General features: G+C 46.1%; 45 protein-coding genes, 2 tRNA genes and 1 other RNA gene (1 of these 48 running past the window's edge). 31 read left to right on the top strand and 17 right to left on the bottom strand.

Annotated elements, in window-relative coordinates; translation table 11 throughout:
- Positions 1 to 78: 78 nt before the first annotated feature.
- Positions 79 to 163: transfer RNA gene (locus ATB78_RS19865), tRNA-Tyr, on the bottom strand.
- Positions 164 to 248: 85 nt separating this feature from the next.
- Positions 249 to 333, bottom strand: a tRNA-Tyr gene (locus ATB78_RS19870).
- 282 nt (positions 334 to 615) lie between these two features.
- On the opposite strand from ATB78_RS19870, the gene ATB78_RS19875 reads away from it, so the two are divergent.
- Both ATB78_RS19875 and vmeF read left to right on the top strand, forming a co-directional pair.
- Positions 616 to 1,713, top strand: coding sequence for an efflux RND transporter periplasmic adaptor subunit (locus ATB78_RS19875; protein WP_027726604.1), 1,098 nt, complete (start codon positions 616 to 618; stop codon positions 1,711 to 1,713).
- On the top strand, positions 1,713 to 4,826 hold the full coding sequence (gene vmeF, locus ATB78_RS19880) for a multidrug efflux RND transporter permease subunit VmeF (protein ID WP_061010068.1): 3,114 nt from the start codon (positions 1,713 to 1,715) through the stop codon (positions 4,824 to 4,826). Before ATB78_RS19875 ends, vmeF begins: the two co-directional genes overlap by 1 nt.
- A 90-nt stretch (positions 4,827 to 4,916) precedes the next feature.
- Here vmeF and ATB78_RS19885 read toward each other — a convergent pair whose 3' ends face one another.
- Positions 4,917 to 5,492, bottom strand: a complete 576-nt coding sequence (locus ATB78_RS19885; RefSeq protein ID WP_009707148.1) for a porin family protein — start codon at positions 5,490 to 5,492, stop codon at positions 4,917 to 4,919.
- A 202-nt stretch (positions 5,493 to 5,694) separates the two neighbouring features.
- Here ATB78_RS19885 and ATB78_RS19890 point away from each other — a divergent pair, with 202 nt between their 5' ends.
- Positions 5,695 to 6,012, top strand: a complete 318-nt coding sequence (locus ATB78_RS19890; RefSeq protein ID WP_005431642.1) for a DUF1244 domain-containing protein — start codon at positions 5,695 to 5,697, stop codon at positions 6,010 to 6,012.
- Between the two features lie 71 nt (positions 6,013 to 6,083).
- On the opposite strand, the gene ATB78_RS19895 is transcribed toward ATB78_RS19890, so the two are convergent.
- On the bottom strand, positions 6,084 to 7,178 hold the full coding sequence (locus ATB78_RS19895) for a PLP-dependent cysteine synthase family protein (RefSeq protein WP_005437553.1): 1,095 nt from the start codon (positions 7,176 to 7,178) through the stop codon (positions 6,084 to 6,086).
- 145 nt (positions 7,179 to 7,323) lie between these two features.
- Between ATB78_RS19895 and ATB78_RS19900 the strand changes: the two genes are divergently transcribed.
- A complete protein-coding gene (locus tag ATB78_RS19900) occupies positions 7,324 to 7,791 on the top strand; it encodes an Lrp/AsnC family transcriptional regulator (RefSeq protein WP_020195052.1) in 468 nt (155 codons plus the stop codon).
- A 333-nt stretch (positions 7,792 to 8,124) separates the two neighbouring features.
- Positions 8,125 to 11,172, top strand: a complete 3,048-nt coding sequence (locus tag ATB78_RS19905; RefSeq protein ID WP_061010069.1) for a cadherin repeat domain-containing protein — start codon at positions 8,125 to 8,127, stop codon at positions 11,170 to 11,172.
- A gap of 52 nt (positions 11,173 to 11,224) precedes the next feature.
- Here the strand turns inward: ATB78_RS19905 and tesB are convergent, their stop codons facing one another.
- A complete protein-coding gene (gene tesB, locus ATB78_RS19910) occupies positions 11,225 to 12,085 on the bottom strand; it encodes an acyl-CoA thioesterase II (protein ID WP_039841523.1) in 861 nt (286 codons plus the stop codon).
- Between the two features lie 167 nt (positions 12,086 to 12,252).
- Between tesB and ATB78_RS19915 the strand changes: the two genes are divergently transcribed.
- Positions 12,253 to 12,687, top strand: a complete 435-nt coding sequence (locus ATB78_RS19915; protein WP_005437540.1) for a YbaY family lipoprotein — start codon at positions 12,253 to 12,255, stop codon at positions 12,685 to 12,687.
- Positions 12,688 to 12,724: 37 nt separating this feature from the next.
- Here ATB78_RS19915 and ATB78_RS19920 read toward each other — a convergent pair whose 3' ends face one another.
- Complete coding sequence (locus ATB78_RS19920) at positions 12,725 to 13,027, bottom strand: DNA base-flipping protein (RefSeq protein ID WP_005446629.1); 303 nt, start codon at positions 13,025 to 13,027, stop codon at positions 12,725 to 12,727.
- A 273-nt stretch (positions 13,028 to 13,300) separates the two neighbouring features.
- Here ATB78_RS19920 and ATB78_RS19925 point away from each other — a divergent pair, with 273 nt between their 5' ends.
- The 5 genes from ATB78_RS19925 to ATB78_RS19945 all read left to right on the top strand — a co-directional run bounded on the left by ATB78_RS19925 (position 13,301) and on the right by ATB78_RS19945 (position 20,832).
- Entirely contained in the window at positions 13,301 to 14,044 is a 744-nt protein-coding gene (locus ATB78_RS19925) for a hypothetical protein (RefSeq protein ID WP_005437538.1), read from the top strand.
- A 172-nt stretch (positions 14,045 to 14,216) separates the two neighbouring features.
- Positions 14,217 to 16,214: a GGDEF domain-containing protein gene (locus tag ATB78_RS19930; RefSeq protein WP_061010071.1), complete on the top strand. Its 1,998-nt coding sequence runs from the start codon at positions 14,217 to 14,219 to the stop codon at positions 16,212 to 16,214.
- A 142-nt stretch (positions 16,215 to 16,356) separates the two neighbouring features.
- An RNA gene (ffs, locus tag ATB78_RS19935) (signal recognition particle sRNA small type) lies at positions 16,357 to 16,453 on the top strand.
- Between the two features lie 707 nt (positions 16,454 to 17,160).
- A complete protein-coding gene (locus ATB78_RS19940) occupies positions 17,161 to 19,914 on the top strand; it encodes a cation-transporting P-type ATPase (protein WP_061010074.1) in 2,754 nt (917 codons plus the stop codon).
- 183 nt (positions 19,915 to 20,097) lie between these two features.
- On the top strand, positions 20,098 to 20,832 hold the full coding sequence (locus ATB78_RS19945) for an RNA methyltransferase (RefSeq protein WP_061010076.1): 735 nt from the start codon (positions 20,098 to 20,100) through the stop codon (positions 20,830 to 20,832).
- Positions 20,833 to 20,922: 90 nt separating this feature from the next.
- Here ATB78_RS19945 and fdxA read toward each other — a convergent pair whose 3' ends face one another.
- Positions 20,923 to 21,246, bottom strand: a complete 324-nt coding sequence (gene fdxA, locus ATB78_RS19950; protein ID WP_005431654.1) for a ferredoxin FdxA — start codon at positions 21,244 to 21,246, stop codon at positions 20,923 to 20,925.
- Positions 21,247 to 21,478: 232 nt separating this feature from the next.
- On the opposite strand from fdxA, the gene ATB78_RS19955 reads away from it, so the two are divergent.
- From ATB78_RS19955 to udp, 5 genes are all read left to right on the top strand, one after another.
- A complete protein-coding gene (locus ATB78_RS19955) occupies positions 21,479 to 23,098 on the top strand; it encodes an NAD(P)/FAD-dependent oxidoreductase (protein ID WP_009707141.1) in 1,620 nt (539 codons plus the stop codon).
- A 346-nt stretch (positions 23,099 to 23,444) separates the two neighbouring features.
- Positions 23,445 to 23,864, top strand: coding sequence for a CBS domain-containing protein (locus ATB78_RS19960; protein WP_005437523.1), 420 nt, complete (start codon positions 23,445 to 23,447; stop codon positions 23,862 to 23,864).
- Positions 23,865 to 23,927: 63 nt separating this feature from the next.
- Positions 23,928 to 25,379: an MATE family efflux transporter gene (locus tag ATB78_RS19965; protein WP_039841528.1), complete on the top strand. Its 1,452-nt coding sequence runs from the start codon at positions 23,928 to 23,930 to the stop codon at positions 25,377 to 25,379.
- 100 nt (positions 25,380 to 25,479) lie between these two features.
- Positions 25,480 to 27,786: a zinc/cadmium/mercury/lead-transporting ATPase gene (locus ATB78_RS19970; RefSeq protein ID WP_061010078.1), complete on the top strand. Its 2,307-nt coding sequence runs from the start codon at positions 25,480 to 25,482 to the stop codon at positions 27,784 to 27,786.
- A 313-nt stretch (positions 27,787 to 28,099) separates the two neighbouring features.
- Positions 28,100 to 28,858: a uridine phosphorylase gene (udp, locus tag ATB78_RS19975; RefSeq protein ID WP_005437517.1), complete on the top strand. Its 759-nt coding sequence runs from the start codon at positions 28,100 to 28,102 to the stop codon at positions 28,856 to 28,858.
- A gap of 159 nt (positions 28,859 to 29,017) precedes the next feature.
- On the opposite strand, the gene ATB78_RS19980 is transcribed toward udp, so the two are convergent.
- Both ATB78_RS19980 and ATB78_RS19985 read right to left on the bottom strand, forming a co-directional pair.
- The gene (locus ATB78_RS19980; protein ID WP_005437515.1) at positions 29,018 to 30,178 is read right to left on the bottom strand and encodes a DUF1887 family protein; all 1,161 of its coding nucleotides are present in this window, start codon (positions 30,176 to 30,178) and stop codon (positions 29,018 to 29,020) included.
- A gap of 165 nt (positions 30,179 to 30,343) precedes the next feature.
- On the bottom strand, positions 30,344 to 32,335 hold the full coding sequence (locus ATB78_RS19985; RefSeq protein ID WP_039841532.1) for a methyl-accepting chemotaxis protein: 1,992 nt from the start codon (positions 32,333 to 32,335) through the stop codon (positions 30,344 to 30,346).
- Positions 32,336 to 32,570: 235 nt separating this feature from the next.
- Here ATB78_RS19985 and hinT point away from each other — a divergent pair, with 235 nt between their 5' ends.
- The 7 genes from hinT to ATB78_RS20020 all read left to right on the top strand — a co-directional run bounded on the left by hinT (position 32,571) and on the right by ATB78_RS20020 (position 38,813).
- On the top strand, positions 32,571 to 32,921 hold the full coding sequence (gene hinT, locus ATB78_RS19990) for a purine nucleoside phosphoramidase (protein WP_061010080.1): 351 nt from the start codon (positions 32,571 to 32,573) through the stop codon (positions 32,919 to 32,921).
- A gap of 72 nt (positions 32,922 to 32,993) precedes the next feature.
- Positions 32,994 to 34,388, top strand: a complete 1,395-nt coding sequence (locus tag ATB78_RS19995) for a hypothetical protein (RefSeq protein ID WP_020195037.1) — start codon at positions 32,994 to 32,996, stop codon at positions 34,386 to 34,388.
- Positions 34,388 to 34,780, top strand: coding sequence for a YcfL family protein (locus ATB78_RS20000; protein WP_005437509.1), 393 nt, complete (start codon positions 34,388 to 34,390; stop codon positions 34,778 to 34,780). The genes ATB78_RS19995 and ATB78_RS20000 overlap by 1 nt, the downstream gene beginning before the upstream one ends.
- An 87-nt stretch (positions 34,781 to 34,867) precedes the next feature.
- Positions 34,868 to 35,458, top strand: a complete 591-nt coding sequence (gene lpoB, locus ATB78_RS20005; RefSeq protein ID WP_005431666.1) for a penicillin-binding protein activator LpoB — start codon at positions 34,868 to 34,870, stop codon at positions 35,456 to 35,458.
- 42 nt (positions 35,459 to 35,500) lie between these two features.
- Positions 35,501 to 36,382 (top strand): thiamine kinase, encoded by an 882-nt coding sequence (thiK, locus tag ATB78_RS20010; protein ID WP_061010082.1) that lies wholly within the window; start codon positions 35,501 to 35,503, stop codon positions 36,380 to 36,382.
- A gap of 75 nt (positions 36,383 to 36,457) precedes the next feature.
- Positions 36,458 to 36,997 (top strand): alpha/beta hydrolase YcfP, encoded by a 540-nt coding sequence (ycfP, locus tag ATB78_RS20015; protein WP_061010083.1) that lies wholly within the window; start codon positions 36,458 to 36,460, stop codon positions 36,995 to 36,997.
- Positions 36,998 to 37,523: 526 nt separating this feature from the next.
- Positions 37,524 to 38,813: an NAD(P)/FAD-dependent oxidoreductase gene (locus tag ATB78_RS20020; protein ID WP_009707133.1), complete on the top strand. Its 1,290-nt coding sequence runs from the start codon at positions 37,524 to 37,526 to the stop codon at positions 38,811 to 38,813.
- An 86-nt stretch (positions 38,814 to 38,899) separates the two neighbouring features.
- Here the strand turns inward: ATB78_RS20020 and ATB78_RS20025 are convergent, their stop codons facing one another.
- From ATB78_RS20025 to ATB78_RS20040, 4 genes are all read right to left on the bottom strand, one after another.
- Complete coding sequence (locus tag ATB78_RS20025) at positions 38,900 to 39,448, bottom strand: GNAT family protein (protein WP_061010085.1); 549 nt, start codon at positions 39,446 to 39,448, stop codon at positions 38,900 to 38,902.
- Between the two features lie 79 nt (positions 39,449 to 39,527).
- Positions 39,528 to 40,295, bottom strand: coding sequence for a peptidoglycan binding protein CsiV (locus ATB78_RS20030; RefSeq protein ID WP_081096631.1), 768 nt, complete (start codon positions 40,293 to 40,295; stop codon positions 39,528 to 39,530).
- A gap of 7 nt (positions 40,296 to 40,302) precedes the next feature.
- Positions 40,303 to 43,764, bottom strand: a complete 3,462-nt coding sequence (gene mfd / locus ATB78_RS20035) for a transcription-repair coupling factor (RefSeq protein ID WP_061010089.1) — start codon at positions 43,762 to 43,764, stop codon at positions 40,303 to 40,305.
- 5 nt (positions 43,765 to 43,769) lie between these two features.
- On the bottom strand, positions 43,770 to 44,339 hold the full coding sequence (locus tag ATB78_RS20040) for a PilZ domain-containing protein (protein ID WP_061010090.1): 570 nt from the start codon (positions 44,337 to 44,339) through the stop codon (positions 43,770 to 43,772).
- A gap of 264 nt (positions 44,340 to 44,603) precedes the next feature.
- Here ATB78_RS20040 and lolC point away from each other — a divergent pair, with 264 nt between their 5' ends.
- The 3 genes from lolC to lolE are packed head-to-tail and all read left to right on the top strand — an operon-like array spanning position 44,604 to position 47,759.
- Entirely contained in the window at positions 44,604 to 45,812 is a 1,209-nt protein-coding gene (lolC, locus tag ATB78_RS20045; RefSeq protein WP_027726602.1) for a lipoprotein-releasing ABC transporter permease subunit LolC, read from the top strand.
- Positions 45,805 to 46,512 (top strand): lipoprotein-releasing ABC transporter ATP-binding protein LolD, encoded by a 708-nt coding sequence (gene lolD, locus ATB78_RS20050; protein WP_005437497.1) that lies wholly within the window; start codon positions 45,805 to 45,807, stop codon positions 46,510 to 46,512. Before lolC ends, lolD begins: the two co-directional genes overlap by 8 nt.
- 2 nt (positions 46,513 to 46,514) lie before the next feature.
- The gene (gene lolE / locus ATB78_RS20055) at positions 46,515 to 47,759 is read left to right on the top strand and encodes a lipoprotein-releasing ABC transporter permease subunit LolE (RefSeq protein WP_061010092.1); all 1,245 of its coding nucleotides are present in this window, start codon (positions 46,515 to 46,517) and stop codon (positions 47,757 to 47,759) included.
- 168 nt (positions 47,760 to 47,927) lie between these two features.
- Here the strand turns inward: lolE and ATB78_RS20060 are convergent, their stop codons facing one another.
- Entirely contained in the window at positions 47,928 to 48,437 is a 510-nt protein-coding gene (locus ATB78_RS20060) for a DUF2062 domain-containing protein (protein ID WP_009707126.1), read from the bottom strand.
- Positions 48,438 to 48,445: 8 nt separating this feature from the next.
- On the opposite strand from ATB78_RS20060, the gene ATB78_RS20065 reads away from it, so the two are divergent.
- Genes ATB78_RS20065 through kdsB form a run of 5 tightly spaced genes read left to right on the top strand, consistent with a single transcriptional unit; the run spans position 48,446 to position 54,418 of the window.
- The gene (locus tag ATB78_RS20065) at positions 48,446 to 50,704 is read left to right on the top strand and encodes a DNA internalization-related competence protein ComEC/Rec2 (RefSeq protein ID WP_061010094.1); all 2,259 of its coding nucleotides are present in this window, start codon (positions 48,446 to 48,448) and stop codon (positions 50,702 to 50,704) included.
- Positions 50,705 to 50,735: 31 nt separating this feature from the next.
- The gene (gene msbA / locus ATB78_RS20070) at positions 50,736 to 52,487 is read left to right on the top strand and encodes a lipid A ABC transporter ATP-binding protein/permease MsbA (RefSeq protein ID WP_061010096.1); all 1,752 of its coding nucleotides are present in this window, start codon (positions 50,736 to 50,738) and stop codon (positions 52,485 to 52,487) included.
- A 5-nt stretch (positions 52,488 to 52,492) separates the two neighbouring features.
- Entirely contained in the window at positions 52,493 to 53,500 is a 1,008-nt protein-coding gene (gene lpxK / locus ATB78_RS20075) for a tetraacyldisaccharide 4'-kinase (protein WP_061010098.1), read from the top strand.
- Complete coding sequence (locus ATB78_RS20080) at positions 53,481 to 53,660, top strand: Trm112 family protein (RefSeq protein WP_005378451.1); 180 nt, start codon at positions 53,481 to 53,483, stop codon at positions 53,658 to 53,660. The genes lpxK and ATB78_RS20080 overlap by 20 nt, the downstream gene beginning before the upstream one ends.
- Positions 53,660 to 54,418, top strand: a complete 759-nt coding sequence (kdsB, locus tag ATB78_RS20085) for a 3-deoxy-manno-octulosonate cytidylyltransferase (RefSeq protein ID WP_061010100.1) — start codon at positions 53,660 to 53,662, stop codon at positions 54,416 to 54,418. Before ATB78_RS20080 ends, kdsB begins: the two co-directional genes overlap by 1 nt.
- A gap of 81 nt (positions 54,419 to 54,499) precedes the next feature.
- Here kdsB and ATB78_RS20090 read toward each other — a convergent pair whose 3' ends face one another.
- The 3 genes in view from ATB78_RS20090 to ATB78_RS20100 are tightly spaced (at most 45 nt apart) and all read right to left on the bottom strand, a layout consistent with a single transcriptional unit that may run on beyond the window.
- Entirely contained in the window at positions 54,500 to 56,059 is a 1,560-nt protein-coding gene (locus ATB78_RS20090; RefSeq protein WP_005431687.1) for a SpoVR family protein, read from the bottom strand.
- 11 nt (positions 56,060 to 56,070) lie between these two features.
- A complete protein-coding gene (locus ATB78_RS20095) occupies positions 56,071 to 57,342 on the bottom strand; it encodes a YeaH/YhbH family protein (RefSeq protein ID WP_061010102.1) in 1,272 nt (423 codons plus the stop codon).
- Positions 57,343 to 57,387: 45 nt separating this feature from the next.
- On the bottom strand, positions 57,388 to 57,671 hold the end of the coding sequence (locus ATB78_RS20100; protein WP_061010106.1) for a PrkA family serine protein kinase. 1,651 nt of this gene lie beyond the right edge of the window; only the last 284 of its 1,935 coding nucleotides appear in the window; its start codon lies beyond the right edge, outside the window; it ends in the stop codon at positions 57,388 to 57,390.

Consider the following 57,671-nt stretch of genomic DNA (forward strand, 5'->3'; position numbering starts at 1 on the left):
TTTTATACTTGAAAATTAGTTTCCCAACCTAGCTTCCAAGTTGTTCTCATGTTCAAAGGAAAAACATAAGAAAGAATATGGTGGAGGGGGACGGATTCGAACCATCGAAGGCAGTGCCGGCAGATTTACAGTCTGCTCCCTTTGGCCACTCGGGAACCCCTCCCGGGTATTTTTATACTTGAAAATTAGTTTCCCAACCTAGCTTCCAAGTTGTTCTCATGTTCAAAGGAAAAACATAAGAAAGAATATGGTGGAGGGGGACGGATTCGAACCATCGAAGGCAGTGCCGGCAGATTTACAGTCTGCTCCCTTTGGCCACTCGGGAACCCCTCCAGGGTATTTTTATACTTAAGATTGTTTTCCCAACACATCTCTCAAGTGCGGAGCGCATCATAGCAAACTCGCTCAGGCTGTAAAGCGTTTTTCTTACGTTTTTACGTTGAATGCTGCCTTTTTGGGCAAAGATGGTAGAAAGTCAGCGTTTTGTATGTCGTTTATACAAAAGAGAAACTGACTTTTTACTTGAATTTACACTACTTGACGTTAGGCGTCGTATCAACTGATAAACTGTATTCAGTTTAATGACATAAGTTTATCTGATTAGTAGTCAAAATTATGAGTATGAGAGCCACTTTATCTGTTTTAACGCTTTCTATTTTAATGGCATCACCAGCCGCTTTTGCAGCCAAACGTGGTCCATCAACAGTTACGGTGGTAACTGAGCAAGTAGAGACGCATCAAATCAACCAGTCTTTGTCACTGATCGGCAAGCTTGAAGCTGCCCAATCGGTTGTTGTTGCTTCTGAGGTCGCTGGCAAGGTGAAAGAGATCGCCGTAAAAGCCAACCAAAACGTTCAACAAGACCAACTTCTTATTCTATTAAATGACGATAAAGCGCAAGCGGCATTAGTAGAAGCAAAAGCTTACTTAAAAGATGAGCAGCGTAAGTTAAAAGAGTTTCAGCGTTTGGTTAAACGTAACGCCATCACTCAAACAGAAATCGATGCACAAAAAGCGAGCGTAGAGATTGCCGAAGCACGTCTTGATGCATCAAAAGCCAACTTAGCGGACCTAAATATCAGTGCACCTTTTGCCGGCACCGTTGGTTTTATCGATTTCAGCCGAGGAAAAATGGTGAGCGCAGGTTCTGAACTGCTGACTCTGGATGACCTTTCTGTCATGGAGTTGGATCTGCAAGTACCAGAGCGTTACCTGTCGATGTTGTCTGTCGGTATGGAAGTTCACGCGACGACCAGTGCTTGGAACGGTGTTGACTTCGTCGGAAAAGTAACCGGTATCGATACTCGCATCAGTGCAGAGACTTTGAACCTACGTATTCGTATTGAATTCGACAATCCAGAAAACCATCTCAAGCCGGGCATGCTGATGAATGCTTCTCTGGCGTTCCCTGCAATTGAAGCGCCTATTATCCCGGTTCAAGCGCTGGAATACTCAGGTACCAAGCGTTTCGTGTACGTTATTGATGAAGACAACAAAGCGAAGCGTCAAGAAGTGTTCTTGGGTGCTCGTGTTGATAATGAAGTAGTGATTGAATCTGGTGTAGAGATCGGTGACAAGATCGTCGTGCAAGGCATTGTGAACATGCGTGATGGTGTTGAAGTTAAAGAGATCGTCGCACCAGGAAAAGCGAAAACCGCTAAGGCAAGTGGTGAGCAGGGCACGCAAGACGAAGCGGCTAAGGAAGCGAACTAATGTTACTTTCTGACGTTTCTGTAAAGCGCCCCGTTGCGGCGTTGGTATTAAGCATGCTGCTGTGTGTATTCGGCTTTGTGTCGTTTACAAAACTAGCAGTGCGCGAAATGCCAGACATCGAAAGCCCAGTTGTATCGATCAGCACTCGTTACGAAGGCGCTTCTGCAACCATCATTGAAAGCCAAATTACTTCAGTACTGGAAGACCAACTTTCGGGCATCAGTGGTATTGATGAAATCAGTTCCACTACTCGAAACAGTATGTCTCGTATCACCATCACCTTTGAATTGGGTTATGACCTTAATACGGGCGTAAGTGACGTTCGTGATGCGGTAGCTCGTGCTCAGCGTTCATTACCGGACGAAGCCGACGACCCTGTGGTCTTTAAGAACAACGGTTCGGGTGAAGCTTCCCTCTATATTAACCTTAGCTCGTCTGAAATGGACCGAACCCAGCTAACAGACTACGCGGAACGTGTTCTGATGGACCGTTTCAGTCTGATCTCTGGTGTAAGTTCTATCGACTTGTCTGGTGGCTTGTACAAAGTAATGTATGTGAAGCTTAAACCAGATCTGATGGCGGGTCGCTCGGTTACAGCATCTGACATTACAGCCGCTCTGCGAAGTGAAAACTTAGAAAGCCCGGGTGGTGAAGTACGTAACGACTCAACCGTGATGTCGGTGCGAACCGCGCGTACTTACAATACACCAGAAGACTTCCAATACCTTGTCGTGAAACGTGCAAGTGATAACACGCCTATCTACCTAAAAGATGTGGCGGATGTGTTTATCGGCGCAGAAAACGAAAACTCGACCTTTAAGAGTGATGGTGTGGTCAACATCAGCTTAGGTGTGGTGCCTCAGTCGGATGCAAACCCGTTAGAAGTGGCACAAGCTGTTCGCTCCGAAGTGGATAAGATTCAGAAGTTCTTACCGGACGGGACTCGCCTAGCGATCGACTACGATGCTACCGTTTTTATCGAGCGTTCGATTGATGAGGTATACAGCACCCTCTTTATTACGGGTGGTCTGGTAATTCTGGTTCTGTACATCTTTATCGGTCAGGCGCGTGCGACCCTGATTCCGGCGGTGACCGTACCGGTTTCACTGATTTCTTCGTTCATTGCCGCTTATTATTTTGGCTTCTCTATCAACCTTATTACTTTGATGGCACTGATCTTGTCTATCGGTCTGGTTGTGGACGATGCCATCGTAGTAGTAGAGAACATTTTCCACCATATTGAGCGTGGTGAATCACCATTACTGGCCGCTTACAAAGGTACGCGAGAAGTAGGCTTTGCGGTTATCGCAACAACGCTTGTTCTTGTGATGGTATTCCTACCGATTTCCTTCATGGATGGCATGGTAGGCTTGCTGTTTACTGAGTTCTCCGTATTGCTTGCAATGTCAGTGATCTTCTCCTCACTGATTGCTCTGACACTGACTCCTGTTCTAGGCAGTCAAATCCTAAAAGCGAATGTGAAACCAAACCGATTTAATCAAGCGGTTGATAAACTGTTCGCCAAGTTGGAAGCGGGTTACCGCAAGGCGTTGCGCGGCGCCTTGAAAGTTCGTTGGGCTGCGCCTTTGGTTATCCTTGCGTGTATGGGCGGCAGCTATGGCTTGATGAATCAAGTACCTGCACAGTTAACTCCGCAAGAAGACCGTGGTGTTATCTTTGCCTTTGTACGTGGTGCAGATGCAACGTCATACAACCGTATGTCGGCAAACATGGACATCGTAGAAGACCGTTTAATGCCGTTGTTGGGCCAAGGCTTTTTGAAGTCGTTCAGTATCCAAACACCAGCATTCGGTGGCCAAGCGGGCGACCAAACGGGCTTCGTTATCATGATTCTGGACGATTGGAACGAACGTGACGTTACCGCGCAAGAAGCGTTGAATGAAGTGCGTAAGTCATTAGCAGGTATTCCTGACGTTCGTGTCTTCCCATTCATGCCGGGCTTCCGTGGTGGATCGAGTGAACCAGTTCAGTTTGTGCTTGGCGGGTCGGACTATGATGAGCTTTTGGTCTGGGCAGAAATGCTTAAGAACAAGGCCGAAGAATCACCAATGATGGAAGGTGCGGAGATCGACTACTCCGAGAAAACACCTGAGTTGTTAGTGTCCGTAGACAAGCGCCGTGCAGCTGAGCTTGGTGTGAGTGTACAAGACATCTCTGAAACACTGGAAATCATGCTTGGCGGTAAGAGTGAAACGACTTACATCGACCGTGGTGAAGAATATGACGTTTACCTGCGTGGCGATGAAAACAGCTTCAATAATGCGGCAGATCTAAGCCAAATTTACTTGCGAACCACAAGTGGTGAGTTGGTGACCTTGGACACAGTGACCAAGATTGAAGAGGTCGCGGCATCGATTCGTTTGTCTCACTATAACAAGCAAAAGTCGATCACCATTACTGCCAACTTATCTGAAGGTTATACCTTAGGGGATGCACTCGATTTCCTAGATCAAGAAGCGATTGATAGCCTACCGGGTGACATTTCAGTGAGCTATTCTGGTGAGTCAAAAGACTTTAAAGAGAACCAAGCTAGCGTAGCGGTCGTGTTCGCATTAGCTCTGCTGGTGGCTTACTTAGTACTGGCAGCGCAGTTCGAAAGTTTCGTTAACCCGCTGGTGGTGATGTTCACCGTACCGATGGGTGTATTTGGTGGCTTCCTCGGTTTGGTTGTGATGAGCCAAGGGATGAACATCTACAGCCAGATCGGCATGATCATGTTGATCGGTATGGTAACCAAGAACGGTATCTTGATCGTTGAGTTTGCTAACCAATTGCGTGACCGTGGTATCGAGTTTGAAAAAGCGATCACAGATGCGGCAGCACGTCGTCTACGCCCAATCATGATGACGGCATTTACGACGCTGGCTGGTGCGATTCCGCTGATCATGTCGACGGGCGCGGGCTATGAAAGCCGCGTGGCAGTAGGTACGGTAATCTTCTTCGGTATGGGCTTCGCGACGCTAGTCACCTTGTTCGTTATCCCTGCAATGTACCGATTGATTTCTGCGAAGACACGTTCACCTGGTCATGTTGAAGCGGAGCTGAATAAAGCACTAAGCCATGACACTAAGGGACGTATCGCACACCCTTAATCGAACTCTAAAACACAAAAGCCGAGGCAATGACCTCGGCTTTTCTTTGTCTTCAATTCTGGGTTTTAAAGCCAGCTTGGAAGCGTTCGATTAGAAGCGTTTACCCAAGCTCACTTGCACGCCTTCATAACTGTCGTAGAAGTCATCAAAACCCATGTCGGCGACGTTGTAAATGTATTCAGCACGTAGCCAGATATCTTTACTCATATCCCAATGGACACCTGCACCGATGTTGAATAGTGCGCCAGAATCGTCTGTGACTTTTTGCTCGTTCGGTACATACATTTCAGCTTGAGTGCCAAGCGCAGTTACGCGACCAAACAGTGACAGTGGCGTATCGCCTAAGTTATCACTCGTTACAACCGCAGACATACCTGCTTGGTAATAGTGAAGGTCTAAGTCAGTTTTTAGAGCATCATTCTTAAGTTCATTTTGTGAATAACGCAGTACCCCTTCAAATGCGAGGTATTGGTTTACATGGTAACCCCAGCCAACCGTAATGTGAGGTGTCGACCAGCCACTGTCGCGATCAGAACCAAAATTCGGAGTATCAAAGCCCACATTACCTGTACCTAGGTATAAATAAGATTGGTGGGTTTGCTCTTGAGCGGCGAAAGTTGGCAGACTCATGGTCAATGCAGATAATAATAGGATGGCGTTTTTCATAACTTGGCGATAACCTTTGTGAAAGACCGTTTTTAGAATTAGTATTAATTTAATCAATAAGATAACTGGCAGTTATCATATCAGTCTTTTGGGTGAGTGCGTGGTTTTAGAGGGAAATTTGTTGTAATGGCGCAAATTTTAGACTCATCACGCTCACTCATTTCTATGCTATGAGCTGCGAGATAAATAAAAGGAAAGTAAAGTGGCTGAATTCAAATACAAAAATCTAACCCAAGAAGAGCAAGACAAACTGGACGCAGCGACGTTTCGCCGTCTATTAGCGCATTTGGATGCAAACAAAGACGTGCAAAACATCGATCTAATGATCCTTGCTGGTTTCTGTCGTAACTGTTTCAGCAAATGGTACAAGGCAGAAGCGGAAGACCTTGGTGTGGATATCGACATCGATGATGCTCGTGAGCGTGTTTACGGCATGACTTACGATGAGTGGAAACAAAACCACCAACCAAAAGCGACACCAGAACAACTGGCAGCATTTGAAGCGCGCCAGAAAAAGTAACTCTCCTGTATTAAGCAGATAAAAAAACAGCCCGCTGAATGAGCAGGCTGTTTTTTAATAAAGTATCTGTCTTACTCGGTGATTGGGCCGCAACATGCTGGCTCAACACAACCTTTTGCTTGGATGATTTCAAGCTGTGCTAGGTAAGGTTGAATATCACCGATGTTTTCTTTTACCCACTCAGTGTTGTAGTAAGTATCTAGGTAACGTTCACCTGAATCACAAAGCAGTGTCACGATAGAACCAGTCTCACCACGTTGCTTCATTTCACACGCAAGCTGAAGTACGCCGTATAGGTTAGTACCTGTCGATGCGCCAACTTTACGACCAATCAAACCAGACAACCAATGCGCTGTTGCAACACTTGCTGCATCCGGGATCTTGCGCATTTCGTCAACGACACCAGCGATGAAGCTTGGCTCAACACGTGGACGACCGATGCCTTCGATCTTACTGCCGTTTTCGCCCTTGATATCTGCATTGCCAGATTGGAAGTAGTCGTAGAATACTGAGTTGTCAGGATCAACCACACACAGTTTTGTGTCGTATTTTTGGTAACGGATAAAGCGACCAATCGTTGCAGATGTACCGCCAGTACCTGGGCTCATGACAACCCAACTTGGGATTGGGTGATCTTCTAGCTCCATTTGGCTAAAGATAGAGTTCGCAATGTTGTTGTTACCACGCCAGTCGGTTGCGCGCTCAGCGTAAGTAAATTGGTCCATGTAGTGACCGTTTAGCTCTTTCGCTAGGCGACGAGACTCGTCGTAAATTTGGTCTGAACGGTCAACAAGGTGCGCTTTACCACCGTAGAATTCGATTTGTTCAATTTTCTTGCGTGCTGTGGTTTTTGGCATTACTGCGATAAACGGTAAGCCAAGTAGACGCGCGAAGTACGCTTCAGAAACCGCTGTACTGCCTGATGATGCTTCGATCACCGTGGTTTCTGGACCAACCCAACCATTACAAATCGCGTAAAGGAAAAGCGAACGTGCTAAACGGTGCTTCAATGAACCCGTTGGATGCGTGCTTTCATCTTTTAGGTAGATGTCGATGCCTTCCAAAGAAGGTAGGTCTAATTTGAATAGGTGAGTATCTGCTGAACGTTGAAAGTCTGCTTCGATTTTGCGTACAGCATTGTTGATCCAGTTGTGGTCAGTACACATAACGTGACTCCTCGAAAATCTGTAGGGTAGTTGTTTTTGTCTATAGGGATAATCTACCTATAACCTTAGAGAAAAACTTTGCTATTATTGTTCTGTTATTCATCAATGGTAGAAAAATTTTCTCTAAATTAGGAAAATTCTAGGAATGAGCTTAGATAAAATCGACAGGCAGTTACTTTCTTTCCTCCAAAACGACGGAACCTTGTCTCTAAATGACTTGGCCGAGCGAGTGAACCTGACTACTACGCCCTGCTGGAAGCGTTTAAAAAAGCTGGAAGATGAAGGCTATATCGAAAAGCGCGTGGCGTTGTTGAGCGCAGAAAAGCTCGATTTGTCGTTTATTGCGTTTGTGCAACTTAAGACCAGTGACCATTCAGAGGGTTGGTATCACCACTTTGTGACCACGGTAAGTGATTTTCCCGAAGTGATGGAGTTCTATCGCATGGCGGGGGAGTACGACTACATGATGAAGGTTGTGGTAAAAGACATGAAGTGCTTTGATGAGTTCTACAAGCGATTGGTGAATAGTGTAAGAGGGCTATCCAACGTTACTTCAACCTTTGCGATGGAGCCAATCAAGTATACGACTGAGTTGCCTATTTACGGTGCCTAAATTCCTACCTAAATAAGATATGAAGTCATTCTGTTGACTTCATATTTCCTCAATATCCATATTACACGCCAGCTAAAGTGTGAACGACTGTTTATATTTTAATCTATTGAAAACCCTAATTTAATCATCACTAATTTAATAAGAAGTCGGATCGTAAACGGTTGTTCGCGACATCACTGTGCTTATTTTAGAAAATTGGCGGCATTTTATTGATTTAGCGAATGGTAATGTAGTTTATCGATAATCTTATTAATCAAAAAAGGGGCTAGCGGTGAATAAAACATCGTATTATTATCGCCGCCACTTATAAGATGTAAGAAATCATTACAAAAAATGAAAAAATATTATTTTCTCCTTTTGCTTGCTGCAGTAATCGCTGGCTGCGGTGGTGGGGGCGGTGATTCCAAGCCGCGTAATTCGGGTTCTTCAACTCAAACAACAAAACAAAGTCGACCTCAACTTAAAGTCGAAGACGCAATACTCACATTTGATGGCATTGGAAGTGTCGCAAATACGACAATGAGTAACGTACAAGGCACGATCACATACCAAGTTTTATCTTCAACTCCTTCTGATGTGGTTCAAATCGACGACGGTGAGTTAAAAATCCTTCGTCCAGGTACGGCGTCAATTAAAGTGACGGACAGCAGTCCGACTTACGAAACGTCAGAGGCCACGTTTACGATTACCGTAGACAAAGGCACCAATGCCGATCTGGCTGCAAACGATGTCAGTCTTAATGCGTCGGAAACTGAAGGGCAATCTTTGGTTGTACGAGGGCAAAAAGGCTCTCTGAGCTATGCCGTAGAAAGTGGATCTGAACATTTGATTCAGGTTAATACCGGTGGTCTAGTGTTTGCCATTGGGAAATCTGGAACGGCACAAGTACGTGTTCATGACTCGGGCGACGATTATTACCAAGCTCGCGATTTACTCGTCAATATTCACCTTTATCAAGTTGGTGCTGAGCAACTGCAATTTGCTCCTCTAACGGGTGAGTTCCGCGAAGGTCTGACGTTGGCACCAGTGAGACTGGATAGTACAGAGACCAAAAGCATTCGCTACGAGATCATCAATAGCACCCACGATGACAAAGTCGCTGAGGTATTGAATCCAGATACCGGTTTACTTTTGATTCAAAACACTGGGCAAGTAACGGTTGAAGCAACGGCAACGTATAGTGAAGGGTTTATTGAGCAGCAGCAAACGGCTCGATTTAACGTTGCTATTAGCAAGGGAACGCGACAAAACATCAGTGCTTCAAACATCTCGGCAAGTTATCAAGCGCTTGCTCCATTGTACCCACAAGTTAAGGGAGCACTGGGAGATTATCATTTTGATTTGGTATCAGGCCAAGACGTGGTGCGTGTTTCTGACGACGGCAACGCTCTGTTGATTCAAGGTGTTGGTCGTGCTGAGGTTGATGTGATTGAGGGCGATTTGCGTAATTTCCCTTCTACGAAAGCGCGTTTTAATATCGATGTTTCTCCAGCAGCACACCCAGTTATCAAAGACATTGATATGTCCTTTACCTATCAGAAAGGTCTATCGATTCCGCTCGCGTTTGCGGGGCAAAAGGGCGATGTCAAACTGGTTGGGGATTTACCTGAGGGGCTGAGAATGTCCTCAGATACGCTATATCTCGAAACGGCGGGTAACTACACGTTAACGTTCGAAGATGATGGCGGTGAGTTCTATCAGCCAATTAAGTTCAAAGTGAACCTTGATATCGCTAAAGCGCAAGGGCAGCCGCTTGCGACTCGTGATTATGAAGAGGTTTACAGTAAGGATCACCAATTCAATCTGCTAAAAGATTTTGACGAGCTTAGCTCCGGTGATGTGATTGAGATGACCGACAATACACACCCAGACGTAGCAAACATGATTGCTAATGGGATCGTGCATGTCTACAAAGCGGGTAAAACCACGCTGACTTTACGTCGTAAGGAAAGCGACAATTACAGTGCGGGTCCTGAGCATAAAGTGACTTTTAATATCTTGAGTGCTCCGAGCCGCATTCAAATTTCATCAAATGTTGAAGATAATTGGAATGCGCTCAAACCTTTGGCAAACAAACCGACTATCAGCGGAACCGTTGGGCAGGTGACTTACCAATTTGCAGATGGCTCACCGACCGATGTGGTGTCTCTAGATAGCAACACAGGAGAAATGCGCGTTCTTAATGCTGGCAGCACACGTATTGTGGTTTCTGACTCTGGTGATGATAAGTTCACGCCGGGTCAAGCAAGCTTCAATGTAACCATCAAGCCAATTGAAAGTCGCGTGACGGTCCAATACCCAAGTGCAACCTTTGGTTCAGATAAGACGCTAACGCCAGTAGTCTCAGACAGCGATACTACTGCCTCCTATCGTTTGATTAACCAAGCGTCACCAACGGTAAAAATGGCATCGTCTGATACGGGGGTATTAGATGTGCTTCATGCTGGCGATTACTCCTTGGAAGTCACGTTAACAAGCCGCAATTATCTGACGAAGACGATCACCGTTAATGGCTCGATTGCAAAAGCGGAACATCCGGGATTAAGCGCGACTCGTCAAACGGTGGCATTTGAACCGTTTAAGCGTGTGGAGCTAGAGATTGGTACGGCGATTGGTACGCGTAGCTATGAGTTTGCTACCTCAGTTAGTGAAGAAATAGCGACTCTGGATCGTGCGAATGGAAGCCTCACCCTCACAGGTTATGAGTTTGGGCACTCGGTTCAACTGAACGTTTCTGAGGCGGAAACGCAAGACTATAAAGCGCTGAACAGTACATTGGTGACGGTTTTTCTTGATCTTGCCGAATCTGGTGACGCCGATAAATACACTCAACTGGATAGCGAACAAACGGTAGTGATTAGCACGTTAAGTGGCCCTGAGTTTGCCAATCTTCAAGAGAGTGAGTTTGGTGTTATGGGCGCTAGAAGTGTACGAGAGCCGACAGACACAGAGCTCGCGCTTTATGGCAAAGGCAAAGTGGTGTTTTTAAACATGAAGCCAGTTGGCAATGATGATCCGGCTAAAACTCGTGGTCTGTGGATGCACGTTGCCCGTTTCGATGGTTGTCGTTCGCAACTCAGTGAAAATGACACGAGCCCTTTCCTTGCTGTCGATTATTCAGATGCGGGATATTGCGAAAACGATAGCAGCATTCGAATGACGCGTTTTCTGGTGATTGATGACCGACCGTTAGATGCAAATACGGCCTACGAATCGATGAGCCCTTTGATTCATTACCGCAAAGGTGCGCGAGAGTTTTTGGCGAGTGATGCGGGCGGCTTCTATGCTGAACCGGATACTATTTACGGTGAAGGGAAGTACGGTTACCCGAAATCACTTTATGAGTGGGCTGTCGTCAGTCTAAATTACCAAAAGAACTAAATACAAAAAGGAGTGCATCGGCACTCCTTTTTTGATTGAACATCGCGATGGTTTATTTGGTAAAGCGCATCACGCCTTCTTGAACTGCCGTAGCAACAAGGTGGCCTTGCTGGTTGTAGATCTCACCACGAACCAAACCACGCGTATTGCTTGCTGTTGGGCTTTCGATGGCATACAGCAACCATTCATCCATCTTAAATGGACGGTGGAACCAGATAGAGTGGTCGATGGTTGCCACTTGGAAGTTTGGCGTCATCAACGATACTTCGTGTGGGTGTAATGCGGTGATCAGAAAACCCCAGTCCGACGCATAAGCGAGTAGGTATTGGTGAATCAACTGATTATCTGGCATCTCACCGTTGGCACGAATCCACAAATATTGTTTCGCTTCGGTTTTCTTTGGCTTCAGTGGGTTAACGATGTTCACCGGACGTGTTTCAATTGGCTTCTCGCCACAGAACGTTTTGCGTAGTTTCTCTGGCAAAAATTCCGCAATGTGACTTGCTAGTTCCGTCTCAGAAGGGAAATTCTCTGGCCCAGGAATGTCTGGCATGGTGTTTTGGTGATCAAAGCCCGGAGCGTCACCATGATAAGAGGCAGTCAGGTAGAAAATCGGACGACCATTCTGAATTGCCTTCACGCGGCGAGTACTAAAGCTACGGCCATCACGCAGGTTTTCGACATCGTAAATGATCGGCTTTTCAGGATCGCCAGGGTATAGGAAGTAACTGTGAAATGAATGTACAGTACGTGCGTCTTCTACCGTGTATCGCGCGGCAGATAGCGCTTGTCCAATAACCTGACCACCATAAACTTGAGGTAAACCTAGGTTCTCGCTTTGTCCGCGGAACAAGCCTTCTTCTAGTTTTTCGAGTTGTAGTAGGCTGAGCAATTCTCTTAATGGTTTACTCATGATGTCTCCTCACCTTATTTTTATTGCTGCTTCAATTATGAAACAAAATCAACTGTTTGGTAATTTCTAACTTAGTCAAACTATTGTCAAATCGCTAAACGTACAGCAGACAGTTTAATAATCTCCCTCTATACTTAGCGCGAAATGATACACCCGTTGAGGAAACTATGAAAAAAACACTACTACTTGTTACTTCTTTACTATTCGGTGCTGCACTAGTGGGTTGCCAAACTTCTCAAAACACAGAAATGGAATCGGCTGAGGCGTCTATGAAGACAATTACAGGTACAGTGGCTTACCGTGAGCGTATCGCACTGCCTCCACACGCAGTAGTAACGGTTGCACTTGAAGACGTTTCTCTGGCGGATGCTCCAGCTAAAGTTCTTGCTAAACAAACATTCGAAACTGAAGGTAAGCAAGTACCTTTGGCATTTGAACTAAGCTACAACAGCAACGACATTAAACCTAACCATCGTTACAGCTTGCGTGCTCGTATCGAAGTAGATGGTAAGTTGCGTTTTATCAATGATACTAGCATCCCGGTGATTACGGACGCAGAGCAAACACACGAAGCAAACATTCGTCTAGTTGGCACGCGTTAATTGCTATCGGCAATGTAAGCCTATTAAAAATGGCAGCTCAAGGCTGCCATTTGTATTTTCTGAGTGAGACTTTTCCGATCTCAGACACTTCGATCCCTTCTGCTTCCAGCTTTTGCTTTTGTCTTTCTAAGTCTCGACCTTTTAATGAAATCTTGCCTTGACTGTTAATGACTCGAAACCAAGGCAGTTTACTGCCTTCCGGCAGATTACCTAGCGCTTTACCTACGTGCCTTGCGTAGCCAGGGTAGCCCGCCATTTTTGCAATTTCACCATAAGTAGAAACTCGCCCTGTGGGAATTTGGTGAATTACAGCAAAGATTTGCATCAAAAATTGGTCCATACTGAAAGTGTCCACTGTTGTTTACCAAGGAATGGTAATACACAAGACTTGTACTTCGCTATCAGTTCTTGCTCCTTAACATCATTTGCCGCTCGTCCGTACCTACCTCTTTTTCTGTGTTCCTTTTTTGAGCTGTAATTGATTACCAGAGTAAGTTGGAAATACAAAAACAGGCTTATGCTTAGTTTATAAATAGACCCGCTCAACGACTTTTAATGCCCAGTTTGACATGCCGTTGAGTTACCAAGTTGGTTGGGGAAGCCAGGAGGCGCTATGATTTTTTCGACACTTCAATTTCTTGTTACGACTCTTCTTGCCGTGGTGTGCGCTCGTGCCATCAGTTTGAGCGAAGGAGAGATTCCGGTTCTCGCCTTAATGATCCCCGCATTGTGGATACTGCCACAAGGTGGCCTAGCAGGTCTGATTCTGCTCGGTGCCATGACCGTTTATGGTGTCACCTTATCGATGCAGCCTATTGCGCTGTCTGTCGGTATCCTGATCCTTTTCCCGTTACTCATGGTGGTGTTCTCTCGTCGGAGTTCGTTGGGCGTGTTGCTGACTGCGGGCCTGATTGTTCTCACGTTACAAGTAGGCATTATGGTCACGCAGGAGGGAGGTAAGCTAGGTGGCTCTGCTTGGTTAACCGCTGTGCAAACCTTATCTGTGATTGTGATGTGGTGGTCTGCCAATCATTGGAAACCATCGGAAAAGCACGCTTGGTGGTCTTTGTTGTTATTACTGCCTTTATGGCTAGCGGATTTGCCGTATGCGGTGCTTGTAGCATTAAGTATTACGGGTATTTTGGCGTCGATGGAAGCGCTGACTAAGATTAAAAATTCATTGCGCTGGGGTAAATTGCTTTGTTGGACCTTACCAACCGTTGGCTTTGCTGCTTTGGTCGTTAGCCCCAATATCGAAGTTCCTAACCCTGTTTTTGTTGTGTGGATATGCTTGTTAGGAACGGCTTGGATGACGGACTACATCTTACGTAGTAGTGATGAGCAAGCCGAGTTATAAAATAGTTGTAGCTGCACTGAGTAAATAGTGACCCGTGCGGCAGACTATTGATTTGTTTATGAAATAATAGGCCGGATGTTATATGTTCGGCCTTTCATATTTATTGTGCATTTAATAATAAAAATTCAATCTTAGCCCCTATACAAAGTGGGCCTTTTTAGAAACGTTAGTCATGGTTAAAGTAGTTCAAAGGCTGTTGGTTTTTGCTTGCTTTCTATTGAGTCTGAGTCTCAAAGCAGAACCAGAACAAGTCTCTCATTATAAGGTGGCGACAGAGGCGGATGATGTCGTTACGCGTGTCCTGTTTGATGCGGTGGCAGAGAACTTTAGTGTCTCAATTCAGTATGTTAATTACTCGAGTTTTGATGCGATTTTAGATTCTGTCGCCCGTGGTGAAAGTGATTTTGCCGCCAACATCACCTACACCCCAGAAAGGGCGAAACTGTTTAGCTACTCGCGTCCCACCAATATTGAATACACCTACCTGTATGGTTTAAGTGATACGATTTTGAGTGATGCGACCGTCGTTGGCGTCCCGCAAGACACCATCTACGAAGCGCTACTTGAACAATATTATCCTGAGTTGATTCAGGTGCCTTACCAAGGGCATGAAGAGGCGGTATCGCTGTTACGTTCTAGACAAGTGGACGGCGTTGTCGATGCCATCAATCAACTCAAACCAATGTTACTTGAAGGCTTTGATGCCAAGCTGCTTAATGACCACATCTCAATAAAGCCAGTATCGATTGTTAGCCAAAAGGGAACCCACCTTGAAGAACTGTCTCGATTTGCTGATTTTATCCATAGCGAAGCAGTGCAGAAGTTACTTCGAGAGAAGGTGGCTTTGTACCAATTTGAGTTGAGACAAACCGCATTGCGTGAGTCGATCAAGCAACTTCCTATCGATTTAGAAAAGCCGTTTACCATCAAATTCGAATCTATCTTTCCTTATGTGGTGTACAAAGAAGATGGTTCCGTTGAAGGAATGACGGCGGATATCGTGTTAAAGAGTTGTGAGATTCTGGCGTTGAATTGCCAAGTGATCAGCAAACCAAACGAGAGCTGGGAATCCATGTATAACCAGTTTATCCAAGGTGAGTTCGATATGCTTGCTCCTTTAACGATTAGCCACGAGCGACGTACATTTAGCCACTTCCCTCAGCCTCACTACTACCCAACCTCCGTCATGGTTAAGCGCCTTGGTTACAAACCAAACGTGTATTCTCATGTCTCTCAGCTGATTTCTGAGCGTATTGGTGTGGTGAAAGATGACTTCTTCGACCAAATGCTCACACAAATGCTGCCATTAAAGGAACTCAATCGTTTTGATTCGCAGCAGTTGATGCTGGATGCCTTATTGGCGAGAGAGATTGATTACATTGCGATGGATACCGCAATGCTCAATCATTTCTTACGCTTGAGTGAGTTAATTCCTATCGAGCAAGACGATGCCATTGGAGAGTTTTACGAATCAGAACTGTCGGTTGGTTTAGCAACTAGCCAGCGCGGTGAGATTCTCGCTCCGTACTTTAGCCGTGCGATATCCATGCTGGACTTGGAGAAGATTGTTGCCAATTACGATTTGAGACCGGATTGGCGCACTGCGTTGGAATATGAAGTGCGCTTAGCAACTCAGACGCAAGCAGTGTTTATTTTTGTGTTGGTGCTTGCGCTTGGTGTGACGCTGTATCTGTATCGCCAATCGAATACCGACAATCTAACCGGATTAAGAAATCGTCGCTCGCTGCAAGTGAAGTATCGACAAGGCGTACCAAAAGATTTGGCTATTTTGTACCTCGATATCAATCAGTTTAAGCAAATCAACGATACTTATGGACACAGAGCGGGGGATAAAGTGCTGCAATTGCTTTCACTTAAGATACATCGCGTCTGGGCGGGTAGAAGCTATCGTATTGGTGGCGATGAGTTCATCCTGCTGGGTTACCCGACAGAAACGCAGTTAACAAGAGCGATTGAAGAGCTAAGTGCCCTTGATGTCAAAGGAGAACACTTTGGTGATTTGAATCAGGTAACGATTTCTGTCGGCGTGTCGACTAAGCGCGAGCGCAGCGTTAGCTTAGAGCAAGCATTGCATTTAGCGGATGAGGATATGTACTCAAGTAAGCAAGCCTCTCGCACAAGCGTTGAGCCAAACCCTTGTATGAATTGACTTTAAAGCGCTGAATTGACCGAGTTTTGTTCAAACAGAAATGAAATGGGCAAAATCGTCGCTTTAGCCCTTGCAATCCGAGAGGCGATGCTGAATAATCCTCACATCATTTGAGACGCGCTCTCAAAACAGAATTATGGGGCTCTGGTCCTCTCGCAACAATAGCTCGTGAACTCGGTCAGGTCCGGAAGGAAGCAGCCGCAGCGGGTGACTTGTGTGCCGGGATGTGGCTGGGGTCCCACCCTTTAAAAGCCTCGCTTATACAGCGAGGCTTTTTCGTTTCTGCGCTGTAAAATACTCTCTCAAACCTTTTCCCTTTCTATCAACTGACTATTCGTCTGGCTGGTGGATTCTCATCACTCACAACCAAATTTGTATGCAGTGTTCAGCCCTGTCTCTTGTGATTTCGCTTTTGCTTGAGAGTGAATAAATATGCTGGTTGTATGGCTCGAATGTGATGTATTTCGATTAGCTAAAATTGGTCATTCTTTATTAGCAATTTTTCTATCTTCCCTTGCAAATCTTTTCGGATAGTTTGCATTTTTGTCACGCTTGTTAGCCACTCTTAATAAAACCATCTTGTAGAAAAATTACACTTTTCGGGAAAAATGAAGTGTTTTTTCTGTCTAATCGGGGTCTTATTCATGTTCATTTACACTTAATTGATCTTTTGTATGACAAAATAAAATCGAGATTGATTGGGGTCAAAGATTCGTCCGCATTCGCTATCTGCCTATCTGAAAGTTAATTACAAGTATTCATCGGTTCGGGTAGGTTATTTTTACTCGCTGGCATAACACTGAATAGATTCTTGATAAATATTCAAAATGAAAATAAACGGTGCAACGGTGACTAGCGAGGCGATTTAACTCAATTCTATTCAGCGAATGCTTTTTATCAGTTTGAAATTGTACTGATGTCGCTTGAATGCTTTTTGGAGACCCCCATGACTAAAAAGTGGTTTACTGAGTCGGTTGAAGAAACACTGACTCAATTTAATGTATCAACTGAGCAAGGTTTGACTTCGGGAGAAGTAGAGCAGCGTCAGGCTGAACACGGCAAAAACGAGCTACAAGAGCAAGAAGGCAAATCTGCCCTTGAGCTATTCCTACACCAATTTAAGAACCCATTGATCTTCATTCTGGGTATTGGTGCGATTGTTTCCTTCTTCACTGGCCACCTTGTGGATGCGATTGCCATCACGGTGATCATCTTCATCAATGCCATCATCGCATTTTGGCAAGAATTTAAAGCTCAGAAGGGCATGGAAGCGCTGCGCGAAATGGCAGCACCAACCGCACAAGTTCGTCGCAATGGCGAGTGGGTTGATGTGTTGGCACGTGACATTGTGCCGGGTGACATTTTAAAGATTAATACGGGCGATATCCTTGCTGCGGACGTGCGCATCATTGAAGCGAACCGTCTTGCGGTAGATGAAGCCGCGCTTACTGGTGAGTCTGAGCCGGTTGATAAAATCGTTAAGGTGATTGAAGACGAAACCGTTGGCCTTGGTGATCAGCTTAATATGGGCTTTATGACCACCATTGTGACCACTGGTACAGGCTTAGGTGTGGTTGTCAGCACAGGCATGAAGACCGAAGTTGGCCATATTGCGGACATGATGGCAAACACCGAAGAAACCAAAACACCAATGCAAGAGCGTATGGATACCATCGCGAAAACCTTGATGGTTGCGGCTTTAGGTGTGGTGGCTGTGGTCTGTGGTATCGGCCTTTACCACGGTATGCCTTGGCTGGAAATTCTGAACACGGGTATTTCTCTATCGGTAGCGGCGATTCCAGAAGGTTTGCCAACAGTTATCTCAATTGTGTTGACCATGGGCTCAACGCGCATGGTGAAGAACAACGCATTGGCGAAGCAGCTTTCTGCGATTGAGACGCTCGGTTCAACCACGGTTATCTGTTCAGATAAAACGGGTACGCTGACACAAAACCAAATGCAGGTGATGAAAGCGTACGACGCGAGTGGCCGTTACTGGGAAGTGTCGGGCAAAGGCTTTAGCCCTGAGGGTGAATTTAAGCCGCTAGGCCACACGGTTGATGCAAAGCAAAGCCCTGAGATGATGAAAGGCTTAGTGGTTGCGACCCTATGTAATGATGCGGAATACATCAAAAATGGCGATAACTCGTCTGTGCGTGGTAACCCAACTGAAGGCGCATTGATTGTTGCAGCGGCAAAAGCGGGTCTGGAGCAATCAGACATGCTATCGACAGGCGGTTACTCTATCGTTGAGAAGTTTCCGTTTGATTCTGCACGTAAGATGGCGTCAGTGATTGTCAAAGGACCGGATGGTAAGCACTTCTTGGCGATTAAAGGTGCGCCAGATGTTGTGTTGCGCAATGCCTCTGGCTTTATGGTCGATGGTGGTGAGCTACCTACAGCACCAACCATGTCGACTGGCAGCTTAGCGTTAGCGGCAAGCCCTGCAGAAGAGGTGATTGCGAACTACGAAGCGGCAATTCAGGACTTTGCAGAGCAAGCGCTTCGCACTTTGGCAGTAGGTTATAAAGAGCTGACAGAAGATGATCTCAAGCGTGATCCTGCTGAGCTAGAGAAAGATGTGACTGTGCTTGGTTTGTACGGAATCATGGATCCTCCACGTCCAGAAGTGCGCGATGCAGTAGAGAGCTGTTATAACGCAGGCGTTCGCACGGTGATGATCACTGGTGACCACGCACTTACTGCAGCGGCAATTGCACGTGAAATCGGCATTATCCGCAGTGAAAAAGACTTGGTCATCACGGGCGCACAACTGGATGAGATGGATGATGAGGCACTACGTAAAATCTGTCCGGAAGTAGCCGTCTTTGCTCGTGTAACACCAGAACACAAGCTGCGCATTGTTCAAGCTCAGCAACACAATAATGAAGTGGCCGCGATGACAGGTGACGGCGTGAACGACGCGCCAGCTCTTCGCCGTGCGGATATCGGTGTTGCAATGGGTATCACCGGTACATCGGTAGCCAAAGATTCGGGCGATTTGATTCTATTGGATGACAACTTCAGCACAATCGTGAAAGCGGTACGCCAAGGTCGTCAGATCTTCGATAACTTGCGTAAGTTTATTCGCCAAGCACTGACGGCGAACGTGGGTGAAGTATCGGTTATCTTGTTTGCTTTCTTGATGATGGGACCAGAAGCGATTCTGCCACTTACGCCGCTGATGATTCTATGGATTAACCTAGTTTCTGACGGTCTGCCTGCGCTGGCGCTGGGTGTAGAACCTGAAGAGAAAGATTTGATGGAGCGTAAGCCGCGTAAGCGTAACGAAAGCTTCTTCAGCGACCATCTGGGCACTCGTATTGTGACACGCGGTTTGGCATTGGGTGGTATGAGCTACTTGGCGTTCAACTGGGCACTGAGCAGTGGTCAAAGCGCTCAATATGCACAGACAATGGCTTTCGCAATGCTGATTTTTGCTCAGCTATGGCACTTGTTTGACTCGCGTACATTTAACTCGCTATACCGCAAGAATCCATTCACCAACAAATACCTGTTGGGTGCTGTAGCGGTCTCGGCAACGCTGTCCCTTGGTGTTATTTATACTGGTCTCGGTCAGCTGATCTTTAACACAGAGGCACTAAGTGCTAGTCACCTATTTGGTGTGATTCTTGTGTCTTCACTGCCGACATTCATTTTGTCTGGCATTAAAGAGGTGACGAAAACCAAAGTCGTTTAAGAATGGTGGTGTCGATTCTTTCAGCATAGGGAAGCGACAGATACCTAAAGCCCGCCGAGAGTGATAGCTTGGCGGGCTTTTCTTTTCTCTCAAGCAAGGCATCTCTTTAGCTGTGCGAAGGTTTACTCTATAATCCCCCCGTTTTCATCTGGTACTTCACCAACTTTCATCTGGGATATTTTCATGATTTCAAAAAACCAACTAAAACTGCTGCGTGCTTTAGGTCAAAAGAAGCAGCGTAAAGCGCACGGCTTATTTCTGGTTCAAGGTGAAAAGAACGTACTGGAATTGGCGAACAGCTCGCTCACGGTAAAGCAGATTTTTGCGACGACTGAGTTTCTGGAAGAGCATCGTCAAGAACTCAACAGTTTCGAATGTATTGAGGCGTCACTAGATGACCTAACTAAAGCAAGTACCTTGGTTAGCAACAATGCAGCCATTGCTGTGGTTGAAATTCCAAGCGTAACAGTGCCTCAGGCAAAAGGCTTGATGATCGCATTGGATGGCGTTTCTGATCCGGGCAATCTTGGTACGATCATTCGTGTGGCGGATTGGTACGGTATCAAGCATATCATCGCGAGCACAGATTGTGCCGATCCATACAACCCAAAAACCATCAGTGCAACCATGGGCAGCTTTGGTCGCGTGCAAGTAAGCCTAGTGGATCTACCAAGTTACTTGGAAGATGCAAACTTGCCAGTGTATGGTGCTTTCCTTGAAGGCGAGAGTGTGCACAAGACGGAATTCTCAGCAGAAGGTATTTTGTTGATGGGCAGCGAATCTCATGGTGTGCGTGAAGCGGCATCGAAGTTTGTGACTGACAAGATTACCATTCCAGCGTTTGGCGGTGCAGAGTCTCTAAACGTGGCAATGGCGACAGGTATTATTCTCGACAACATGCGTCGTCAACACAGCTAATCGCAGCAACGAATCATAGATACAAAAAAAGCGTAACGAGCCAGACTTTTTCAAGTTGAGGTTCATTACGCTTTTTTCGTTTTAATGCGCTTATTTTTCTAGCATGTCCAACTTGTTTGGCACGCCGTTCCACTTTTCTGCTTCATCCATTGCTGGCTTCACTTCAGTTTGTACCGGCCAGATTTCTGCAAGTTCTGCGTTGAGCTCTTTGTAGATCACTTGATCTTCTGGAAGCTCGTCTTCTTGGAAGATGGCGGCTGCGGCACATTCGTCCACGCACAAACCACAGTCGATGCACTCAATCGGGTTGATTACCATAAAGTTTGGGCCTTCGTGGAAGGCATCTGCAGGGCATACCGCGACACAGTCAGTGTATTTACATTGGATACAGTTATCGGTTACGACAAACGCCATGATAATCAGCTCTTAAGTTAGTCAAAATTGAAGAATGGGGATAATACTCATCCCAAGGCAAAATTCAACATTCGCTACGTTAATTCCGCCGCGCAACTTGGATTTAGTATGACAGACAAATCAATTTCTCGTAAAATGCGCGCCATTGTGAGCTGACTGCTTTTTCACCCTCGATATTAACGAGGAGAAAATAGCAGTTCTGGCTAAGACACCTACCATAACGAGACATCACATGATTCGTATTAATGAAATTAAACTTCCTCTTGATCATGAGGAAGGCGCGCTATTGGACGCGATTACTAAAAAGCTTGGCATTGCTGCTGAGAAAGTTATCTCTTTTAATGTCTTTAGACGCGGCTACGATGCTCGTAAGAAAACCAATATTCATCTTATTTACACGCTAGACATCATCGTTGAAGGTGATGAAGAAGCGTTGCTAGCGAAATTCGAAAAAGATCCGCACGTTCGCCAAACACCAGATATGGAATACAAGTTCGTTGCCAAAGCACCAGAGAATCTAACAGAACGCCCAGTGGTGATCGGTTTCGGTCCTTGTGGTCTTTTTGCGGGTTTGGTTTTGGCTCAAATGGGCTTTAACCCAATCATCGTTGAGCGTGGTAAAGAAGTACGTGAGCGTACTAAAGACACGTTCGGCTTTTGGCGTAAGCGTACACTAAACCCAGAATCAAACGTACAGTTTGGTGAGGGCGGCGCGGGTACTTTCTCTGATGGTAAGCTTTACAGCCAAGTGAAAGATCCAAACTTCTACGGTCGTAAAGTGATCACTGAGTTTGTAGCAGCTGGTGCTCCAGAAGAAATTCTATACGTAAGTAAGCCGCACATCGGTACCTTTAAACTGGTTACTATGATCGAGAAGATGCGCGCGAAAATCATCGAGCTAGGTGGTGAGATTCGCTTTAGCACTCGTGTTGACGATCTACACATGGAAGATGGCCAAATCACAGGCGTAACGCTATCAAACGGTGAAGAGATCAAATCTCGTCACGTTGTTCTAGCGGTAGGTCACAGTGCTCGTGATACCTTTGAAATGCTGCACGACCGTGGCGTTTACATGGAAGCGAAGCCGTTCTCAGTTGGTTTCCGTATTGAGCACAAACAGTCGATGATCGACGAAGCACGTTTTGGTCCAAACGCAGGTCACCCAATTCTTGGTGCAGCAGACTACAAACTGGTTCACCACTGTAAGAATGGCCGTACGGTTTACAGTTTCTGTATGTGTCCTGGTGGTACTGTTGTTGCGGCAACGTCTGAAGAAGGTCGCGTCGTAACCAACGGTATGAGCCAATACTCTCGTGCAGAGCGTAACGCGAACAGCGCAATCGTAGTGGGCATCTCACCAGAAGTTGATTACCCAGGTGATCCTCTAGCAGGTATCCGTTTCCAACGTGAACTAGAATCGGGCGCTTACACACTCGGTGGTGAGAACTACGACGCACCAGCACAGAAAATCGGTGACTTCCTGAAAGGTCGCGATCCAAGTGCACTAGGTGATGTTGAACCATCATTCACTCCGGGCATCAAACTGACTGACCTGTCAAAAGCGCTACCTGCATTTGCTATCGAAGCGATTCGTGAAGCAATCCCAGCATTCGATCGTAAGATCAAAGGCTTTGCGTCAGAAGATGGTTTACTGACGGGTGTTGAGACGCGTACGTCTTCTCCAGTTTGCATCAAGCGTGGTAAAGACTTCCAGAGCATCAACTTGAAAGGCTTCTTCCCTGCGGGTGAAGGTGCAGGCTACGCGGGTGGTATCCTTTCTGCGGGTATCGATGGCATTAAGGTGGCAGAAGCGGTAGCTCGTGACATCGTCGCTTCAATGGAAAACGCATAATTTAATCGCGTGATATAACATCGAAAGCCAGCCTAAATCTAAGGCTGGCTTTTTCGTTTCTGCTGCATAGCTAGTTATTTCTTTTCGCCCTTCTTATATTGACTCACTCCTGACTCGAATCACGTCCAAGCTTTGTATATTCTTTGCTCACAGCCAAGCAGATGGTCGATGTAACTTTAAATAAATATGCAACTTAGTATTCATTGCTTTTTGTTATGTATCAATTCAGATAAAGATCAATAGACTACACCTATAAATAAAATTGCTAATTTCCATTTAGTAAAATCAAGAAATTAGACGACACTTATCTTAAAGGCAGCAAAAACGTGCCGCTAAGGAGATAAGAATGCATTCACTTAAAGTTAAAGATTACATGACGTTACAGGCAGTGACTTTCACCAAGAACATGTCGTTGACGGCGGCTTTGGACAAGGTGATGCAAAGTGTTACTCTAGGTGGGCCTGTTATCGACGAAAACGAGAAAGTCATCGGATTCCTTTCTGAACAAGACCTTTTAGACAAACTCGTTAAAGCCAGTTACCACTGTCAGGACACACACACAGTAGAAGAGTGCATGCACTTAGACGCGCTATCGGTATCGCCTGAAATGTCGATCATCGAATTAGCTGACATGATGAAAGTCGGTAAACCTAAGATGTATCCGGTGGTGGATGACAAAGATAAGCTCGTTGGTGTGATTACAAGACGCGATGTTTTAAGAGCCATCGGCAAAACACTGAACGAATGTTTCAAACATCCCGTTTAAGAACAAAACAATAAGTATTAAGACGAAAGACGCCTCGGCGTCTTTTTGTCGTTGAGGAAGAATATGTCCACGCAAGACGCGAAGTTTGTCCAAGGTTCTACCATGCGCCACATCTTAGTGATGTCTGGCGCAGGCTCTGTCGGTTTGATGGCACTGTTTGTCGTCGATTTGCTCGATATGTTGTTCATCAGTATGCTAGGACAGGTAGAGCTTGCTGCAGCTGTCGGTTTTGCAGGAACGCTGATTTTCTTCTCAACCTCAGCATCCATCGGTACTTCGATTGCTATGGGGGCTTTGGTCTCTAAAGCGATTGGCGCAAAGGATTTTGAACGAGCAAGGTTGATGAGTGGTAGTATCATGCTGGTGGCCTTTATGATCAGCTTGGTCATTACCATTAGTATGTTCATCCACATACCAGAGTTATTAGCCGCTATAGGTGCAGAAGGGGTCGCTGCCGAGCGTGCAGAAGCTTATCTCAATATTCTATTACCAAGTGCACCGATACTCGCTTTGGGTATGTCTGCCGGTGCTGGACTGCGTGCTGCGGGAGATGCAAAGCGATCTATGTGGGCGACTTTGGCGGGTGGTATTGTTAACGCGATTCTCGATCCGCTGTTTATTTTCGTCTTCAAATGGAACGTGGAAGGAGCAGCAGCGGCGTCTGTTATTGCGCGTTTCACGGTATTAGCTTTCTCCCTTTACCCACTAGTAAAAGTGCACAAGCTGGTTTCATTCCCTAATCTCGATACCGTTAAAATTAACCTTAAGCCGATTTTGGCGATTGCCGTGCCCGCCATTATTACCAACACTGCTACGCCGATTGGTAATGCGATTGTGACCACTCACATTGCCCAATTTGGTGAGGATTTTGTGGCAGGTTTTGCCGTGATAGGGCGTTTAACTCCAGTGTGTTTTGCGGTGATTTTTGCTTTGTCTGGTGCGGTAGGCCCAATCATTGGTCAGAACTTTGGTGCGGAGCGGATGGATCGCGTGAAGCGAACTCTGACCGACTCTTTGCTGGTGACAACCATTTATACTCTCGCCGTATGTGCTCTTCTTTACGTCCTGCAAGATTACATTGTTGCCATGTTCAGCCTAACGGGTGACGCTGCGATTATTGTTGCTGCTTTCTGTACCTATGTGGCGATTACGTTTGTGTTCAATGGTACTTTGTTTGTCGCCAACACCTCCTTCAATAACCTTGGTAAACCGCTGTACTCAACAGCGTTGAATTTGGGCAAAGCGACCATTGGCACGTTGCCTTTCGTTTACTTCGGTTCTCAGTGGTATGGTGCGCTTGGTGTGCTTTACGGCCAAGCAGTGGGTACGATTGTGTTTGGTTTACTTGCACTGGTAGTACTGAACAAGCACATCAAAGATCTGATGCAGAACTTTGGTGAAGACTTAGTGGAAGACGATCCTGCCATCACTTGCGTTAATACTCAGCCTTTCTGCTCTCACGATGCGGTATTGATTGATGAGGTCGCCACCGCTTTGGAAGAAGAAAAAGCGTAAATTTTCCTAATTTCACATAAATACGCTTGACCTTGGAGTTAGCTCTAAGGTTTATTCTTAGCGGTAGATAGAGACTTATCACCAATAAGGAAAGTGAATTATGTGTACGAAACATCAAGGTTGCCAATCAGGCAAAATCAACTCTGCGGTGGCGCTAGGTGCAAACGACTCTTGCTGCGCACCGGCAAAACCTGCTCTTAATATTACGCAAGCAAGCGTGATCACTTCAGAGGATTCTTGTTGCAGCGGCGGAAGCTGTAGCTCGGATTCTCTTGAAGATGAAGGCCCTGCCGAACCCTTTGAATCCTCCATTCGCCATAGCTGGTTAGTATCAGGCATGGATTGTCCTGCCTGTGCTCAAAAACTTGAAAAAGCCATTTCTTCTGTTGAAGGTGTCACGAACGCCAAAGTCCTGTTCGCGACTGAAAAGCTGGTGGTGGATTTTGATAACCGTGCACTTGCGCCTGTCATTGAGCAAGTTTCTCAACAAACCGGTTTCCCACTGACTTCGACAGATGCGCCAAAACCAAAAGCCGAGAAAAAAGGTTGGTTAGGCGTTATGAAAGACAATGTTCAAATCCTTTCTATCGCAGGTGCGATGGCGTTAGCCGGTCTTATCTCTGATTTACACCCAACCTTCAGCACGTGGCTCTTCACGTTGACGTGTTTGCTTGGCTTGTATCCAGTTGCGATGAAAGCGGTCAAGTTGGCTCGTAGTGGTACGCCATTCGCGATTGAAACGCTGATGAGTGTCGCGGCGCTGGGTGCTCTATACCTTGGTGAAACCGCTGAAGCGGCGATGGTGCTATTGCTTTTCCTTATTGGTGAAAAGTTAGAAGCATACGCATCATCTCGTGCGCGTAGCGGCGTTCAAGCATTGATGGATCTCGTTCCAGAAAATACCACTCTAATTGTGGATGGCGAACGTCAAGAAGTGCCAGCGTCACAACTACAGCCCGGTGACGTGATTGAAGTAGCGCCGGGTGGTCGTATGCCAGCTGATGGCGTACTGATGACTCAAGCGGCAAGCTTTGACGAAAGTGCGTTAACGGGCGAGTCTGTTCCGGTAGAGCACAACGAAGGCGGTAAAATCATGGCAGGTGCCGTGGTTGTCGATAAAGTTGTGCAAGTTAAAGTGACGTCTCGCCAAGGTGAGAACGCGATTGACCGCATCCTACATTTGATTGAAGAAGCGGAATCACGCAAAGCACCACTTGAACGTTTCCTAGATAAGTTCAGCCGTTGGTACACACCATTGATGATGCTTGTCTCTCTATTAGTCATCATCACACCGCCATTGTTGTTTGCTCAACCTTGGGAAACGTGGGTGTACCGTGGTCTAGCATTGTTGTTGATCGCATGTCCATGTGCGCTCGTCATCTCTACGCCAGCAGCGATCACTTCTGGCTTGGCGGCAGCGGCAAAACGAGGCGCATTGATCAAAGGTGGTGCAGCGCTTGAGCTACTGGGTCGTGTTGAATCTGTAGCATTTGATAAAACGGGTACACTGACACAAGGCAAACCGCAAGTAACTGATGTGGTACCTTTTGGTGTGACGGAAGAACAACTGCTGAGCTTGACTGCTTCGATTGAGATTGGCTCAAGCCACCCGCTAGCAATTTCTTTGGTGAACAAAGCGCAAGAGCAGGGCATCAGCATTCCTGAAGCAGCAGACAAAACGGCGCAGGTTGGTTCTGGTGTGACAGGGCTTGTTGAAGGCAAATTGGTTCAAGTGATTGCGCCATCGAAAGCCGATTTTGCCATTTCGTCTGACATTGAACAGCAAGTCGTGGCGTTGGAAGACCAAGGCAAGACGGTGGTTATCGCTCGTCACGATGAACAAGTGATCGGTTTGATTGCTTGGCAAGACACACTTCGCCAAGACGCTCAACAAGCGGTTGCTGCACTGAAAAAACTGGGTATTTCATCAGTGATGTTAACTGGCGATAACCCTCGCAGTGCCGAAGCTATTGCGAATCAAATTGGCCTTGATTACAAAGCAAGCTTGCTACCAGCAGACAAAGTGCACTACGTGGAAGAGATTTCAGCACAGCACACTGTCGCGATGGTGGGTGACGGCATTAATGATGCGCCAGCAATGAAAGCTTCAAGCATTGGTATTGCGATGGGCGGTGGTACTGACGTTGCTCTTGAAACGGCTGATGCTGCACTGACTCACAACCGTTTGATCGAGCTAGCAGGTATGATCGAGCTATCACGTGCGACGCTGAATAACATCCGTCAGAACGTGGCGCTTGCGCTGGGTCTAAAAGGTGTGTTCTTGGTAACGAGCTTACTGGGTATTACCGGCTTGTGGGTTGCGGTACTTGCCGACAGTGGTGCAACGGCACTAGTCACACTGAATGCTCTACGTCTGCTTCGCTTTGAATCAAAACAAGTGAAATAAATCAGTTAACAGCTGAGCGATGAATAAGAAGCCTGAGGCAATCCTGTCTTGGGCTTTTTTGTGTCCATAAAACGGTAATCACTTTGCTGAATAATTCGTTTGGCAAATCACTCATTGGTATGCAACGAAATGATCTTTTGGCCATTAAAATGTGATCTAAACCGTTTTTATTTGAAAGTTTGGATTTATTACATTGTTTCATTGTGACTGTGATCACTCAATGTTGGTGAAAGGTTCGCTACAGTGCATCTGTACCCAACAACTTATTAATGAGCTTATTGTTTACAAAATAAGCCACAACAAGGAGCGACTTATGTCTCAAGCTGTATTCCATTTAGGTGTTACTGAAGCGGATCTTAATGGTGCTACTCTAGCAATCATTCCAGGCGATCCAGCGCGCGTACAAAAAATCGCAGAAGAAATGGAAAACCCAGTATTTCTAGCAAGTCACCGTGAATACACGCTATACCGTGCAGAGCTAGACGGTAAACCTGTTGTGGTTTGTTCTACAGGTATCGGCGGTCCATCTACGTCTATCGCAGTAGAAGAACTAGCGCAGCTTGGCGTTCGCACTTTCCTACGTGTTGGTACGACTGGTGCAATCCAGCCACACGTAAACGTAGGTGACATGATCGTTACTACAGGTTCTGTTCGTCTAGACGGCGCGAGCCTACACTTTGCTCCAATGGAGTTCCCAGCAGTAGCAGACTTCGAAATCGCAACAGCAATGAAAGCAGCTGTTGAAGAGTCTGGTGCAACTGTTCATATGGGTGTGACTGCTTCAAGTGACACTTTCTACCCTGGTCAAGAGCGTTACGATACGTTCTCTGGTCGCGTTGTTAAGCGTTTCCAAGGTTCTATGCAAGAGTGGCAAGACATGGGCGTTCTGAACTTCGAAATGGAGTCAGCAACACTACTAACCATGTGTGCAAGCTCTGGCCTGAAAGCAGGTTGTGTGGCGGGGGTAATCATCAACCGTACACAAAAAGAGATTCCAGATCATTCAACGCTGAAAGAAACGGAAGCTCGCTCAATTAAAGTTGTAGTAGAAGCAGCACGTAAGATGCTTTAAGCACAACATTTAGTTGGCATTTAAACAAACGGGAAAAACCAGAGGTTCGCCTCTGGTTTTTTCTATCTGGAAGTTTTATATGAGTATTCAAACAGCAAATCTGACGCAATAAAAAAGCAGCTCGAGGCTGCTTTTTTGATTTTTGATTGATATCGACGATTAGATTTCGTCAGAACCGCCGGCGGCTTCAAACCAAGCGCTTAGGTGAGTTTTGAGATCTTTCAGCTCGTCTGGGCCGATAAGTGCCAACCCTAAGTCTTCAGCACGTGTGATGTCGTTATGACGCAGCGGACGGAAGCTGACCAGCATGGCACGAGCTTGTAGGCCACCTAACAGATCACGCAAAGATTCAAGCTTGTACAAGGTGTCATCGCCATCATCGCGCATGCCTTTGGTTTTACATTCGATGATGTGAAGTTTGTTGTTCACCACCGTTGCGACATCAAGTTCATTGCGAACTTCGCTTTCACCGAGTTTACGATAAACCTGCACGTTCAATGAACGGTCTTGGATCGTCGGCATGGTATCTTGAATCTGTTTCACAGTGCTGTGCACTAGCGTCTCTAACCATTCACCGTTAGAGAAACGACGAGCGTCTTCATCCGCAAACGTCAGCACGCCATTTTCGTATGTCGCGATTTGTGCCTCGACCAAATCGGTCAGCAGCATGTTCAGTTCGCGGTAGCCTTGTTGTTTCTCAGAAAGCTCAACATCCAGTTTCTGTTCTTTACGACAAGTGGTTGCAAGGTAGTTCAGCGTAGCTAGACCAGGGCCAAGCTCAAGAGCGTTAGATGCCCAGCGTTCGCCCAGTTCGTAAAGCTTTTGGTCAAGTTGAGGAGGAAGGTCTACGTGGTGGAATTCACCGCGTGCACCGAAAATCGTGAGGTAATCAGAGATGGTAATGTGGTCTTCTACTTGCGTATCTTCTTTGCCATCTGGGTAAAGCCAGCACAATTTGTCGCTGTTTGGTTCTACTACAAAGATAGGCCAGCGGTAAGTACGAAAGACTTCGTACACGGAAAGCAGGCGGTGACGTAGGCCACAACTTGCGTTGAGTTTAACTTCTTCACCTCGGTCGTGGAGGTCTTTTGCCAGTTTGTGGACAGATTGTTTGATCAGAGAAGTGTTTACTGCAGAAGGAATTTCAAAGAATTCAGACGTAATTTCTCGCTGCTCTAATACTGCGCTCAGTCGCTCGTACATATCGGATTGGCTCTTGTCGCCGATGAAGACGATATGTGTACTTACAGTGCGATTATCCAAAAGAGGAGTGACTAATCTCACTGGATCTTGGTCGATAATACCAACATGAACAGCCATAGGTTTTCCTTCTTATTTGGCTTGCTCGAAAAGAGAAAAGAAAAGGGATGAGCAAGCCATATAAACCATATGTAGACACAGCTCATAAAAAACAAGGGCGACTTCAATAAAAAGTCACCCTTATACAGTTGGTTGCAATAAATCCGTTAAATTTGGCGACGGATTTTATAGCTTAAATCGATGAACCAGTTCGTTTTGCTGATGCGCTAATTGCGTCAAAGATTCGCTAGTTTGAGCAATACTCGACATCGCATGGTAGCTTTGATCGGCAATGCTATTGATGTCTTCAATGCTGCGCGCAATATCCGCTGAAGTCTCGCTCTGCTCTGCTGCCGCTTGAGATATGTGGGTACTCATCTGGCTGATTTCGATAATAAGCGCTTGGATTTCTTCCATTGAACTGTTTGCTTTTGAAGCTTGCTCAACGGACATTTCCATATCACTCATACAGCTCTGAATAACTTGGCTAGCAGACTGCGAACTCGATTGAAGGTTACTGATCATTGCTTCAATCTCAGTTGTCGATTGTGTGGTCTTGGAAGCCAGCACGCGAACTTCATCCGCTACAACCGCAAAACCACGACCTTGTTCACCTGCACGAGCTGCCTCAATGGCAGCGTTGAGTGCCAACAAGTTAGTTTGCTCGGCGATGTTACGAATCACGTCGAGAATCGAACCGATTTGGCCGCTCATTCTCTGTAGCTCAGAAACCGCAGACACAGATTCATTCAAACGTGTTTCCAGCTGATTAATGGTCGAGATGTTACTGTTCATAACGTTGCGTCCTTGGTCAGAAGCGGTTTCTACACGCTGAACCATTTCCAGTGAGCCTTGTGCACTTTGTGCGACTTCTTGAACCGAGTGAGACATCTCTGTCATCGCTGTCGCCACATTTGCGGTTTGCTCACGCTGTGAGTTCAATTGACCTTGCGCTTGAGAAGAGGTTTGCTCATTCGTTGAAGCTGTCGAAGCAAGGTTTTCTGAAGCGTCGTTAAGCTTCACAAGAATGTTGTGCAAACTGTCTGCAAGGGTATTGATATGCCCACTTACGCGGCTAAATTCGTTGTTGTGACGGTTTTCAATACGCTGTGTCATGTCGCCTTCTGTTAAGCTTTCTAGCACTTTCAAGATGCGTGTTAGTGGCTCACGAACACTTTGTGCGATGTGGTAACCGATGGCGGTTGCAAACAGAACGACAATCACTGCAATCACAATTGCTTTGGTCACGCCTGCTGAATAAATGTCTCCTGCATCAGCTAAAGATTCGTTGAGCTTGTCTGTTGCGGTTGTTGTGAATTGCTCAAGAATCGACATGCTTGAGTCAACTTTGGTAGCAAGGTTCGCAATGTTGTTGTAAAGCGCCGCACGAGCCGAAAGGTAGTTGTTGTGTTGGTCTAACACACCGCCACGCATACCGACGTCACGTGTGAATTGCTCTACCGATTCACCAAAAGCTTTTTGAAGTTCAGGAAGTTGAGTTACCAAACCACGGAATGCGTAGTTGAGGTGTGTGACTGCCTTGCGGTTTTTCGCTACGGCTTCAGTTACAAACTCAGGGTTCGAGCTTGCTAAGGCATCAGACGTAATAACTTCAGCATCTTTCAATTTGATGAAGTAGCTCTTTGCCATCACTTTTACAGAGATACTGCTTTGGTCCGCCACGTATTCTTTCAGGCCAACAGAAAGCTCAGTGTTAAGTTGTTGGAAGCGACGAGAAGACTTTTGCACTTCTTCTTGTGCAGCGAACATGGCTTCGTAGTTATCCATGGCTTCTTTTGCTTCAGTAAAATAGCTCTGCTCAAGTTCTTTAAGCTGAGAAAAAGGTTCGGCAAGAGAAGGGTAGATTTGGCTCGCGACTTCAAGTTGGCTCAATGTCGCTTCAAAGGTTTGTTGAGATTTGGCAAATTCCTGACGCATCTCGTCCATGCGTTGTTTATTCTCTGTGGTCAGGAAGTCTTTAAAAGATTTGTCTGCAGAAAGCAGTTCAACACTGGTTTGGTTAGATAATGAAACAAGTGGTAATGAAGACTTAGATACCGTCTCAAACTTACCGTGAATATCATTCATGCCCCCCATCATAATGGCAATCGTGACAGCAAACAGGACGATGATCAGTGCGAAGCCTGCATACATCCGTTTAATAACTGAACCTCGCATAAGTGAGCTTCCTCTCCCAAAAATAGACAATATAAATAAGAATTGTCTTAAAAAAGTAACAAAATTCACTGGATTGTATTGAGTTTGCGACGCACGTTTTATGACGCACACGACAAAAAAAGCTTCAACGTCACGACTTATATTGATAATGTTAAGTGAACACTGTTTTTTATTGAGCTCGCTTTTGGCTTAGCGCATACTAAATAGGTTACACACCTTATAAAATGGAGTACCCATGGCGGAAGAAACCATCTTTAGCAAAATTATTCGCAAAGAAATCCCAGCAGATGTCCTTTACCAAGAGGACTTAGTAACGGCATTTCGTGACATCAATCCGCGTGCGCCAAGCCATATCCTTATCATTCCAAATAAGCTGATCCCGACAGTAAATGACGTGGAAGCGGAGGACGAAGCGATGATGGGACGTATGTTCACGGTAGCTAAGAAGCTTGCTAAAGAAGAAGGCATTGCGGAAGACGGTTACCGTTTGATCGTAAACTGTAACTCACATGGCGGTCAGGAAGTCTATCATATTCATATGCACCTAGTGGGCGGTCGTCCTTTAGGTCCTATGGTATTGAGCTAATCTATTAGAAGTGGGTGAAGTGATTCATCCACTTCTTTATTCCTGACGAACAACACATTTGTGGAGATAAATGTGAAACATGGTGTGAAGCTATTCGGATTAATGAGCTGGGTCCTGCTTGCTACAGGATGTGCAAACTTGTCCGCTGGCAATCTCTTCAGTCATTACAGCGACCAAAATAAACAAGTCTATCAGGCAGTGGTTGCGGGTGAATATGCCAAAGCTGAACAACTGCAATCGAGTGATGTTGGTGGCGATATACTTGGCAACTTTGAGCAAGGTCGAATCTCGTTTCTTGCCCAAGATTACCCAAAAAGCCTGAGTTCACTTGAAGACAGCGATCGTGCAGTGCGTAAACAACAAGATCGCGCAACCATTTCTGTAACGGAAACGGCGACCAGTGTTGGGTCTCTTGCCGTTAACGACAACCTAAACGAATACCAACCTGCCGACTATGAACTCGGCTTTTTGCATTTGTACCTCGGTCTGAACTACCTACAAAAGAATGACCTTGAAGGGGCACTGGTTGAAATGCGTCGTGCAAACCAAGTGCAAGAAGCGGCAAAGAAAGCACGTGAGAAGGAACTAAAGCAGGCTGAGAAGGATCTTAAGAAGCAAGGCATGTCAGCGAATCTAGGTAGCGTGTTAGCTAACTACCCAGACGCAGGCAAGAAGCTTAGCTCAGTGCAAAACGGCTACTTGTTCTACCTTTCTGGTTTGCTTTATGAAGCGTCACGAGATTTGAACAGTGCGTATGTAGACTATCGTCGCGCGCTCGCTGTGATGCCAGATAACAAGCAAGTGATTGAAAGTACAATGTATGCCGCGAAAAAGCTCGGTATGCGTCAAGACCTTCGTATGCTGGAAAAACGTTACGGCAAAGCGCCTTCAGGACTGAGTAAGTCACAAGGTCGCGTGATCGTGATAGACGAGCAAGGCGTGGTGGAAGCGCTGCAAGGTTGGCGCATTGACTTGCCGATTTATGATAGCCGAGGCGACGGTGCGATTTATTCGCTTGCGTTACCTTACTACCCGAAACGTGGAACACAGCGTTTTGGAGATGTTGCGTTAAATGGCAACAAGCTACCTTCAAGCACATTGGCCGATGTGAACGCGATGGCGCAAAACGATTTGCACGAACGTTTGACTACGATTGTGATTCGCCAAGCGATTCGTGTTTGGGCAAAAGACAGAATCCGAAAAGAAGCGGCAAAAGGCGATGATGTCGGCAACATTCTTTTCAATGTGTGGAATACATTAACCGAACAACCTGATACCAGAAGTTGGCAGACGCTACCAGGTACGGTGAAAACGGCGTCGAAAGTCGTGAAACCGGGGCAGCAAAGCTTAAACGTTGGCGATCAGGTGTATCAATTCGAAGTGCCAGCACAGCAAACAACGTTGGTTTGGGTATCTCGTCAGGGATCGCATTCCACAGTTTGGCATAAACAACTAGGGAGGTTGTAATGAGAGCATGGCTTATTGGCTTGGCAGTGATCATTGGTTTAGCGGGTTGTGCTGACAACACCGCGGGTATCCGAATCGATGGGCAAACCCAAAAGGTTTTCTTCCACGATAACGTCATGGGTAGTCGCCTGTTGGTAGACAACATTACCACGACTTATGTGGATGACCGTCCGCGTGGCGTTGTGCAGTTGAGCAGTAACTATAAAGGTGACCAAGAGATCCTTTACCGCTTTTACTGGTACGACAATACTGGTCTTGAGGTGAATACCAAACCGGGTCCATGGCGCAAAATGATCGTGCGTGGATTTGAACAAGTGACTTTGTCGGAAGTGACGGTGAACCCTAACGGGACTCAATTCCGCGTACAAATTCGCGAAGCACAAGATAACTAACTCGTTTCGAGTAACACAATTTCGGCGGCTATGCTGCTTTGCCAAGGTGGAGACGCCTTGGGATGAAACACAAACTAAGGAACTCTCATGAAAAAAAGTATTATTGCTCTTTTAGGTCTTGCCGTCATTCTGGGTGGTTGTTCAAACAAAGTCTCTTACGGTGATGCGCAAGCGACAGAAACCACAACGATCGACTTCGGCTCGACGGATCTACAAAAAATTGCTGGCGAAATGGTAGACAGCATGATGATGTCAGGTTCAGTGGCAGCAATTACTCGTGACCAACGTCCTATCGTGTTTGTTGAGCGCATCAAGAACAAGACAAGCGAACACATCGATACGGAGTCTATCACTGACACTATTTCTACTAAGATGCTGAACTCTGGTAAGTTCCGTTTCGTAGACATGGATCGTGTTGAGTCTGTTCGTGAGCAACTTAACTTCCAAAACACTGATGAGCTAGTAAACCAAAGCACGGCAATCCAATTCGGTAAAATGGTCGGTGCGCAATACATGCTTTACGGTAACCTTTCTAGCATTGTGAAAAACGCAGGCAGCGACAAAGACGTTTACTACAAAATGACTATGCGCCTAATGGACCTAGAAACGGGTCTGATCGAATGGGCGGATGAAACGGAAATCCGTAAAGAACAATCTAAGAGCCTATTTGGTCTTTAATTGATTCAGTTTGGTCTTATGACCTAAGTGGAGAAGACATTCATGGCGTGGTTTTCTTGGCAACAAGCGAAACAATTAGACCCGAGTTTAAATGCGCTTGATGGCTTCTTTGCATCACCGCCGGTGAAGGTTCAAACCGTCACTGGCGGGCTTACCAATCGCTGCTGGCGGTTGGAATCCTCAGAAGGTCTTGCTTACGTCTGGCGACCAACCAGTAACGTGTGCAAGGCCTTTGCTATTTCTCGTCACAACGAATATCAAGTGCTCAACGCGATTGCCCCTCTCAACCTAGGTCCCAAGCCCGTCTTTGTGCATGAGCAAGGTTTGTTAGTGGAGTGGGTTCCGGGTGAAACGCTAACTAAGCCAGGTATTGATATTGAAGAGCTATTGCCGATTGCGGCTAGGATTCATGAATATCCTGCAACGGCGGTTCCTTTTGTACCGTTCTCGTATCTTTTGCGCATCGACCACTATTGGTTGGAACTGAGTGGCCAGTATGTCGGCACTGAGTACGAAGCGCTTTATCAAAAGTGGCGTTCTGAGCCAAGCGTGGCGCAAGTCCCTACAGCACTGTGCCATTTTGATCTTGGGTGTTACAACTTAGTTCGTGGCGAAGAGGGCGTAAAAGTGATCGATTGGGAGTACGCTGGTTTAGCGGACCCAAGACTCGACTTGACGCTGATTCTGCAACTCGCCGATGTGCCTATTGAACCGGGTGTAGAACAATATTGCCAGATTCGTGGTATTGAAGACGTTGCTTTATGGTTGGAAGGCGTGCAAGCGTGGATGCCAAGAACTCGAATGATGGCGATGCTTTGGTATTTATTGGCCTACAAATTGTGGGATGATGAACAATACTTAGACAGTGCTCGTGAGTTTAAAGACTTATTATGTATGGAAGATCACTGTTTTGATAACTCATGACTTTTTCCTCTTTAACCATAAAGAAATAGTGGTAGTTTAAAGTGAAGTACCAGCAAGTCACAGGGAGAGGTACACATGATTATTTACTTGCACGGCTTTGATAGTACAAGCCCGGGTAACCACGAAAAAGTTCTTCAATTGCAATTCATCGATGATGACGTTCGTTTCATCAACTACAGTACACTTCATCCTAAGCATGACATGCAGCACTTATTGAAAGAAGTGTCTAAGGTCATTGACCAAGCGGAGGATCCAAACCCACTGATTTGTGGTGTTGGCCTTGGCGCATACTGGTCAGAGCGAATCGGTTTTCTTTGCGGCATTAAGCAAGTGATGTTCAACCCGAGCTTGCATCCAGAGAAGACGATGGCAGGGCGTATTGACCGCCCAGAAGAGTATGAAGATATTGCGACCAAATGTGTGGAGCAATTCCGTGCGAAAAACAAAGAGCGCTGTTTGGTGATTTTGTCGAAAGAAGATGAAATCCACGACAACTCAAAAACCGCAGCAGAACTGGATAAACACTACGAAATCATTTGGGATGAAACCCAAACCCATAAGTTCAAGAAAATTTCTCATCATCTGCAAGCGATGAAGGCATTCAAAAGCGCCTAACTTGTCTTAGAGCGAACAAACTTATTTTGTTTAAACAGCACTTTTCGAAGTGCTGTTTTTGTTTCTACTAGTGCTCAAACGAGCGGTACTGATTCCGCAAAATTTTACATTTTGTATCGATTTATCGGCGTGATTTATCGATTTAACCTTTTGTGGCACGAAAACGTTACCGTCAAACAGACGAAAATTAGCCAATCCGTATCTCGAGTAAGGATTTTTGTTGCCATCAAAAGATTGCCCTATATAATGAACTCAGTAAAAATAATTTGATAAATATCAAAAAAAATTGAGAGCGAGTAAGAAACTTGCCCATTTTTTGTCTGAGATCGTTTATTTCAGATCAAGAAACCGATGCACATCAATAAGCTAATAAGAATAAGCAAAAAATAAGATGGTATCGGTGTTTATCCAAAAGTGAGCTCACCTCTAGAGACCAAAGAATTCATCGGTTGGATGTATGACCGCAGATTACTGTGAGTCAGCATCGAGCTGAACCCATATATTCATTTTTGTAGAGGATAACATTGTGACACGCATTATCGTTGTAGGCGGCGGTGCTGGTGGCCTTGAGTTGGCAACCAAACTAGGCCGCACTCTGGGTCGTAAGAACCGTGCGCAAATTACACTGGTAGACCGTAAAGCGAGCCACTTGTGGAAACCGCTATTGCACGAAGTAGCAACAGGTTCATTGGACGAAGGTGTGGATGCACTGAGCTACCGTGCTCATGCGAAAAACCACAGCTTTGACTTCCAAATGGGCAGCCTTCAAGACATCGACCGTGAGCGTAAAGTGATCATCCTTAGTGAGCTTAAAGACGATCACGGCGAACTTCTTATGCCAAGCCGCGAACTAGAATACGACATTCTAGTGATGGCAATTGGTTCTACATCTAACGACTTCAACACTCCTGGTGTTCGTGACAACTGTATCTTCCTAGATAGCCCAGAACAAGCACACCGTTTCCGTAGTGAAATGAACAACGAGTTCTTGAAGCTACACGCGAAAAACGGTAACGGCACAGTCGATATCGCCATTGTTGGTGCGGGTGCAACGGGTGTTGAGCTATCTGCTGAGCTTCACAACGCGGTGAAAGAGTTGCGTACATACGGTTTTGGCGACCTAGATTCTAGCAAGCTAAACGTAAACCTTGTTGAAGCGGGTGAGCGTATTCTTCCTGCACTTCCACCACGTATCTCTTCTGCGGCACACCAAGAGTTGGTTAAGCTAGGTGTCAACGTACGCACAGCGACGATGGTGACACAAGCAGATAAAGATGGTCTGACAACGAAAGACGGTGAGAAGATCCCAGCTCAAATCATGGTATGGGCAGCGGGTATCAAGGCTCCAGATTTCATCAAAGATATCGCGGGTCTAGAAACCAACCGTATCAACCAGCTTGTTGTGAAAAACACGCTACAAACCACTCGTGATGACGACATCTTTGTTATCGGTGATTTGGCTCAATGTACTCAACCAGATGGTTCATTTGTACCGCCACGTGCTCAAGCTGCACACCAAATGGCTAGCCAAGCGTTCACTAACATCGTTGCTAAGCTTAATGGTCGTGAGCTAAAAGAGTACGAATACAAAGACCACGGTTCTTTGGTTTCTCTAAGCCGCTTCTCTACAGTAGGTAGCTTGATGGGTAACCTAACTAAAGGTTCCATGATGGTTGAAGGTCGTATTGCTCGCGTAGTTTACATCTCGCTATACCGCATGCACCAAATGGCGCTGCACGGTGTGATTAAGACTGGCTTGATGATGTTGGTTGGCCGTATCAACCGCGTACTGCGTCCAAACTTGAAGCTGCACTAATTTGAAGATTGAGTTCTGTGTCGAATATTCGATGAAAGAACCCAATGATAAATAAAGCAAAAGCCACCGCATGTCGGTGGCTTTTTTCATTCTAAGTCGCTAGGAAGTAGCGAATACACCACGCCGTCTTTTGGTTTTCCATGAAAGATAAAGCGATTTCTCGCAATGGTTTCTTTTTGAGCTCCAACCGACTCAATTAACGCCTGACTTGCTGTGTTGTCTAAATCGCAGACGATCTCTACACGCGTTAAATTCAGTTTTGCAAAGCAGAACTCTGCCAGTGCTCTAACTGCCTCGTGAGCATAACCATTGCGCTGATAGCGATCAGCAATCCAATAACCAATGCTCGCCATGTTGAAGGTGTGGTATAGCTCGTTAACTGCGGCCATTCCCACAAGGCTGTTGTGCTCTCGCTCATAGACCCCAAAGCCGAAAGCTTCGGTTTTTACCCAGTTTAAACGGGTTGCTAGTAAAAAATCTTGGGCGTCTTTTAGAGTGACGTCCTCGTTACACCAATCTAACCATTGATGCAGAGAAGGGGATTCGACGAGTAAACGCTGTAATGAGTGTGCTTGCTCTGATGGAATCAGTTTGAGCGCTAAGCGTGGTGTTATGATTTCAAAATCTGGTGCCATGAATCGATACAACTTCCATGTGAGATTCTAGATAAAACAAAGCGCAGCCAGAGCTGCGCTTTTCTGTTGAATTCGTGCCTTATTGAACGCGACGAACTTGAATGATCATCCCCATCAGTGGGTTGTCTAAGTAGTGCGTTTCACTACTGCGCATACGGCGCTTTTGATCCATTCGGAAGCTCTTCAAGTACTTCTCTTCGGTCACTGTTGGTGACACTTCTGCCAAGTTACCGACTTGTACATTACCGTCTACTTCACCCAACTCATTTGTCAGCTGATCTGATGGCTGTGATTCGATGTGGATTTCACGAACACTCGGTTCACGTAAATCCATGGTCGTTTCAGCGAACAAGTAGTGCTGAACGTAAATTTGTAGCTTGCCGTCGAGTTCATAGAGTGGACCGCTCACGTTCTCTTCGCTGTAACCATCACTTGTTAGCGAAGAGCTACTACCGATTGGGCTACCATCAGCATTGTAAGAGCCTGAGAAATCACGACCACCAACGATGCGGAAAATAGGAGCGCTTGCTTTGCCTCGGTCACCTTGGCGCCATGCCACGTGCTTAAGCACTTTGAAACCAGCATGATTATTTAATGCAGATTCTTGGGCGTTCAAACGGAAAGAAGAACGTGGTAGCAAGGTTACGCCTTTTGAACGGCGGTAAGATTCGCTGTCTAAACTGCCGACATTGCTCATTTCGATCTTAGGCAGTTCATTTGGCCATGATTCACTGGTGCTTTCAGCGTCGACTGCTCGCTTGAAAATAATTACTTCAATATCAAATTGACGCGCAGCCCAAGATGGCATTGAGACACAAAGAAGTAATAATGGGATCAGTATTCTCATTCGACTATTAGCTCGTTGGTAATAAATTCTGTTTAAAATCATTCAGTAAGTCTTGAACAAACTGAATGCGTTTACGTCGGTCCGTTAATGGTACGCTAAACTTGAACTTAGTTGGACCTTCCATTGCAAATTTTTGCGGCTGTGATTGCAGGAGTTTAACCAAATACGCTGGGTTTATGTCAGCATCAGGGTAAAACTCAATGAATCCGCCCTTGTCATGCGCCTCAATCTTCTTCGCTTTGAGACTTCCTGCCCCAATTTTCAGCTCTGAGACAGATAGGAGATTCTTCGTTGCGTCTGGTAACAGACCAAATCGGTCAATCAGTTCAACCTTAAGCTCGGATAAGCCCTCATTGTCGCTCACACTTGCAATACGTTTGTACATCGATAAACGCGTGTTCACATCCGGAATATAATCATCCGGCAATAGAGCAGGAATACGCATCTCAATTTCGGTTTGCTCGCGAAGTAGGTCATCCAATGATGGCTCTTTGCCTTCTTTCAATGCTTCAACCGCTTGTTCAAGCATCTCCATATACAGTGTAAAACCAACCGATTGAATTTGACCACTTTGTTCGTCACCTAATAGCTCACCCGCACCACGAATTTCGAGGTCGTGTGTTGCAAGGGTGAAGCCTGCGCCCAGATCTTCCAGAGATGCAATTGCATCAAGACGTTTTATGGCATCTTTTGTTATCGCTTTAGGATGTGGCGTTAACAAGTAAGCGTATGCTTGGTGATGCGAACGACCAACACGGCCACGTAATTGGTGCAGCTGTGCAAGACCAAGGTTATCTGCTCGGTCCATAATAATGGTGTTGGCGGTCGGAACGTCGATACCGGTTTCTATGATGGTGGTACACACCAAAAGGTTAAAACGCTGATGATAGAAGTCATTCATGATGCGTTCTAGCTCGCGTTCACGCATCTGGCCGTGGGCAACGGTCACACGCGCTTCTGGGATGAGCTTTTGTAGGTCTTCAGCGGTTTTTTCAATGGTTTCTACTTGGTTGTGTAGGAAATAAACCTGACCACCACGCATGATTTCACGCAGTGCTGCTTCGCGTACCACAGAGTCTTCACGTTGACGCACAAACGTTTTGATTGCCAAACGGCGTGCTGGCGGAGTCGCGATGATCGACAAGTCGCGCATACCACTCATTGCCATGTTCAACGTTCGCGGAATTGGTGTCGCGGTAAGCGTTAGGATGTCGACATCAGCACGCATCGCTTTCACTTTCTCTTTTTGGCGCACACCAAAGCGATGCTCTTCATCAACGATCAATAAACCAAGGTCTTTGAATTTGATATCGCTTGAGAGCAGTTTGTGAGTGCCTACTACGATGTCGACTTTGCCATCGGCGACATCTTGGAGAATCACTTTTTGTTCTTTTGCCGATTTAAAGCGAGAAAGCACTTCTACGCGGATTGGCAAGTTGGCAAAGCGGTCACGGAAGTTTTCAAAGTGCTGTTGTGCAAGTAGGGTCGTCGGAACCAAGACTGCCACTTGTTTACTGTTGTCTGTGGCGACAAATGCCGCGCGCATCGCAACTTCTGTTTTACCAAAGCCCACATCACCACACACAAGGCGGTCCATGGCTTTTGCTTGGCACATATCGGAAAGAACCGCATTGATGGCCATTGATTGGTCATCGGTCTCTTCAAACGGGAAAGTCGCTTTGAAGGTCGCGTATTGACCACGGTCTAGCTCAAACTTGTAGCCCGGTTTCAATTCTCGTTTCGCGTAAACATCCAGAAGCTCAGCGGCAACATCACGAACTTTCTCTGCAGCTTTACGACGAGCTTTCGCCCATGCTTCACCACCCAGTTTATGCAGCGGCGCACTGTCTTCAGCGCCACCTGAATAGCGACTGATTAAGTTTAATGAAGACACTGGCACGTAAAGCTTGGCATCGTTTTGATACTCAAGAGTCACGTACTCTGTTTTCATTCCGCCAGCTTCAAGCGTTTGCAAGCCAATGTAGCGGCCGATACCGTGATCGATGTGAACAACAGGCTGACCCGGTTTAAGTTCGGCTAGGTGACGGATAACAGTGTCACTGTTAACGGTTTTCTTGTCTTTACGGCGGCGTTGGATAACGCGATCGCCCAACAAGTCGCTTTCGCAAATCAGTGCAAAGTTGAGATCATCATGGATAAAACCGTGTTCTGCTGCACCGAGAATCAAGCTGAAGCGATCATCAGAATTAAGCGCTTGATAGAGTGAACCATGTACGACAGGACGAACTTTGATGCCTTGGAGAAGCTCGGTTAGCGCTTCACGGCGGCCTTCCGACTCGACTGAGAAGACGATTTTGCCTACGAACTGTTCACTGAATTGACGTAAACGTGCTAGTGGCTCTTTGTTCTGCTGTTGAACACCAAGTTCCGCAAGAGATTGCACAGCAAGGTTTTGGCGGCCTGCACGCTTAACGATTTTCTCTAAGCTTAACTGTGCTTGTGGCAGTTGTTTAAACTGAGCAAAGAGTTCGTCTTTCTTGAGCCACAACTCGTGTGGCGCCAATAGCGGACGCAGTGGATCGATTTTCTTTTGATCATAGCGGTAGTCGACGTCATTTAAGAAGGTATCAACTGCGGCTTCAATATCACCGACCATGATCAGTTGAGAGTCTTCAGGTAAGTAGTCAAATAACGTTTCTGTATGATCGAAGAACAGTGGTTGCCAGTACTCGATACCTGCTGGCCACGTGCCTTTGGTGACTTGCATGTAAATCGATTCAGGTTCGCGTCGCGCTTCGAACTGAGAGCGCCAACGAGTACGAAAATCTTCAATGGCTGCTTTTGTGGTCGGGAACTCGTGAGCAGGTAATAACTGGATTTGCTGAATGTCTTCGATAGAACGTTGGTTCTCTGGATCAAACGTTCGGATCGTGTCGATCTCATCATCGAAGAAATCAATACGGTATGGATCCGAACTGCCCATCGGGAACAAATCAAGGATCGAACCACGGCTCGCGTACTCACCAGGACCAAACACTTGATCGACATGGCGATAACCTGAGTTTTCAAGTTGAACGCGAAGCTTCTCTAGCGAGAACTGATCGCCCGTTTTTACCATCAAGGTGTGTTGCAACAAGAAGTCACGTGGAGACTGGCGCTGTAATACAGTGCTTACTGGCACAATCGTTACGCCACCGGCTTGGTTTGGTAGCTGGTATAAACGCGCAATACGGTCTGAGATGATTTCTTGGTGCGGAGAGAAGTTATCGTAAGGCAGTGTTTCCCAATCAGGGAATAGGCTGACCGATTGATCAGTAAACTGCTCTATTTCTGCTTGGAGCTTAAGCGCCATTTGCGGATCGGGAACTACAAGCAGAGAGTGGCTTGAATGCTGTTTAGCCAGTTCTGCAATCGCCATTGGCAATGCGGCACCAGGTAGGTTGCCAAGCTGTTTTTTGTCGCCACGCTCAGACGGATTCGTGACGGAGAGAATCGTTGCTTTTGTCATGGTAATTATTTGTTATCTCGCTCTAGTGAGCGCTGACGGAGTAATTTTTGCTGTTGGTATAGTGCGGCTTTGATTAATAAATCTTGGTCAGCTTCTCTAAGTAATTTGTACTTAAGTGTGATCACATAGCCTTGCTCGGTAGATTCGCATTCTACTATCTGAGCGTAGCAGTAAATTGCTGCAGCTGGATGATCTAAGAAGAGTTTTACGCGAACCAATTTCCCCGTTTCTGCTTCTGAATCACTGCGATAGCTCAACTGACTAGCGCCGAATTGAGTCGTTTGAAAACGTAATTTGGCATCATCTTGTTGAGAAAGCATAAAACTCAGTAGCAGGTTTAATTTTGAGTTCTGTGTATCGAGTAAGTAGATGACGTGTTTGAGCTCTTTGCTTTGCAGCTCTAGTCTCGCGTTATCAGCCAACATATCGAGATGACTGAATTCACTCGCAACAATGAAAGGCGCTGGGATTTCTGATACAAAAGTCTCTTCATCTGGCAGAGCAAAGCCCGTCTCTAACGTTTCGACGTTGATCGTCAGATTGTGGTGTACGGTGAAGTATTCTTGCTCTGTCATAATTTGGTCCTTTTCTGCCAACGAGCGCTCTCATTTCATTGAAGAATGAGTAGGATAGGGCAATGATTATCGCTAATCAGTTTAAGTTATCAAGTTTACCTGTTTTTCTGGCTGAACTTTTTGCTGTAAATAGGGACTTATTGCATGTCGTTGACAAATTTGGCGATTATCTTGTCTTCTTCATAGTAAGAGTAAGGTAAGATAACGAATATTAATTAGCTAAGTAATAGCTCCATTATTAAAAAACCAGTTGGTTTGCCTTATATGTATCATCCTATCTCTCTGTTTATCGGCTTGAGGTATCTTCGGGGACGCTCCGGAGATAGGTTTAGTCGATTTGTTTCTTATATGTCGACAGCGGGTATCACGATCGGTGTGATGGCGTTAGTGACCGTACTTTCCGTGATGAATGGCTTTGAAGCCCAGCTTAAAGAACGCATTTTAGGTGTGCTTCCTCATGCGGTCGTTTCACAACATGATGGTAAAACTCCTATCAGTGAAAATGCCCCTCAGTTCATTCAAGATATGTCGACAAGCGCGAAACCGGAACCTATCGTTCGTGGTGAAGCGGTGATTCAAAGCTCTGCTCAGCTTACGGCTGGCTACCTAATTGGTATCGAACCTAAATTGGGCGATCCTATCTCTAATCACCTTATTGCTGGCCGCTTATCGTCACTAAAAGCGGGTGAGTATAAAGTTTTTCTTGGTCACAGCTTAGCGCGCTCACTGAAAGTTTCTATGGGTGACAAAGTACGTTTGATGGTGACCAATGCCACCCAATTTACGCCTCTAGGACGTATTCCAAGTCAACGTAACTTCACTGTTGCGGGCATTTTTAATACCGGCTCTGATGTCGACGGTCAGCTCATGATCGTTAACATGACGGATGCTTCAAAGCTGATGCGTTTGCCGAAAGACACTGTTTCGGGTTGGCGCGTGTATTTCTCTGACCCGTTTATGGTGACTGAATTTGCAGACAAGCCATTGCCAGACGATTGGAAATGGAGTGATTGGCGTGAGCAACGTGGGGAGCTTTTTCAAGCAGTGAAAATGGAAAAGAACATGATGGGCTTGATGCTCGGCCTGATTGTTGGCGTTGCGGCGTTTAACATCATTTCTGCTTTGATCATGGTGGTGATGGAGAAGCAATCAGAAGTCGCGATTCTCAAAACTCAAGGGATGAAGCAATCTCAAGTGATGGCGATTTTCATGGTGCAAGGCGCAAGTAGCGGTGTGATTGGTGCGATTGTTGGCGGTGCTGTCGGTGTGGCTTTATCGCTCAACCTCAATGCGCTTTTGGAAGCCGCAGGCGTTGCCTTGTTCAGCTTCGGTGGCCATCTGCCAATCGTGATTGATTCATTCCAAATTTTATTAGTGGTAGTGCTGGCGATTGCTCTGAGTCTAGCTGCAACTGTTTACCCGTCTTACCGAGCATCTTCTGTTAAACCTGCTGAGGCACTTCGCTATGAATAAGCTATTAGAATGTCGTGATATTCGCAAAGTCTACCGAGAAGGCTCGCTAGATACTGAAGTGCTGAAAGGCGTGAGTTTTGATATCGACAAAGGGGAATTGGTTTCTATTGTTGGTTCATCAGGCTCAGGTAAAAGTACGTTACTTCATATTCTTGGCGCATTGGATGATGCGACAGAAGGTGAAGTCGATTTTCTAGGGCAGGACTTGTCGGCGTTAAGCTCGAATAAGCAAGCGGCATTACGTAATAAACACCTTGGTTTTGTGTATCAGTTCCATCATTTGCTGGCTGACTTCACTGCGGTAGAAAACGTGGCAATGCCTTTGTTGATCGGCGGAACAAAGGTTTCTGAAGCGAAAGAAGCCGCACAAGCATTGTTGGAAAAAGTGGGTTTAGGCCATCGTATGGATCACCGTCCATCTGAACTGTCTGGTGGTGAGCGCCAACGTGTTGCTATTGCAAGAGCATTAGTGAACAAACCTGATCTGGTATTAGCAGATGAACCTACAGGTAACCTAGACCACAATACGGCGCTGGCAATATATGATTTGATGCGTGAGTTAAACCAAGAGTCGAATATTGCCTTTTTAGTCGTGACTCATGATAACGAGTTAGCGGCAAAAATGGACCGTCAAATGCATATGCAAGATGGCTTGCTGGTGGATCGCTTTATCACTGAAACAGCGGTTGCGGAGGGCTAATTTTGTTTTCATCTTTAGCATTGATGATCGGCGGCCGTTTCAGCCGCGCTAAAAAGCGTAATAAGATGGTGTCGTTCATTTCACTTTCTTCAACCATCGGTATTGCTGTCGGCGTCGCAGTGATCATCATTGGTCTTTCTGCTATGAACGGCTTTGAGCGTGAGTTGCAATCGCGCGTGCTGTCGGTTATTCCGCACGGTGAATTGGAAGGAGTGAATGGCCCGCTGCACAATTACACCAAAACCATGAATCAAGCGCTAAACCACGAACACGTTGTCGCGGCAGCGCCTTATGTTCGGTTTACGGGTTTGGCCGAAAAAGGCACCAAGTTAAAAGCGATAGAGGTTCGCGGTGTCGACCCTACTTTTGAACAGGCCGTCTCGAGCATGTCTGAATTCATTGATCCAGAAGCTTGGCAAAACTTCTATCCAGGTCAAAAGCAAGTGATTTTGGGTCGCGGTGTCGCGAATGAACTGAACGTCGATGTGGGTGACTACGTTACATTGATGATTCCACAAACAGGCAGCACCAATAAAGTTCAAGCACCGAAGCGTGTTCGAGTTAAGGTCGCAGGCTTTTTAACACTAAATGGCCAAATCGATCATTCGCTCGCTCTAGTCCCATTGAAGGATGCTCAAGCGTATGCGCGCTTGGGTGATGGTGTCACCGGGATTTCCCTTAAAACAGATGATGTGCTGAACGCTCCTTCAATTGTAAGGGAAGTTGGCAATCTGATTGATGTGTATGTGTATCTAAAAAGCTGGCAACAACAGTTTGGCTTCTTGTATCGCGATATCCAGTTAGTCCGCACCATTATGTACTTGGTAATGGTGCTAGTGATTGGTGTGGCGAGCTTTAATATTGTCTCCACACTAATGATGGCGGTAAAAGACCGCGCCGCAGAAATCGCGATTCTTCGAACCATGGGTGCGAAAGATGGGCTGATTAAGCGCATTTTCGTTTGGCAAGGTGTGTTCTCAGGGGTATTCGGCAGTATTGCTGGCAGTATTGTCGGTGTGTTTGTCGCATTAAACTTAACACCAATTATCAAAGCCTTAGAGAGCTTGATAGGGCACCAGTTCTTATCAGGGGACATTTACTTTGTCGACTTCCTGCCATCACAACTGCATTGGCCAGATGTTGCTTTGGTATCAAGCACGGCGATTATTTTGAGCTTGCTTGCGACTTGGTACCCAGCTTCTAGAGCTGCGAAGCTTAATCCCGCTGCAGTTTTGAGCTCGAAATAACAAGCCAAATAAACAAAACACAAAAAATAAAGGACCGAATTTCGGTCCTTTATTTTTAAGTCTGTACTGGCTCAGTATTTTTCATACCTAGGCTACATCTTCTTTCATTTCAAACGTTAACTCTTTTCCAATCAACGCGCTGTAACCTGCCATTTTTTCAATAAGTACTTATCGTATTTTGCGTTTTTGCCAGCTTCTCACTACTGAATATCGCCAGAGTCCACGAATACCGAAGTAGCCAATGATTGCCGAAGCAACACCACAAATCGCGCAGCCTAACAAGAACGGAGGCCCAATGGTGTTCATTTGTTGCATGATGAATTCCCACGACAACTCAAAGTGGAAAGGTTGTGGTGGTACATGCATCACCAGTGCGCCAAGTTTGTACGCAAAGTAGAACAATACTGGCATGGTGATTGGGTTACTAATCCAAACTAGGGCAACAGAGAGAGGCAAGTTTACGCCAAGCATGATGGCAAGACCTGCAGCCATGATCATCTGACTCGGAAGCGGAACAAACGCCATAAACAGACCAACAGCAAAAGCACCAGATGCAGAGCGACGATTTAAACACCACAGATTCGGGTTGTATAAAACGTTGCCGAAGACCTTCAGTGCTTTTTGGCGTTTGATCATTTCATGATCTGGCATGAAGCGTTTAATCAGCTTTCTAGGCATAGGACGACATGACTCTCTTAGAAAAAAGTTTGACCTTGGCGTTATTTGTAGCAAGCGTTATCTCGTCTGCGTGGTGGCCGACGATGCCAGATTGGCGATGGTTGCTGCTGGGAATAATTGCCATTGGCTCGATAATCAAATTACGGCGCGGCTTATTGAGCATAGGCGCAATTTGGGGCTTTATGGTTGTCATTATCCACGGCAATGTTATGGAGCATCAAAGACAAGCCCTGTTTCAAGCAGGGGTGAATATTACCATAAATGGTAAAGTTGACAGCCCTTTTACGCAAATAAGTCACGGATATGAAGGAATTGCGCAGATCAATCAGGTGAATTCTCAAAAGCTGTTACCTTTTCTTAAACCAAAAATCCGATTGATAACCGCATTCCCTCTGACTGTTAACAGCGAATTCACCACTCAAGTCACGATGAAACCCATTTTTGGTCTGAAGAATGAAGCTGGGTACGATGCAGAGAAGCAAGCTGCTGGAAAAGGTATCGTTGCAAGAGCGGTAGTCATTTCTGATGCAACGTGGGTAATTCGCACACAAACTTCTATACGTCAGCAAATCATCGCGACCACCAATGAACATATCTCAGAGCTTGAACATTTTCCTTTGATCAGTGCGCTCGCCTTTAGTGACCGATCATTGCTTACTCAATCAGATTGGGATGCTCTAAGAGACAGCGGCTTACTGCATTTGGTCTCGATATCGGGGTTGCACATAGGGATGGCTTTCGCGTTTGGAATGAGTGTCGGATTTGCTGTTAGGTATGGGCTGCCCAGCTACGCTTTCCTCCCGCCATTATTTGGACTGATCACTGCTCTTGCTTATGCATGGTTAGCCAATTTCTCTTTACCTACAACTCGTGCGTTTTCTGTCTGCGCCATTTACTTGTTGCTGAAATTTAGCTTGGTTTATTGGAGCCCATGGCGTGTGCTTCTACTTGCGGTTTCGATTCAGCTTTGCTTAGAGCCGTTTGCACCTCTAAATATAAGCTTCTGGTTGTCTTACCTTTCTGTTGTTGCGGTATTGTTTGCCGTTAATGTCGTACAACAGGCTCAAGGGCATTGGATTGCTAAGTTAACAGCACTACTGAAAGTACAGTTAGTGCTTACTATGCTGATTGTTCCCATCAGTGGTGTGTTTTTCTCAGGGACCAGTTTGTCCTCCATCGTTTATAACCTCATTTTTATTCCTTGGTTTGGTTTCATTGTCGTTCCTTTGATGTTTATCGCGCTCATTGCTACTCCTTTGTCTGACGATATCGCTTCTCTGCTGTGGCAATGTTTAGATTGGGTGCTTTGGCCTCTTAGTTGGTCATTGCAGTTCGCTGAAGGCAGCTGGTTTTCAATGAGTCTTGAGATGACGCTAGTGGTTATTGCGATAACTTGCGCTTTCATCGGGGTGAGATTTCTAACTGAAGGGGCGATGGCTATTTTGCTGCTTGTTATTGTTTCTGCTGCACTGTTTCATGAACGTCAATTTGGACGTTGGCGCATCGATGTGTTGGATGTGGGGCATGGTCTGGCCGTTTTGATAGAGAAGGAGGGAGAGGTTCTTCTTTATGATACTGGGAAAGCGTGGAACACGGGCAGTATCGCTCAACAGGTTGTTTCGCCAGTGCTGCATCGCAGAGGTTTTCGTTCTATCGATGTATTGATTGTGAGTCACGCAGACTCAGACCATGCTGGTGGTCGAGGCTACATAGAGGAACATTTTTCTCCGAAAACAAAATTCAGCAGTCAGCAATACTTTAATTACCAACCATGTATTGCCGGAGAACAATGGATTTGGCAGGCGCTTAAATTTGAAGTGTTGTGGCCGCCTAAACAGGTAAATCGTGCTTACAATCCTCATTCGTGTGTTATTCGAGTCGTCGACGCAGAATCTGATTTTAAATTGCTTCTAACAGGGGACATCGAAGCCATCAGCGAGTGGATATTAGTTCGTGAACCCGAAAAGCTAGAAAGTGATGTGATGCTTGTGCCTCATCATGGTAGCAAAAGTTCATCCAACCCTAAGTTTGTAAAAGCGGTTTCTCCCCAACTTGCTATCGCGTCTTTAGCTAAAGCCAATCAGTGGGGAATGCCTGCAGACAAGGTCATTCATGCTTATGAGAATGCAAACGCACACTGGTTGGATACAGGGACAAGCGGTCAAGTGTCGGTGTTCATAGATCAAGACAATTGGCATTTTGAAACCAAACGTAGCGAGACAATTGAGCCTTGGTATAGGCAGATGCTGCGTAAGGGAGTAGAATAAGAGTCTTAATGTAAGAAAATAAAGCACTTCTATGTCGATAAATACTGATGAAACGACCTGGCAGACGTTTAAGCGTCTATGGCAATTTATTCGCCTTTATAAGTCGGGCATTATCGTTGCCGTCATTGCGTTAGTCATTAATGCACTTTCAGATACCTATATGATTTCTTTGCTAAAACCGCTTCTTGATGAAGGTTTTGGTAATGCGGAATCTGATTTTCTACGCACGCTTCCACTGATTGTTTTCGCCATGATGTTCATTCGTGGTGTGAGCGGATTTGTTTCTACATACTGTTTAAGCTGGGTATCCGGCAACGTGGTAATGCAAATTCGTCGAATGGTGTTCAACCACTTTATGCACATGCCTGTGTCTTACTTTGACAAAGAAAAAACAGGTAACTTGCTATCTCGCATTACTTACGATTCAGAACAAGTCTCTGCAGCAACTAGCCAAGCGTTGGTAAGCATTGTACGTGAAGGTGCGAGCATCATCGGTCTTCTTGTGTTGATGTTCTACAACAGCTGGCAGCTTTCTTTGGTTCTATTTGCTGTTGCTCCAGTTGTTGCTTGGGGTATTGGTATCGTTTCGAAGCGATTCCGTAAGATCTCTAAGAACATGCAAACTATGATGGGCCATGTGACGGCGTCTGCTGAGCAAATGCTGAAAGGTCACAAAGTCGTACTAAGCTACGGCGGTCAAGATATCGAAGGCAAACGCTTCGAAAAAGTCAGCAACCAAATGCGTCAACAAAGCATGAAGTTGGTGACAGCTCAAGCCGCAGCAAACCCAATCATTCAAATGATCGCGTCTATTGCGATTGTTGTAGTTCTGTACCTAGCAAGTATCGACTCAATCAAAGAACAGTTAACGCCGGGTACATTTACCGTTGTGTTCTCAGCAATGTTTGGTTTGATGCGTCCGCTTAAAGCGCTGACCAACGTAACCTCACAATTCCAACGTGGTATGGCAGCGAGCCAAACCTTGTTCGCACTAGTAGATCTAGAGCCAGAGAAGAACGAAGGTAAGTTTACTGTAGAGCGCGCAAATGGTGATGTTGCAGTGAAAGAAGTCAGCTTTACCTACGAAGGTGCAGAGAAACCAGCACTTGAGAACGTGAGCTTTGATATTCCTCGTGGCAAGACAGTTGCTCTTGTTGGGCGCTCAGGTTCGGGTAAGAGTACCATCGCGAACTTATTCAACCGTTTCTACGACGTGAGCAGCGGTTCGATTACGCTTGATGGTCACGATATTCGCGATTACGAACTGAAAAACTTACGTGAGCAGTTCGCGCTTGTATCGCAAAACGTGCATTTGTTTAACGATACTATTGCAAACAACATTGCTTACGCGACAGAAGATCAATACACACGTGAAGACATCGAACGTGCCGCTAAACTTGCTCATGTCACTGAGTTCGTCAGCAAGATGGAAGACGGCCTTGATACGATGATTGGTGAGAATGGTGCGAGCTTATCTGGCGGTCAACGTCAACGTGTCGCCATTGCTCGGGCACTTCTTCGCGATGCCCCTGTTTTGGTTCTTGATGAAGCGACATCAGCTCTGGATACGGAATCTGAGCGTGCTATTCAATCGGCGTTGGATGAACTGCAAAAAGATAAGACGGTATTGGTGATTGCACACCGATTGTCGACTATCGAGAATGCAGATGAAATCCTAGTGGTAGATGAAGGCTCTATCGTTGAACGTGGTAACCACGCTGAGCTGATTGCTAAGAAAGACGGCGCGTACGCTCAACTTCATCGAATCCAATTTGGTGCCTAAGAACTGTGGTTGAAAAAATCTGGTTCGAAAACCATCCTCTCAAATATCTGCTGTGGCCGCTTTTGTGGCCACTGAGTTTGTTGTTTGGTGCGATCAGTAAATCTAAGCGTCAACAATATCAATCAGGTAAAAAACAAGCTTACAAAGCGCCAGTGCCTGTAGTTGTGGTGGGTAACATCACGGCTGGGGGGAATGGTAAAACACCAGTTGTTGTGTGGCTGGTGGAGCAATTACAGCAGCTTGGTTACAAACCAGGCGTTGTGTCTCGTGGCTATGGGGCGAAAGCGCCGCAGTATCCGCTGGTTTTGGATGACAATACACCAGCGAAACACTGTGGTGACGAGCCGAAGCTGATTTATCGCCGTACTGGTGCACCTGTCGCCGTAGACCCGGTTCGTGCCAATGCGGTGAAAGCATTGCTTGAAACTGGCGTTGATATCATTATTACTGACGATGGTCTCCAGCATTACGCTCTAGAGCGAGATATCGAGTTCGTTATCGTTGATGGTAATCGCCGCTTTGGCAATGAACGCCTTATTCCACTTGGCCCGCTACGTGAAGGGGTAGAGCGTCTCGCTGAAGTCGACTTTATCATCACGAATGGTGGTCAAGCTCAGCAAGGCGAAATGCCAATGTCTTTAGCGCCATCAAAGGCGATAAACCTGAAGACAAAACAACAAGTCGAGGTCAGTGAATTACGTGATCTCGTTGCGTTTGCGGGGATTGGGCATCCACCACGATTTTTTAATACACTTAACGCAATGAATGCGGATGTTAAAGTGACGAAAGGCTTTGCCGATCATCAAGACTTTGATCAGCAAGAATTACAAGCATTGGCTCAACAAGGAGCTAATGTGATTATGACAGAAAAGGATGCCGTCAAATGCGACAGTTATGCGCAAGACAATTGGTGGTATCTGCCTGTTTCTGCTCAGTTTGAATCAAACGACGCAGAGCGAATTTTAAATCGAATAAAAGAGGTTAAAGCGACTTATGGATCACCGTCTGCTTGAGATTGTAGCTTGCCCTGTGTGCAAAGGTAAGCTGACGTACGATAAAGATAATCAAGAGTTGATCTGCAAACTGGATCGCCTTGCTTACCCAATCAAAGAGGGTATTCCTGTTCTGCTTGAGCCAGAAGCACGAACCATGAGCATGGACGAGGGACGCTAATGTCTTTTACGGTTGTCATTCCTGCACGTTACGCGTCAAGCCGCTTACCGGGTAAGCCGTTGGCAGACATTGGTGGTAAACCAATGATCCAATGGGTATATGAACAAGCCTTACAAGCGGGCGCAGAAGACGTGATTATCGCAACTGACGATGAGCGCGTCTCGGCGGCGGCAGAGCTGTTTGGTGGCAAGGTTTGTATGACCTCGCCAAACCACGAATCTGGCACTGAGCGACTAGCGGAAGTGGTAGAAAAAATGGCTATCCCTGCAGACCACGTTGTGGTTAACGTTCAGGGTGATGAACCATTGATTCCGCCATCGATTATTCGCCAAGTGGCTGACAACCTAGCAGGTTGCGATGCACCAATGGCAACGCTTGCGGTTGAGATTGAATCGGGAGAGGAAGTCTTCAACCCGAATGTGGTGAAAGTGGTTGCGAACGAGCGTGGTTATGCCATGTACTTTAGTCGCGCAACGATCCCTTGGGATCGTGACAACTTTGCTAAGCAAGACAAAACCATCGCGAATCCATTGATGCGTCACATTGGCATCTACGCTTACCGTGCTGGCTTCATTAATACTTACGTGAATTGGCAGCCAAGCGCACTTGAGCAAATCGAGTGTCTGGAGCAGCTTCGCGTGCTTTGGTACGGTGAAAAGATTCATGTTGAAGTGGCAAAAGAAGCGCCAGCAGCAGGTGTGGATACACCAGAAGATTTAGAAGCAGTACGAGCCATTGTCGCTAAGCAAGCACAATAAGCTTGGTATTGATTCTCAAATTAGAAAGGCTCCTCATTGAGGAGCCTTTTTGTATCTACGATAACTCGGACGCTGTATCGGTTAGATATTGGTGTCGTACTGGTTGCGTTTCGGACAGGTTGAGAGGATCTCTCTGTGTCCGGTGTCTTTCACTTCTTCTAAAATCACATCGAAGCCCCACAAGCGATACACATGCTTAAGTACCTCTTCATAACTGTTATCCAAAGGAATGCGGTTATGAGGGACGTATTGAAGTGTTAACGAGCGGTCACCGCGGACATCCACGTTAAACACCTGAATATTTGGCTCTAAGTTCGCCAAATTATATTGCGCAGCCAGCGTTTCACGAATGCGTCGGTACCCCATCTCATCATGAATAGCGGCAACTTCGATGAAGTTTTTACGATCATCGTCATTGATGGCAAACAACTTGAAATCACGCATGAGCTTCGGTGACAAGTATTGGCTAATAAAGCTCTCGTCTTTGAAGTTATGCATGGCAAAGTGAACCGCTTCCAGCCAGTCGGTACCTGCAAGCTCAGGAAACCACTCTTTGTCCTCGTCTGTTGGTTCTTCACAGATACGTTTGATATCACGGAACATCGCGAATCCAAGCGCATACGGGTTAATGCCGCTAAAGTAAGGGCTGTTGTAAGGTGGTTGTGCAACCACGCTTGTGTGACTGTGCAGAAACTCGAGAATGAATTTCTCAGACACTAAACCTTCATCGTAAAGGTGATTAAGGATTGTGTAGTGCCAGAAGGTTGCCCAGCCTTCATTCATGACCTGAGTTTGTTTTTGAGGATAGAAGTATTGGCTCACCTTACGCACGATACGTACAATCTCGCGCTGCCATGGCTCAAGTAGTGGTGCGTGTTTTTCAAAGAAGTAGAGCAGGTTCTCCTGTGGCTCGCTCGGGAAGCGAACTTTGATGTCTTCTTCTTTGGTTTTCGATTGTGGGACGGTTCGCCATAGTTCGTTCACTTGCGATTGCAGATAAGCTTCACGCTCTTCCTGACGAGCTTTTTCCTCATTGATGGAAATCTTCTCAGGGCGCTTGTAACGGTCTACACCGAAGTTCATTAGGGCATGGCAAGAGTCGAGTAGTTGTTCTACTTCGTGCACGCCGTAGCGCTCCTCACATTCTGCAATGTAGTTCTTCGCGAACAGGAGATAGTCAATGATAGAGCTGGCATCAGTCCACGTTTGGAACAGATAGTTACCTTTGAAGAACGAATTGTGCCCATAGCACGCGTGAGCAATAACCAGTGCTTGCATGGTTATGGTGTTCTCTTCCATCAGGTAAGCGATACATGGGTTAGAGTTGATCACGATTTCGTAAGCCAACCCCATTTGGCCGTGCTTATAGTTCTGCTCCGTTTGGATGAATTTTTTACCAAACGACCAGTGGTTGTAGTTGATAGGCATACCGATGCTTGAGTACGCGTCCATCATTTGCTCTGATGTGATGACCTCAATTTGGTTAGGGTAGGTGTCGAGACGATAATGCTCCGCCACACGCTTGATTTCTTTGTGGTAACGCTCCAGCAACTCAAACGTCCAATCTGGACCATCTGGTAGCATATTCTCTCTGCGTTTCTTCGAGGCTTCCCCCGAAAGGTTTGTCGTTGCGGTATTCATCGCTAGCCTCCTTACGCATTTTCTTTTTGGAATAGTTCACGGAAGACTGGGAAGATATCCTCCACAGAGCGGATGTTTTTCATGGCGAAGTTTGGAAAGGCTTCGGAAAGCTTTTCATACTCATGCCATAGCGTTTGATGGGAACGTCTAGTGATCTCGATGTATGAATAGTACTGACAATTTGGCAGTAACTTATTGACGAGTAGGTCACGACAGCGAGGTGAATCGTCTGCCCAGTTATCGCCATCGGATGCTTGAGCTGCGTAGATGTTCCACTGGCCAACAGGGTAGCGGTCTTGAACGATCTCATTCATCAGTTTGAGTGCGCTCGAAACAATCGTGCCACCCGTTTCTTGCGAATAGAAGAACTCGTGTTCATCGACTTCTTTCGCTTGTGTATGGTGACGAATGAAGACCACTTCAACGTTTTCGTAGGTACGCGTCAAGAACAGGTATAAAAGTACATAGAAGCGTTTTGCAATGTCTTTGGTTGCTTGGTCCATAGAGCCGGATACGTCCATTAGACAGAACATGACCGCTTGGCTTGATGGCACTGGGCGCTTCTCATAGTTCTTGAAACGTAAGTCGAAGGTATCGATAAAGGGTACGCTTTCGATTTTCTTGCGCAGATCCTTAATTTCCCTCTTCAGACGATTTTCTTCAAGCTGCTGAGCGGGCTCGATGTTTTTGATGTGAGTAAGCTCATCTTCCAGTTCATTAAGAAGGCGCTTCTTACCTGCCGTCATTGCCGTGCGTCGCGCTAGAGATTGTTGTAGCGAGCGAACAACGGCAATGTTGGATGGAATACCCGCAGTTTGATAACCCGCGCGGTGGGTTTTCCACTCTGTGATTTTGGCAATTTGGTTTTTCTCAAGATTTGGTAACTCTAAATCTTCAAACAAGATATCGAGGTACTCATCTTTTGAAATTTGGAAAACGAACTCGTCTTGGCCTTCACCGTCAGGGCTGGCATTGCCTTCACCAGCACCACCGCCTTGGCCACCACCTTTCGGGCGTTCGATTTTGTCACCAGTGATAAATTGGTCGTTACCAGGGTGCACGCGGTCTCGCACGCCCCCTTTACCCTGATGAAACATAGGTTCGTTAATATCTTTGTGCGGTATTGCGACGTCTTCGCCCGTTTCTGTGTTCGTAATCGAGCGTCGATTCACTGCGTCAGCTACCGACTCTTTAATCTGCTCTTTATGGCGCTTCAAGAAGCGCTGTCGATTAACAGCGCTCTTGTTCTTGCCATTGAGCCTTCGGTCTATAAATTGCGCCATGAAATAGCCCTCTTCATGTTTCACAAGCGACCTAACTCAAACTGGTTAGGATGACTTACGTACTCGTAGGTACCACTCAGAAAGTAGGCGAACCTGTTTCTCGGTATAGCCTTTTTCCATCATGCGAGCGACAAAGTCGTCGTGTTTCTTCTGATCTTCAGAAGAGGTTTTCGCATTGAAAGAGATAACCGGAAGCAGTTCTTCGGTATTGGAGAACATTTTCTTCTCGATTACCGTGCGCAGTTTTTCGTAGCTGGTCCAAACTGGGTTTTGACCATTGTTATTGGCTTTCGCACGAAGCACAAAGTTGACGATTTCGTTTCGGAAAT

The sequence above is a fragment of the Vibrio sp. CUB2 genome (genome assembly GCF_001557945.1).
GTDB lineage: Bacteria > Pseudomonadota > Gammaproteobacteria > Enterobacterales > Vibrionaceae > Vibrio > Vibrio owensii.

What these genes read in the sequence shown, in the direction of transcription:
- ATB78_RS19875 (WP_027726604.1), top strand. Translation starts at nt 616, where the DNA reads ATGAGTATGAGAGCCACTTTATCTGTTTTAACGCTTTCTATTTTAATG.
- vmeF (WP_061010068.1), top strand. Translation starts at nt 1,713, where the DNA reads ATGTTACTTTCTGACGTTTCTGTAAAGCGCCCCGTTGCGGCGTTGGTA.
- ATB78_RS19885 (WP_009707148.1), bottom strand. Translation starts at nt 5,492, where the DNA reads ATGAAAAACGCCATCCTATTATTATCTGCATTGACCATGAGTCTGCCA.
- ATB78_RS19895 (WP_005437553.1), bottom strand. Translation starts at nt 7,178, where the DNA reads ATGTGTACTGACCACAACTGGATCAACAATGCTGTACGCAAAATCGAA.
- ATB78_RS19900 (WP_020195052.1), top strand. Translation starts at nt 7,324, where the DNA reads ATGAGCTTAGATAAAATCGACAGGCAGTTACTTTCTTTCCTCCAAAAC.
- ATB78_RS19905 (WP_061010069.1), top strand. Translation starts at nt 8,125, where the DNA reads ATGAAAAAATATTATTTTCTCCTTTTGCTTGCTGCAGTAATCGCTGGC.
- tesB (WP_039841523.1), bottom strand. Translation starts at nt 12,085, where the DNA reads ATGAGTAAACCATTAAGAGAATTGCTCAGCCTACTACAACTCGAAAAA.
- ATB78_RS19915 (WP_005437540.1), top strand. Translation starts at nt 12,253, where the DNA reads ATGAAAAAAACACTACTACTTGTTACTTCTTTACTATTCGGTGCTGCA.
- ATB78_RS19920 (WP_005446629.1), bottom strand. Translation starts at nt 13,027, where the DNA reads ATGGACCAATTTTTGATGCAAATCTTTGCTGTAATTCACCAAATTCCC.
- ATB78_RS19925 (WP_005437538.1), top strand. Translation starts at nt 13,301, where the DNA reads ATGATTTTTTCGACACTTCAATTTCTTGTTACGACTCTTCTTGCCGTG.
- ATB78_RS19930 (WP_061010071.1), top strand. Translation starts at nt 14,217, where the DNA reads ATGGTTAAAGTAGTTCAAAGGCTGTTGGTTTTTGCTTGCTTTCTATTG.
- ATB78_RS19940 (WP_061010074.1), top strand. Translation starts at nt 17,161, where the DNA reads ATGACTAAAAAGTGGTTTACTGAGTCGGTTGAAGAAACACTGACTCAA.
- ATB78_RS19945 (WP_061010076.1), top strand. Translation starts at nt 20,098, where the DNA reads ATGATTTCAAAAAACCAACTAAAACTGCTGCGTGCTTTAGGTCAAAAG.
- fdxA (WP_005431654.1), bottom strand. Translation starts at nt 21,246, where the DNA reads ATGGCGTTTGTCGTAACCGATAACTGTATCCAATGTAAATACACTGAC.
- ATB78_RS19955 (WP_009707141.1), top strand. Translation starts at nt 21,479, where the DNA reads ATGATTCGTATTAATGAAATTAAACTTCCTCTTGATCATGAGGAAGGC.
- ATB78_RS19960 (WP_005437523.1), top strand. Translation starts at nt 23,445, where the DNA reads ATGCATTCACTTAAAGTTAAAGATTACATGACGTTACAGGCAGTGACT.
- ATB78_RS19965 (WP_039841528.1), top strand. Translation starts at nt 23,928, where the DNA reads ATGTCCACGCAAGACGCGAAGTTTGTCCAAGGTTCTACCATGCGCCAC.
- ATB78_RS19970 (WP_061010078.1), top strand. Translation starts at nt 25,480, where the DNA reads ATGTGTACGAAACATCAAGGTTGCCAATCAGGCAAAATCAACTCTGCG.
- udp (WP_005437517.1), top strand. Translation starts at nt 28,100, where the DNA reads ATGTCTCAAGCTGTATTCCATTTAGGTGTTACTGAAGCGGATCTTAAT.
- ATB78_RS19980 (WP_005437515.1), bottom strand. Translation starts at nt 30,178, where the DNA reads ATGGCTGTTCATGTTGGTATTATCGACCAAGATCCAGTGAGATTAGTC.
- ATB78_RS19985 (WP_039841532.1), bottom strand. Translation starts at nt 32,335, where the DNA reads ATGCGAGGTTCAGTTATTAAACGGATGTATGCAGGCTTCGCACTGATC.
- hinT (WP_061010080.1), top strand. Translation starts at nt 32,571, where the DNA reads ATGGCGGAAGAAACCATCTTTAGCAAAATTATTCGCAAAGAAATCCCA.
- ATB78_RS20000 (WP_005437509.1), top strand. Translation starts at nt 34,388, where the DNA reads ATGAGAGCATGGCTTATTGGCTTGGCAGTGATCATTGGTTTAGCGGGT.
- lpoB (WP_005431666.1), top strand. Translation starts at nt 34,868, where the DNA reads ATGAAAAAAAGTATTATTGCTCTTTTAGGTCTTGCCGTCATTCTGGGT.
- thiK (WP_061010082.1), top strand. Translation starts at nt 35,501, where the DNA reads ATGGCGTGGTTTTCTTGGCAACAAGCGAAACAATTAGACCCGAGTTTA.
- ycfP (WP_061010083.1), top strand. Translation starts at nt 36,458, where the DNA reads ATGATTATTTACTTGCACGGCTTTGATAGTACAAGCCCGGGTAACCAC.
- ATB78_RS20025 (WP_061010085.1), bottom strand. Translation starts at nt 39,448, where the DNA reads ATGGCACCAGATTTTGAAATCATAACACCACGCTTAGCGCTCAAACTG.
- ATB78_RS20030 (WP_081096631.1), bottom strand. Translation starts at nt 40,295, where the DNA reads ATGAGAATACTGATCCCATTATTACTTCTTTGTGTCTCAATGCCATCT.
- mfd (WP_061010089.1), bottom strand. Translation starts at nt 43,764, where the DNA reads ATGACAAAAGCAACGATTCTCTCCGTCACGAATCCGTCTGAGCGTGGC.
- ATB78_RS20040 (WP_061010090.1), bottom strand. Translation starts at nt 44,339, where the DNA reads ATGACAGAGCAAGAATACTTCACCGTACACCACAATCTGACGATCAAC.
- lolC (WP_027726602.1), top strand. Translation starts at nt 44,604, where the DNA reads ATGTATCATCCTATCTCTCTGTTTATCGGCTTGAGGTATCTTCGGGGA.
- lolD (WP_005437497.1), top strand. Translation starts at nt 45,805, where the DNA reads ATGAATAAGCTATTAGAATGTCGTGATATTCGCAAAGTCTACCGAGAA.
- ATB78_RS20060 (WP_009707126.1), bottom strand. Translation starts at nt 48,437, where the DNA reads ATGCCTAGAAAGCTGATTAAACGCTTCATGCCAGATCATGAAATGATC.
- ATB78_RS20065 (WP_061010094.1), top strand. Translation starts at nt 48,446, where the DNA reads ATGACTCTCTTAGAAAAAAGTTTGACCTTGGCGTTATTTGTAGCAAGC.
- msbA (WP_061010096.1), top strand. Translation starts at nt 50,736, where the DNA reads ATGTCGATAAATACTGATGAAACGACCTGGCAGACGTTTAAGCGTCTA.
- ATB78_RS20080 (WP_005378451.1), top strand. Translation starts at nt 53,481, where the DNA reads ATGGATCACCGTCTGCTTGAGATTGTAGCTTGCCCTGTGTGCAAAGGT.
- kdsB (WP_061010100.1), top strand. Translation starts at nt 53,660, where the DNA reads ATGTCTTTTACGGTTGTCATTCCTGCACGTTACGCGTCAAGCCGCTTA.
- ATB78_RS20090 (WP_005431687.1), bottom strand. Translation starts at nt 56,059, where the DNA reads ATGAATACCGCAACGACAAACCTTTCGGGGGAAGCCTCGAAGAAACGC.
- ATB78_RS20095 (WP_061010102.1), bottom strand. Translation starts at nt 57,342, where the DNA reads ATGGCGCAATTTATAGACCGAAGGCTCAATGGCAAGAACAAGAGCGCT.